Raw genomic sequence first — 51,611 nt, 5'->3', positions numbered from 1 at the left:
CACGAACGAATTTGTCTCAGAACGGGCATGAGCCCGGTGGAATACCGGGCATCAAAAGAGATGTAAAATGTGTCCAGGTTTTGGGGTTCAGTGCATGGCCGCGCCCTCTGCACTCCCGGGCCCTGCGCCAGCCCAACCCGCCGCTACGCGGTACCTTCACTCATTCACGATTCCTGACGGACCGGTGTCGATTCGCTCCTGCTCAGCGCCACCTCTCGCCGCATCCATGCGGCTCGCCCTGGAATCCCTCATTCGCTCAGCGGGTTAGGATGTCGCCTCAACACCCGCGCTGCAGCGACTATGCATTTTCCTGACTCACCATCGCTACAAATCCCGTAGGGTTGCCATTCATGGCAACCTGGCGCGCATGAAGGCGAACCCGACGGAAAAATAATCGGGCACTAATTTGGTTGCGGTGAAAAGGTCAAAAGAGCGCGATAAATCGCGCCGCTACGGTATTTGCATGATGTCTACATCTTCGCCAATCCACCAAATGTCTGCTTACCGTTATAGAACGTCGCCATCACCGGCGCGATATGCGCAACGGCTTCCGCAGAACAGCTGGCTTTAACCAGCATCATGGTGGCGTGATCCTGCGCTTTCGGCCATTGCTGCTCGCCGTGGCTATTCAGCGGCAGCACTTCGTTAGTAGCGATACCTAACGCGCGGCTGAGCGAATACTCATCCGGCCCACGATAGAGCTGCGAATAGACGTTGGCTTTTTCCAGCATGCTGCCGCTGCCAAACGGCTGCCAGTGATCGGCGATGGTGTCAGTGCCCGACCACACCGGCACGCCAGCGGCGCGCAGCTGCGGCAACGGCATGATCACCCGGCCAATTGGCACGGTGGTGGCGATGTTAAATTGCTGCTCTTTCAGTTCCTCAATCATCGCCGCCAACTCGTTACCCTGTAACGTACCCAGCGCGAAAGCGTGGCTGATGGTCACCTTGCCTTTGAGTTGCGGATTGTCACGCACTGTTTTCAGCATGTAGCGAATCGCCGCCACGCCGTGCGGTTCGGTTTCGTGCAGATGAATATCGATGGGAGCGGCGAAATCGAGCGCGATGCTAAACATGGTATCCAGCGACTTCTCCATCGCGCCGTCAACGTTGGTCGGATCCAGCCCGCCGACATAGTTCGCGCCCATCTTCATCGCTTCGCGCATCATGCCTTCGATGTTTGAGCGCAGTAATCCGTGCTGCGGGAAGGCGACAATTTCGGCGTGAAAATCGTCGCGATGGTTAGCAATCGCCTGCTGCAGATGCTCGAGACCTTGTAACTTGCTGACCGGATCGATGTTGCAATGGCTGCGTGCGGAGCTGCTGCCTTTCGATTGCAGCAGACCAATCAGTTTCTCGGCACGGATTTCAGAAGTCGGCACCAGTTCGGGCAGGATCTGCTCTTCCTGGTGAATCATATCGATCACGCTATGACGCGGCAGCGGGGCACGCCAGCCTTCGCCGTAAAAGGTTTTATCGAGATGGATGTGCATATCGCGCGTGGCGGGCAGCAGCAGATAACCGGCGGCGTCCCATGCGGGCAAATTAAGCCTGACGCCTGCGGGATGCACTACGGCAATATTTCCGGCATTCACTTCGACATCATACAAACCGGTGCGCGTGGCGGTAATAACATCCTGTTTGCGGATAAAGGCTTCTTCCAGTCGCACATTGCGCAGCAGATAGTGTGTGGCATCCACGCGGCTGGCATTGGCGGGTTGGCAGGTTGCCGCCGCCTGAACGCTGCGGCTCATGCCCGCGCTGAGTAAGGTGCCTGCGGCGGTGAGTTTCATGCCAGCGGAAAGAAAATCCCGGCGATTACCGGGTGATAAGAGGCTCATTAGTCATTCTCCTTGTAGGGGAGAATTACCCTAAAATAGCCGCTGGCAGGGCGCTGCGATATTTTCCACTGCTGGCTATGGTGAAAACTAATGACCGCAGTGATTGCTACTCAGCGAGATGAATTCGTACCTGATAAATCGCAGCTTCACCGCTGAGCGTAATGGCATCATCCGCACTTAGCTCATCATCCAGCCACAGCTGATAAGCGCCTGGCGTACGCAGCATCTCAATCTCATAGCGCGCGTCACCTTCATGATAAATCACCTTCGCGCCCGGCCACGCCTTAGGCAGACGTGGACGCAGTTGCAACTTATCGCCGTGGCGCGTGATGCCGAGCAGGGTCTCGATGATCAGTTGATACGTCCAGCCCGCCGATCCGGTGTACCACGTCCAGCCGCCGCGACCTTGGTGGTTCTCGGCGCTGTAGACATCCGCCGCCATCACGTAAGGTTCGACTTTGTAGGTTGCAACAGCATGCGCATCAAGGCTGTGATTGATCGGATTGATCAGCGCCAGCAATTCCCATGCGCGATCGACCTGGCCCATTTCGGCGAACGCCATAATCGCCCACAGCGCGCCGTGCGTGTATTGCCCACCGTTTTCGCGAATGCCTGGCAGATAACCACGAATGTATCCCGGATTGGGACCGATGCCATTAAACGGCGGCGTCAGCAGCTTGATCAGGCCGTTATCGCTATCAACTAACTGCTGATCGAGCGCCTGCATCGCGGAGATGCATTTATCGTGATCGCCTGCAGCGGAAAGCACCGACCAGCTCTGCGCGATGGCATCAATGCGGCACTCGGCGTTGCGCTGTGAACCCAGGGTTTCGCCGTTATCGAAGTAGCCGCGCAGGAACCATTCACCATCCCAGGCGCGCTGATTCAGTGCCGTTTTCAGCTTTCCAGCCTGCTGTTCGCACAACGTAGCGGCTTCCGCTTGCCCGATACGTGTCGAGAGCGCGGCAAAGCGTGTGAGCACGCTGTAGAGGAAAAAGCCCAGCCAGACGCTCTCGCCTTTGCCAGCAATCCCGACTTCACTCATGCCGTCGTTCCAGTCGCCAGAACCCATCAGCGGCAAACCATGCTCGCCAAATCTCAGACCATGCTGGATGGCACGTAAGCCATGCTGCCACAGGTTTTCCTGCAGCTGACTGACGTTAGGCAGGCTGTAAACCGACTCTTCTTCGGCCACGAGCAGCGGCGCTTCAAGATAGCTAACTGGCTGTTCTAACAGCGCCAAATCCTCAGTGGCAGTGATGTAGTGGCAAAGTGCAAAGGGCAGCCAGAGATAATCATCCGAGCAGCGGGTACGCACGCCGCGTCCGGCGGGTGGATGCCACCAATGCTGCACATCGCCTTCGAGGAACTGACGGGACGCGCACAGCACCAACTGATCGCGCAACAAGTGTGGCGCGGCGTGGGTCAGCGATAGCGTGTCCTGCAACTGATCGCGGAAGCCAAACGCGCCGCCCGACTGATAATAACCGCTGCGTGCCAGCAAACGGCTGGCCAGCGTTTGGTACAGCAGCCAGTTATTCGCCAGTAGGTTCACCGCCGCATCGGGCGTTTGCACCTCGACTTTGTTTAACAGACCGCGCCATTGCTGCTGCACTTTCGCCAGTTCGGCTTCCGCCTGTTCGCTGGGGAGAAATTGCTGCATCAGCGCCAGCGCCGATGTTGTATCTTCCGCCGCGCCTAATACGAATACCAAGGTGCGCGTGTCGCCATCAATTAAGCTGGTCAACGTTTGCAAGGTGGCGCAGGGATCGAGCCCCGCGCCGGTGTTGCCCGATAAGCCACGCGCTTGCATCATCGCGGGTTTACGCGTTGAACCATTGCGGCCCAGACACTCAAGGCGATTACCGCTGAAAGCAATCTGATTGCCAGATGCGGCGAAGAAAGCGGTGCGCGCCGATCCGGCGCTGGTGTACGGATTCATCGCCAGAATGGCGCTGCCATCGGCCACTATCGCCGATGAGGTTTGCACGTGACGAGCAGATTGGCTCATCAGCTCACCCAGCACCCATTCGACGTAACCGGTAATCGACAGATGTCGCGTTTTGCCAGACAGATTGCTCAGCTGGATCAGCGTGATTTTCGCCGCCTGTTCGCCCGCGACGAAGGTGGTGAGCGTGCTGCGAATGCCTTGCTCCTGATGCACAAAGCGGCTGTAACCCATGCCGTGCTGCGTCAGATAATCACCGTTGCCACGCATCGGCAGCGGCATCGGCGACCAGACATCGCCGCTCTCCTCATCGCGCAGATAAAAGGCTTCGCCCGACGTATCGCTGACCGGATCGTTGTGCCACGGCGTCAGGCGGTATTCGTGCGCATTTTCATACCAGGTGTAGGCCTGACCACTTTCCGAGATCACGCTGCCAAACTGTTTATTCGCCAGCACGTTGCACCAGGGCGCGGGCGTCTGAAGATGTGGGGACAGCAGAATGTGATATTCACTGCCATCGACGCTGTAGCCGCCGGTGCCATTGAATAGCTGGAAGGTTTCCGCTGCGGCGAGGCGAGCGGGCGCAGGAAAAGCCTGTTTATGCGGCAGGAAGCGGGAAGGTGGCGCAACCGGCTGCGGTTTTAACAGCACCGTCAGCTGATCGGCCAAACTGCCATTGCGTCCTTCCAGCACCACGGCTGCCACGCTGAGTAACAGCGTGACGTCCTCGGCGGCAAAGTGATCGCTTTGACGCAGGAAGATGCCGCCCGGCTTGTCGGCCAGCAACTGCACCTCGCCGGATGAAATCATCTTGATCAGCTGATTCTGCAACAGCTGCTGATAGCCGCCTTGCTCGCCGTTAAGGATCACCAAATCCGCGGTTAATCCTTTCTGACGCCAGTATTGATGCGCCTTGATCAGATTGCTCACCAGGCTAAGCTGGGTTCCATTTTCGATGCGCACCAGCACGATAGGCAGATCGCCTGAAATGGAGTAGCGCCATAGCGAGGTTTGCCCCAGACGATTCTGCTGCATACGCTGGCTGTCGCCGCGCATTTCAGGGCTGGCAAAGATCACCGCGCTGGCGAGCTGGTTATACAAACTGGCATCTTCGGCGAGGATATTCAGCTGCCGTAGCGCCACCTGACTGTGCGAAGCCGCCATTTCAAATACCCGATTGGCATAGACATTGTTGCGATACTTCTCAATCAACCCAAGGCAGGCGTCACGCTGCGTAGTGACGCCGTATACCAGATCGAGGGTGATAGATTTACCCGGTTTGAGCGCGATTTTCTGGCGAATCGACATCAGTGGATCGAGTACCGCACCGGCGCTACCGCTGAGTACGCCTTCCGCTGAAATAGCCTGCGGATTGGCGGTGGTTCTGCCACGACCAATAAACTGCGCGCGGTCGGTTTCATAATGCGTATCGCGCTCGCTGGTGCCGTGAATCAGCAGGGCGTGGAACATCCATACCGGCTCGGTTTTCTCATCACGCGGGCGGCGATGCGCCAGAATGGCTTCCAGCTCGGTAACAATCTCGGTTTGCACAAACAGATTACTGAACGCCGGATGCGCCATATCGCTGGCGGCGGAGGCGAGCACCACTTCGGCATAGCTGGTGATATCAATCTCACGCAGCTGGCGTGAATGGTTGGTGAGGACGATGCGGCGAATCTCCACATCATCTTCTGGCGACACCACCACATGAGTGTGGGTGCTGAGGGTTTCAGCGCGCGACTCAAACTCAGCGCCAGCATCGGTGAAGCGCGCAATGTGTTGCGGTCGCGCATCGCCGCTCGGCTGGAACGTCGGGCTGATCAACTCGCCGGATTGACGATCGCGGATATAGCAGAAGATGCCGTGTTGATTGCTGGTGCCATCGGCGCGCCAGCGGGTTAACGCCAATCCTTTCCACTGGCTGTAACCGGTGCCGGATTGCGTCACCATCACATGATAATTGGCATTCGACAGCAGCTGCACCTGCGGCAAGTGCGCAGCCGAACCGCTGAACTCACGTAGTTCAGGCGTGTCCGAATGCGGCTTGATCTCGCTGGTGTCAACGAACTGACGACGCGGCGTATACAGCTCAATGTCGTCCGGCACGCGCTCCTGCAGCAGTAAATAAGAAGACTGGAAGCGCGCGCTGGACATAAACCGCGCCACCATCGGTGCTTCATGCAGCAGATGCGAGATCGCCAGAAAACCCATTCCCTGGTGATGCGCCATGTAGGTTTTTACCGCGACAAATTGCTGACCGCGCGCCAGCCGATGTGCGGTGAAATCAAGCGCTTCGTAGAAACCGTATTTGCCGCAGGCACCCATTTTTTTTAGCCGCATCAGGTTGTCGCTGGCCTGATGCGGCAACACCATTAGCGCTAACAGCGAGGCATAGGGTGCAACCACATGGTCATTATTGAGGCCACGTTTTAGCCCCAACTCGGGCGTACCAAAGGCTTTGTATTGATAGTTCTGGTTGTCATCAAAAGCGGCATAGGCCGATTCGGAAACGCCCCACGGAATCTGCGCGGCGTCGCCAGAGGCGATCTGCTGCTTCACCGCCGAGAGCGCCATTTTTTCCAGCAGCGTATCCGGGTAAACCGGCATCACCAGATGAGGCATCAGATACTCAAACATTGAGCCGCTCCACGACATCACCGCAGGTTTGTTATCCAGCTGGGTAAACAGGCGGCCCAGTACGAACCAGCTTTTTACCGGCAGCTGATTGGCAGAGATGGCGTAATAGTGCGTCAGGCGCACTTCGGAGGGGAAGAGATCGTAATGGCCTTTGTCGAGTAGGCCGCTATCGAGGTTGTAACCGACGCTGAGTAGCGCGTTTTTTTCAACATAGAGAAAACGGAAGTCCATTTTAGCGTGATCTTCCAGACGTCCTTCCAGCTCCAGCAAGGTCGCCATGCGTTCTCGCGCGGCCCACATTACGGAAGCGGCGAGCTGGGCATTAAGGCCGGGGCGATGAAGCTTTAATTCACTCAGCCACAGCAACGAGGGTAAAGCGTCAGGCAGCACATCATCCGGCCCGATCCAGCTAAAATAGCGCATCCACTCTTGCTGGAAATCACTGAGCTGATGGATGAAGCGTTCAAACCATTTCACCTGCGACGGCGGCAGCTTGAGCTGTGCCAGCAGAATCTCACTCAGCGCGATCAAGGATGAAAGATGATTGGCAATCGCGGCGGGTGCGACTTGTTGCAGCGCAACAAACTGCTCGGCTAGCTCATCCCAGCGATCGTGACGCTCTGTGCCCATTTGCGCTTTGGCCAGCATCAAGGTGTCATTCAGACCAGCCATGATCACCGGTAAAGCAATTACTGGCAGATGCTTCCACTGCGCAAGGCCCGCTTGCAAAGTGGCGAGGTGCGCAGCGAGGTTGCCGCTATCGACAGTAGAAACGTAGCGTGGATTTAACGGTTTTAGCGTGTAGGTGTCGTACCAGTTGTAGAGATGTCCACGGAAATGCTCCATGCGATCGAGGCTATCCAGCGTGGCGAGCGAACGGCTAATTACCTGCTTCTGCGTGATGTAGCCGAAATCCCACGCGGTTAAATTGGCCAGCAGCGACAGGCCGATATTGGTCGGCGAAGTACGGTGCGCCACCACCGGCTGCAACACTTCCTGGAAGTTATCCGGCGGCAAGTGGTTATGTTCGGCGATGACGAAATCTTCAAACCATGCCCAGGTATGGCGCGCGGTCTGGCGCAAAAACTGCTGCTGCTCGGCGGAGAGTTTTTTCTGCCGCGATTGCGCCGGTTTACTCAACTGCCATAACAGCCACGGCGTCATCAGCCACAGCAAGGAAAGCGGCAGCGCTAACGCGATCAGTTGTGGATTGATCAGCGCGGTTAAAAGTGACAGTGCAACGCCTGCCGCCGGATTAAACCACATCGCCTGATAAAAATGGCGCAGTGACGGCGTGGGCGATGAACTGCCCGCCGACGCGCTTTTCCATTCATGGAGAAACTGCCCGCTGACGTTTAATCGCCACAGCGTGACGATGATTGCTTTTAGCGACCAATAGCTTTCATGCGGCAATGCCGCCAGCGTCAGTCCTGCGCGGCTTAGGCGCATTAACGCGTCTGAGGACAAGATAGAGAGATGATGTTGCCAGGCGCGCTTCTTGCTTTTGCGCATGCCTTCCATGCTCAGCGCAAAAGTGCTCGGCAGCAGCAGGAACAGCGCAATACAGCCGAGCCAAAATGGCGGATTCGCTACCCAAGTGAAGGCCAGAAACATCAGCAGTAGCAAGGCAGGAGCCACCAGGCTACGACGCAGGTTATCGAACAATTTCCAGCGCGAAAGTGCGCTCAGCGGATTGGTCTGATAACCGCCATCCTCAAGACGTACTCGCAGTTTTAACCAGTTCAGCAGTTGCCAGTCACCGCGCACCCAGCGGAAACGCCGCGCGACATCGCTGAGATAGTTATCCGGATAGTGTTCATACAGCACCACATTGCTGACCACGCCGGAACGCGCGTAACAACCTTCCAGCAGATCGTGACTCAGCACCAGATTTTCCGGGCAGGTATTGCGCGTCGCGCGAGTGAAGGCCGCCACATCGTAAATGCCTTTGCCGACAAACGAACCTTCGCCAAACAGATCCTGATAGATATCGGAAGACATCGATGAATAGGCGTCGTTGCCCGGCACGCTGCTTGAAAGCCGCGCGTAGCGGCCTTGTCCAAAGGGCGGGATCTCTTCCGCCAGACGCGGCTGCAGAATGGCGTAGCCTTCCACCACGCGGTTCAGGCGATCGTCAAATACCGGCGCATTAAGTGGATGCGCCATGATGCCAATCAGCTTGTGTGCGGTTTCGCGCGGCAGAATGGTGTCGGCATCAAGCGTGATGACGTATTTCACCGTGCGCATCTGCGCCTGGCTGGCACCTACGATAACGTTAAACATCTCCGCTTCACCTTGCAGCCAGCGATTGAGCGCATGCAGTTTGCCGCGCTTGCGTTCATAACCCATCCAAACGCCCTGCGAAGGATTATGAACCCGGTTGCGATGCAGCAGCGAAAACAGCACGTCGTGGTGCGATTTGCTGCTGTAACGGCGGTTAAGCGCCTGAATTTTCAGCACTGCGTAACCAATGATTTCATCATCATCAACCTGATGTTCGTCCACGCTGTCGGTGAAGTCGGCCAGCAGCGCAAAGGTGATGTTGTCGAGCGCATTGCCGAGATAGCTGGTTTCCAGCGAGCGCAGCAGCGTATCGGTGCCGTGTTTGCTGCTGATCAGGCAAGGGATCACCACCAAGGTGCGATCGCTATCCGGCACCGCCAGCTCATAATCGAGTCGCGGAAGGGGAACCGGATGGCGGGTGCGGGTTGTCACTTCGCTGAGCAGTTGTAATGCGAGCTGGCTGCTGATGATGATCACCGCCGGTACCAGCAACAGCCACAGCACCACCGACATCCCGGCCTGATGGGTGAAAAACAGCGCTTCGGCGCTGAAGGCGGTGGTCAATAAGGTGAGGCTGCCAAGCCAGGAGAGCAGCGGCGTTTGGCTGAGATGATGACGCGCCTGATTGAGCCAGGAGCGGCGCGGCTTTAACTGTTGCTCAAGCTGCGCGCGTCCTTTATCCAGCAAAAAGTAACCAATATGCTGTTGGCGCGGCGGTAATTCGGGCTGATGACTCAGCGCCAGCACCTGATTGGCCACGCTAAGCTCGTCGAATTCGCTCTGACGCGCCAGCTCTTCCACCACGTGTCGGTACTGATCGCGGCTGTCAAAATGCATCTGCGGATAAATGCCGGCAGGATCCTTTAGCAGTAGTTGCTCCACCAAACTGAGTGATTCGACTAAATCCTGCCAGTTGATTTCGCCGAGCTGGCGCAATCCGGCAATGCTGTTACTTACTGAGAGCTGGCTCAGTGCCAACTGACGGTTAAATTGTTCAATCACATCCGCGGTATTGCGCCCGGTATTCAGCAGATGTTGCTCCACCCACGTCAGCGCCAGCGAGTGATTCTGACCATTCAGCTTACGCGCCAGTTCAGCGACGAACGCGCCTGAAAGCTGGTCGTTTTTGTGCGCCATATCGGCAATGACCTGAATCACCCGCGTGGCGTCTTTAGCGGAGTGATGAACGATCTCATTAATCCACGCTTCGGCCTGGCTTCGCTCCTGATGGATCTCGGCAACGCCTTGCGCAATGCGCGCGAGGTTATCGAGCAGCGCAAAACGCAGCATGGCGGGAAGCGCCCACAGTTCTCCCATCAGCAGCGGCGTAGTTCTCTGATAAGCATGAATAAAGGTCGCCAGCACCGTCGATTCTAAGCGGCCGTCGCTGTGACTGATCATCTCATCAGCAATCGCCTGAATACGTAAAGCGTGGGCGGGCTCTTCAAGCGCGGGTAAACCCTGACCAAATTTGGTGGGCAAAAGATGGCGTACCATACGAATTTGTTCTTCGATGATATAAAAATTATCTAAAAGCCACTCGCCAGCCGGCGTCAGATTACGCTTATCACCGGTACTTAATATTTCTGCGCTTTTTATCAGCGCCTGTTCATTTTCAGTCAGCCGCTGCAATAATTTATAACTTTTTTTGGCGTCAGAAAGATGATGCGTCTTTGCCAGTCGCTCGCCATATATTGCCATTTGCTGTTCGGAAAAAACGTCTGGCCGGTTCGCCTGATAGATGCCGCTGTCAGGCAATAATTCAAGACTAGCGCGTGCCGTTGCTGGAAGCGCACTACTGCCGATGATTGATCCGGTGGGAATTTTATTTTTCATAATGGCGTCGCAAAAAATCCAATGGATTATAAAAGTCAGCACTATCAACAGGAAGATTGACGGTATAAGAAAGGGCGAGGGAAATATCTATCTTTTATGAGTATAGCCTTAAAGTGATTTAACGTTTGGCTTTATAAGATAAAAGTTAATTTAAAATATTTAACTGAGCGTAATGATGGGGTTGAAGATCATTAACAATGTTGTCAAGTGTTAGTTGCAGTGAAAAAAGTGAGGTGTGTTAGAATAAGTTAACTGAAAAAGGAAAAAATCATGAGCTGGTTAAATCAATTTTTAGAAGGCTTATCGCGCCGGGAAATAAAAACGCAGTGTCCAGTGTGTAAAAAATTCTGCCCGCAATCGTCCTTAAAACAAGCGCGCGGGCAGGCTATGTTGTGCCCGCACTGTAAATCACTGTTTATTGCTGAGGTATAGACGCATGCGCCATATTCTTGAATGGATTGATTTAAATGAACAAGCGCCGGGCTACAAGCAGGAGTGCATTGTGCAATTTGATAATGGCGAGGTGCAGGGCGGCTGGCTTTACGGCGGGCAGTCGCGCAGCGGTGAGCATATTTTCCTTGAGTCACACGCAGAATATGAGACCAGCATGGGTGTTAACTTTTGGATGTCATTGCCACCCGCGCAACCGAACCAGCTTGCGACTGTTCACTCTATAATATGAAAACAGCAATATAATATTATCGCTCATATTCTATAAATGACCGCTGCGCTTCAGCCCGATCGACAAACTGAAATCCCAGTGGATGTATTAATTTTTCATCACAATACCAGCGATCATTTATTCGTTTAAAAATGTCACCCTGATGAAATGGTTGATCTTTATCCAGTCGCATAACGGCATATTTGCCGTTATTGAAGATAACTTCGTAAAGAGAAATTAAACCGAGCGGGAGTAAAGCACGTTCGTGAATAATTTCACCGCTCAGTTCGGGTTGCCTTGGCTTTTTCATGATTATGTCTCCGCTTGACCTATTTTAATTCTGGCAATGAATTAAACAATGCGTGGTGTTTATTTTTAAGGCTTCGCTTGTTAATTGTGTAATGTCCGCCAGGATTAAGTCAGTCTTATGTGTCGGCGCAATCTATTATTCCTTCTCGCCCACGTTTTACCTACCTGACATCCTACTTTATCAAAAGGCAATATTATGACGATTAAAACACTGCAAGATCTGTTTGTGCATGATCTCTCGGATATTTACAGCGCAGAAAAACAGATCACTAAAGCGCTACCAAAAATGATTCGTGCGGCCACCGATCCTAATCTGGTTGCGGCCTTTAAACAGCACCTGGAAGAGACGCGCGGACAAATTGAACGTATCGATCAACTGGTTGAGCTCACTGAAGGTGTGCAGATCAAACGGATGAAATGTCATGCACTGGAAGGGCTGGCTGAAGAGGCGCAGGAGATTATCGATGAAGTGGAGAAAGGGCCGGTTTGCGATGCCGGATTGATCGGTGCTGCGCAGAAGGTTGAACATTATGAGATCGCCACCTACGGTACTTTACGCGCGTTAGCCCTGAAACTGGATTATCAGGACGCCGCGAAATTATTGGGTGAAACGCTGGAAGAAGAAAAAGCCACCGACGAAAAACTGACGCTGATTGCTGAAGAGCAGGATTAATTCCCTGTGGAGGAGGCTAATGCAGCTAGCCTCTTCCAAACTGAAAAATCCGCTTGCGAATTCCTGGGTTAAAAATCACTTCATTCTCAGTATGCTAATGCCTCTTTTCTCAAACTTACGTTTGAACACTGTTACGAAAACAGAGGATTTGCATGCCTGCCAACGGTCACTCCGCAGAGCCCAACACGACATTACGTGCTGGGCGCTTCTTATTGATGCAGAAACTACTACGCCGCGACAAAACGCCCGTCGCGCTGTTGCTGCTGGCCGCGTTGGTCGGTGTGTTAACCGGCCTGGTTGGCGTGGCCTTTGATAAAGCCGTCAATTTTGTGGTGCATACGCGCTTAAGCTGGCTTGAGGATGTGGGTGACAATCTGCTGGTGAAAATCGCCGGCGCGTTTCTGCTCTCTGCGCTATTAGGCGCTGTCGGCTACTTGCTGGTGCGACGCTTCGCGCCGGAAGCGGGCGGATCGGGCATTCCCGAAATTGAAGGCGCGCTGGAGGAACTTCGTCCGGTGCGCTGGTGGCGCGTACTGCCGGTGAAATTTATCGGCGGCATGGGCGCGTTAGGATCGGGCATGGTGCTGGGTCGCGAAGGACCAACCGTGCAGTTGGGCGGCAATATTGGCGGCATGTGTGTTGATCTGTTCCGCGTAAAATCTTCTGAGTCTCGCCACACGTTGCTGGCAACCGGCGCTGCCGCGGGTTTGTCGGCCGCCTTCAACGCGCCGCTGGCCGGCATCCTGTTTATTATCGAAGAGATGCGTCCGCAGTTTCGCTACAGCCTGATTTCCATCAAAGCGGTGTTTGTTGGCGTTATCGTTTCCAGCATTGTTTTCCGCGTGTGTAATGGCAATGAAGCGATCATTAATATTGGTCAGCTGCAGGATGCGCCAACCAATACGCTGTGGCTTTATTTAGTGTTGGGCGTGTTATTTGGTGGCTGCGGCGTGGCGTTTAACCGCTTCATTTTCCTCGCGCAGGATCAGTTTCAGCGCTTACATAAAGGCCGCGTGGCACCGTGGGTGATGTGGGGAAGTTTGCTGGCTGGGATGTGTGGCGTGATTGGCTTGTTTCTGCCACAAGCCATTAACGGCGGGATTGCGCTGATTCCTGATTTCTCCAGCGGAGCTTACAGCGCGCTGGCGCTCTTTGCCATTTTCGCACTGCGCACGTTGATAACTATTTGCTGTTTTTCCTCCGGCGCGCCGGGCGGTATTTTTGCCCCGATGCTGACGTTGGGTACGCTGTTAGGTACTTGTTTCGGCCAACTCTGCATGCAGTGGTTACCGGGTTTGCATCTGGAGCCAGCAACCTTTGCTGTAGCTGGTATGGGCGCGCTGTTTGCGGCCTCGGTGCGTGCGCCGCTGACCGGCATTGTGCTGGTGCTGGAGATGACCAACAATTATCAGCTAATTTTGCCGATGATCATTACCTGTCTCGGCGCGACGCTGGCCGCGCAATTCTTCGGCGGCAAACCGCTGTACTCCTCAATTCTTGCGCGCACGCTGGCGAAAGCGAAACAGATAAATGTGCAGTAGGTGATTCGGTCGCCATGAATGGCGACCCTACGACGTCTGAGGCGCATTTATCAACCAACTAGAAAACACCATCATCGCGGCGCTTTCTGGCCGCGACTGCAAACGCGTTAACCAGTAGCCGCCGAGATCGATTTCTGCGGCGAAAGGGCGCACCAGCTTCTCGCTTTGCAGCAGGTGATTGAAAATTTTCACCGGTGCCAGCGCAATCCCTGCGCCCAGCAATGCCGCTTCGATCATCGTTAGTGATGAGTCAAAAATCATCACCGGATGCGCAGGCGATGGCGCATGTTCATTAATGCTGTGCAGCCATTGGCTCCACTCATCACGGCGGAACGATCGCAACAGGGTGAATTTGTGCACGTCTGCAGGCTGCTGCAACTGCCGGGCAATGGCCGGATTACACAGCGGCGATAGCGGGGCCGAGCAAATAAACTGCGCCTCGGTGCCGTGCCATGCGCCGCTGCCAAAGCGGATGGTGTAATCGTGGCCCTCGGCGGCTGGATCGACGCGATTGTTGTGGGTGGAGAGTTGCAGTTCTATGTGCGGAAAGCGGCGGTTAAAATCCTCTAAACGCGGCAACAGCAAACCGGTGGCAAAGCTTCCCACCACGCCGACCTTTAATTTCTCGCGCATTTGGCCCGATGAGAAGCGGTCCAGCGTATCGGCAATACGATCGAATGAATCGTTCAAAACCGGCAACAGACTTTCGCCTTCGGTGGTCAGCATTAATCCGCGTGATACCCGCACAAACAGCTGGCAGCCGAGCTGCTGCTCCAGCGATTTCACCTGCTGGCTGACGGCTGCATGGGTTACATGCAGCTCAATAGCAGCGTTAGTAAAACTTAGATGACGTGCAGCGGCTTCAAAGGCTCTGAGCGCGTTAAGCGGGATGTAAGGGCGAGTCATACGGAGACCTGTAAGAATTTCTATTGTCTGACGCTAAAATTAACAGTTTGTTGCTGCCTGTCAAATTGGGCAAACTGCCCGCGGAACAACAACCCGGAAGGTTAATAACAGTGAAATTGATTTCTCAAACTTTGATAGCAACAGCACTGACATCGGTGTGCTCAATGACGTTCGCCGCGACGCCAGATGTGGACGCCATCGTTGATCAGGCCATCAAACCTCTGATGCAGCAGCAAGCGATTCCCGGTATAGCCGTGGCGGTGGTGGTTAAAGGCCAGCCGCACTATTTTACGTGGGGTATGGCGGATGAAAAACAGCAGCGTCCGGTCACGCAAGAGACGCTGTTTGAACTGGGTTCGGTGAGTAAAACCTTCACCGGCGTGCTGAGTGGCGTCGCGGTGAACAAAGGCGAGATCGCACTGAGCGATCGCGCCAGTAAATACTGGCCCGCGCTGAATACGCCGCAGTGGCGTGACATCACGCTGCTGCAATTGGCGACGTACACCGCCGGCGGTTTGCCGCTGCAGGTTCCCGATGCGGTGACCGATGAAAAGGCGCTGGCGAACTTCTATCAACAGTGGCAACCGCAGTGGGCGCCGGGCAACACGCGTCAGTATGCGAACAGCAGCATCGGCTTGTTTGGCTGGCTGGCGACGAAACCCAGCGGGCTGACATTTGAGCAAGCGATGCAGCAACGCGTTTTTACGCCGTTGCAGCTTAAGCACACCTTTATCACCGTGCCCGACAGTGAGAAGGATGCTTACGCATGGGGTTACCGCGAAGGCAAGCCGGTGCGCGTGTCGCCGGGCCTGTTGGATGCCGAAGCCTATGGCGTGAAGTCGTCGATTAAAGATATGGCGCGCTGGATGCAGGCCAATATGGATCCGCAGCAGGTTAAAGACAAAACGCTGCAGCAGGCGCTGAATTTCGCGCAAACGCGTTTCTATCGTACCGATGCGTTATATCAGGGTTTGGGTTGGGAGATGCTCGATTGGCCATCACAGGCTGACATGGCAGTGAAGGGCGCAGATAACAAGGTAGCGCTCGGTCCGCAGCCGGTTCGGGATGCGAAAGCTCATCCGCGTGTAACAGCGTCGTGGGTGCATAAAACCGGCGCAACGGGCGGATTCGGTGCCTACGTCGCCTTTATTCCAGAGAAGCAGGTCGGCATTGTGATCCTGGCGAACAAAAATTATCCCAATACCGAGCGGGTTAAAGCCGCGATGCAAATCCTGAAAGCGTTGCAGTAAGCGTGTGGGGCGAACTTATCGTCCCATCCAGATCAACTACACTTTATGGGTGATTAATAAAGGAGCTGCAGATGAGCCATCACCCGAAAGATAAACGTGACGTGAATGACGAAAAGCATCCCGCGAAGGACAACCCCAGTGAACACGGTGAGATCCCCAGAACGCGAGATGACAGTGAAGATGACAAAAAAGATCCGTTTAACGACGAATAACTAACATCATCAGCAAGGGTAGCGCGGCAAACAGCATTAATGCGGTTGACGCGCCTGCCTGCGCATAGAATTGTCCGAACAGCAGCGATCCAATGACCTGGCCCGTAGCCAACATGAAGAACAGAATGCCCACGCCGATGGCGGGGGCATTTTCCGTTGCTGCTGCTCCCCACACCAGCAACACGCCCGAGAGCGTAACGTATGCTGCACCACCCAGTGCCACGGCGGGAAATAGCCAGATTGAATAGTGATGGCTGAATGCCAAAAGCAGTAAGGGAACGGCGAGGCAGCACTGCGACAGCCAATAAACCCACTTCATCCCTATCCATTTCGCCATCGGGCCAGTGAAGGCACCGATGATGCCTGCTGCGCCACCCATGAGCCACAGCAGGCTCACTATGCGATCGCTGACGTCAATGTGATGCAGCAAATCCGGACCGAAGCTCCACCATGCCGCGCTGGCGATGCCGCTAATTAACGCAATGATGATGAGTTTCTGCATAGAACGCTGTCGCATATGGCTTAACCAGGATTCATGTCCGCTGTTTTCACTTTGATGGGGCAGCTGACGCCAAATCGGCATCAGGCAGTTCAACGCCAGCATGGCGAAAACGCCACAGGCGACGCGCCAACCGCCGGGCAGCCAGTACAAAATTGGCACAGACAGCATAATCCCCATGCTGGTCCCGGCATTAATCACGGTATTCATCTGCGGCTGCTGTTCAGCCTCAATGCGCTGGCTGACGGCGCTCGCTAACGCAGGCGAGGCGAGACCGGCGCTCATGCCGGCGATAAACAATCCGACGCCCAGCATCCACGCTGAAACCGCGATCGAGATAATCAGCAAACCCAATGCGGCACACAGCGCGGCAACGGCAGCAGGAAAACGCGGTCCCGCGCGGGCGGTCATCATCGGCGCGATCAGCACCGCCACGCAGTAAGCGGCAAAGCTGCAGGCTGACAGCACGCCGGAAACGCGTGGCGTGAACGGGATGGCGTGCATCACCTCGGGCATCATCAGGCCCCAGGCGAAACGCGCCATACCGTAAGTGACGGCGATAAGAGAGAATCCGGTGAGGCCGAGCGTTGTGGCCTTCATGCCTGTTCACTGAGAGCGATAAGCTGCAGCGCGGCGTGCTTACCGGCTTCGCACGCCTGCGACGCACCAATGATCAGCGCTGAAGTGAGAACACCTTCGAACAGCAGCCACACCGCATCCGCTAACGCCAGATGCTGCTTGCCGAGCGCCTGTTCGACGGTGCGCGCAATGTAATCCCGCATCTTGTAACGGTAAGCCAGCGCCTGTTCGGCTAAAGCGGCATCTTCTCCAGCATATTCGCCCCACGCTTTTAGAAATAAGCATCCGTTATTGCCGTATTGCTGCATCCAGTCGGCCATCGCATCAAACATCTGGCTGACCGCTTGCGCATGTTCCGGCGGCGGTAATGCGGCAAAGAAACGATCCTGACGCGTCTCCAGCACCGCAGCCGTTAGCGCTTCACGCGAGTGAAAATGGCGATACAGCGTGCGAGTTGAGACGTTCGCCTCGCTGCAAATGCGATCGGTGCTGATGGCATGAAAGCCGTTGAGATAGAACAGCCGCTCAGCGGCATTAATGATATCCAGTTTCTTTTTCATACTTAAAAAGTAAACCGATCGTTTTACTTTTACAAGTTTGACTCGTCATCCATTTCGTCAGATTTGTAGGACATTTCCTCAGAGTCTGGAATATCGCACCGCTTATCTGATTGTTTTATTGGTAAGTTATTTTAAACTACATGGGACAATGACTGTCGTCTTAGGAGAGGTGAAGATGGCGAGTATTTTGATAATTGATGATCATCCAGTCGCACGTCTTGCCGTACGTATTTTGCTGGAAAAAGATGGGCATACCGTGGTGGCTGAAGCCGATGAGGGCCATCAGGCGTTGAAAATGATCAACGAACACCATCCTGATCTCATCGTGCTTGATCTCGACATTCCTGGACTGAGCGGCATTGAGCTGATTGTGAAGTTGCGCGCAGCGGAATATCGCGGTGGCATTCTGGTATTAACCGCCCGCGATGATGACCACTATTTGAGCCGCTGTATGAGTACCGGTGCCGATGGTTTTGTCGGTAAGCGTAATAATCTGGAAGAGCTGGGTGATGCGGTGCGTGCTGTGATGCGCGGTTACGGCTACTTTCCGCTGAAGCGTCGCGATAATAAAGGCACCAATAAAATGCCCGAAGCGGAAGTCGATGCGATTAAAAATCTTTCGAGCCGCGAGTTTCAGGTTCTGCAGCATCTGGCGCGCGGTATGAAAGTGATCGATATCTCTGAGATCATGCACATCAGCAATAAAACCGTCAGTACTTACAAAACCCGCATCCTGACCAAACTGGCGCTGAGTTCCACGCTTGAATTAATTGATTTTGCGCGCCGTCATCATCTCGATTAATGCGCTGTGCTGCACAGAAAGAGGCTCTCTTGGCTAAATCTGCAAAATCCTTAGATTCATTACTTAGCCTGGAACGTCTGCGCTCGTTAACTGGCCACGATGAATCCCTGCTGTGCGCCATGCTTGCCATGACGCTGAAAAGTAATTCTACGGATTTAAACGAAGCTGCAGCGCTTTATGCCCGCGCGGATTGGGGTGAATTAGCCAAAAGCGTGCACCGTATTTCCGGTGCCGCGCAGATTACTGGCGCACATCGTGCCGAAAATGCCTGTCGCCAGTTAGAAAAGGCCTGCCTGTCATCTCCCCCTGAATTGTTCCGATTAGCCAACCTGTGGTCCGAAGCGCGTGATGCGGTTGAAGAGATCAATGCCAGCATCGGTTGTTTTCTGCACGCACATCCGTAATCGTGAATCGGTCCCCAAAAATGGTGAGCCGACAGCCTACATAAGACTACAAATCCTGACATAAGCGCCTACATAATTTGCAGCCTTGTTTGACAAATGTAGGCCTCCGCTCCGATATCTGACATTCCCTGCTAACCGTAAACTTTGCTTCATCAGACAGACGACTTCCCTTAAGCAGCACCAGGTCTTATTGAGGAAGCTCAGTCTGAGGACCGGAGCAATTAGCCTCCACGTAAAAACGATAAACAGGGATTTTTTCTCGTGAGCAAAACTACTCAATCTATTTTCGCTGCTTCTGCTTTGGCTTTGCTGGTCATGAGCGCGGCCTCTCAGGCTGCTTCAACCGGCACCATCACCTTTAACGGTGAACTGACCGCCAGCACCTGTGACGTTATCGTTGACGGCCAGGCGGCAGACGCCACTGTCGTGCTGCCAACAGTGTCAACTAACCAGCTGAAAACCGCAGCTCAGGTTGCGGGTCGTACCGGCTTCAACATGGCGCTAACCAACTGTACGGGCACGCTGAAAACCGCAGCGGCGTTCTTCGAAGCGGGCGCAACCGTTGACACCGTCAATGGCCGTCTGAAGAACACTACCACCGGTGGCGCAACCAACGTCAGCTTGCAGCTGCTGGATGGTGCTAACTCAAGTGTGATTCAGGCAGGCAACCAAAACCAGATCACCAAAAACACCTACGCCAGCGTCGCGACTGGTAGCGCAACTCTGCCGTACGCCGTGCAGTATTACGCTGAAGGTGCCACCACCGCCGGTCTGGTAAAAAGCAGCGTCGTTTACTCGATTATGTACAAGTAATCACCGACAGGTGGGAGCAATCCCACCTTTCTTTCTCAGGATTCACGCATGAACATCTCCATCAGCAAAACCCTGCCCATATTCGCTTTGCTTTGCGCCACCTTCATCAGCGGCCAGGCTTTGGCCAGCATCGTCATTACCGGGACGCGCGTTATTTATCATCAGGATGACAAAGAAGTCTCCGTGCAAATGAAGAACGTGGGTGCGTCGCCGGTTTTGATTCAAAGCTGGGTTGATAACGGGGATGCCAATGCGACGCCAGAGAACATTCAAACGCCTTACATCATCACGCCACCGGTGAACCGTGTTGATGCCGGAAAAGGGCAGACATTACGCCTGTCGCTGACCAATCCAGGCGTGTTTGCCCACGATCGTGAATCGGTGTCATGGCTGAACGTGCTGGAGATTCCGGCGAAAACCAAAGAGAAAACAGAACTCAACACGTTACAGATGGCTTTCCGCACGCGTATCAAACTGTTCTACCGTCCGGCTGGCCTGAAAGGTGATGCCAATGAAGCGGTGAAATCGTTGAGTTGGTCTGTAAGTAACGGTCAGCTAAAGGCCAGCAATCCAACGCCTTACAATGTCTCGCTGGTGACGGTGAAGGTAAATGGACACACCATTGACGGTGAAATGGTGCCGCCGCTCTCCTCACTAACGTTGAAGATCAACGCGGGTGCGGGTGCCAACGTCAGCGGTGAGTACGTTAACGATTTCGGTGCCGTTCAGCCTTTTACCGCTGCAATTAAATAATTTCTCTCTTGAATTTCAATCTCCTATAGCCGGCATGCCAAGACGTGCCGGAAGGCATGCTTATGACTTTTACCAGAGAATCAGCACTGCCGCTGCGCTACACCTTGCTGGCCAGCGCTGTGTTTGCTGCGTTATTAAGTGGCGCAGAGCAGGTATTTGCTGCTGAAGAGGCGGAATTCGACGCCAGTTTTTTGCAGGTCAGCAAAGGCGCTGCCATCGATCTGGCGCGCTTTAATCAGGGCGCATCGGCAATGCCGGGAACCTATCGCACGCTGGTCTATGTTAATGAACATTTGATTGCCAATCAGGACATCAACTTCCACGAGATGGCGGATAAGCAGGTGCGCGCCTGCATACCTGCGCCGTTGCTGAAAAAGATCCCGTTTAACGCCTCGGCGCTGCCAGCTTCGGCTGCGGGTTTGCTCACCACAGAAACCGAGTGCAGCGATTTGGCATCTGTACTGCCAGACGCCAGCGTGAGCTACGACAGCAACCAACTGCGCCTCGACATCTCCATTCCGCAAATCTACCTCACCAGCGTGCCGCACGATTATGTTGATCCGGCTTTGTGGGATGCGGGGATTCCGGCGCTGATGCTGGGATATTCAACCAATGCCTACACCAGCCGCTCGGCGGGACAAGTGTATAAATCCTTCTTTGGCGGGATTAATGCGGGTTTGAACATCGGCGGCTGGTATCTGCGTCATAACGGCAACTACAACTGGCAGCAACAAGGCGGCAGCGGCTATCAGTCGCTTAATACCTTTGTACAGCACGATGTGGTGCCGCTGCGTGGCCGCTTAGTGGTCGGACAATCAAATACCAGCGGGATTATTTTCGATACGTTGCCGTTTAGTGGCGTTCAGCTGGCCAGTGACGAGCGGATGTTGCCGGAATCTCAGCGCGGTTATGCGCCGGAGATTCGCGGCATCGCGCGCACCAACGCCCGCGTGACGGTGAGCCAGCAAGGTCAGGTGATTTATGAAACCACCGTGTCGCCAGGCGAGTTCCTGATTAACGATCTTTATCCTACCGGTTATGGCGGCGATCTCGACGTAACGGTGAATGAAGCGGATGGCAGCAAAAGCAGTTTCCGCGTGCCTTACGCAGCGGTGGCGCAATTGCTGCGTCCAGGCACATCCCGCTATGACGTGACAGCGGGTAAATTGCGTGCCGACTACATCCGTGATGACGTCGCGCTCTATCAGGGCACCTGGCAATATGGCTTAACTAACGATGTTACTGGTTACGCGGGTTTGCAGGCGAGCCAGGATTATTACGCGCTGCAAGGCGGAACCGCGTTGGGTACACCGTTGGGCGCCTTCGCCTTCGATATTACTCAGGCGCGTACCCATCTGCGCAGTGCCGATAAGCAGCAAGATGCCAGCATGACCGGGCAAAGTTACCGCGTTAGCTACAGCAAAGCGGTGCCAGAAACCGGCAGTAATCTGTCAATCGCTGCGTATCGCTTCTCAACATCCGGCTTTATGGATTTTATGACGGCGATGCAAAGCCGTGAAGCTTTACAGCGTGGCGCCAGCCTGGATTCGGTTTATCGCGCCAAAAATCGCTTTTCGGTCACCGCCGGACAAGCGCTGCCGGATGTGTGGGGTAACTTCTACCTCAGCGGCTCGGTGCAGGATTACTGGAATCGTGAAGGCAACGAAAAACAGTTCCAGCTTGGCTATAACAATCGCATCGGTTCCGTGTCGTGGGGCATTTCCGTCAACCGTAGCTACAGCAGCTACGGCAGTTCGCAAAACAGTTACTTGCTGAGCTTCAGCATGCCGCTGGGTAGTGATAATCAGCGCCATACGCCACTGCTGCGTACCGAACTCTCGCATGATAACGGTGGACGTTGGGGACAACAGGCTTCGCTTTCAGGCACCGCAGGCGATGATAGCCAGTTCAGCTATGGCGCGACGGTGCGTCATGCCTCACCAAATGAGGGCAGTAGCGGCGCGTTGAACGGACAATATCGTGCCAGCACAACCAATCTAAGTGGTTCGGTCAGCAGCGGTAAGGGCTATCAGAGTGCTTCTGCTGGGCTTAACGGTACCATCGTGGCACACAGCGGCGGCGTCACTTTAAGTCCGTACAGCGGCGACACTTATGCGCTGTTGGAAGCCAAAGGTGCGCAGGGCGCGAGCGTCTCCTCCTATCCGGGCGTGTATGTCGATAACAACGGATATGCGCTGGTGCCGTACCTCAATCCTTATCAGATGAATGAGATCGTACTGGATCCAAAAGGTACGTCAGCGGGCGTTGAGCTTGAGAATACCTCATCGCGCATCGCACCTTATTCAGGTGCGGTAGTGAAGGTGAAATTTAATGCACATCGCGGTCTGCCCATTCTTATCACCGCCAATTTGCAAGGTAAACCGCTGCCGTTTGGTGCTGATGTGTTGGATAGCAAAGGCAATGTGGTGGGTTCCGTGGGCCAGGCTGGACAAGCTTACGCCTTGGTTGAACAGGAACAGGGCGCATTGACGGTGCGCTGGGGCAGTGAAGCGCAGCAATCCTGCGTATTGCCTTACAAGCGTGTGCCTGAGGCACAAAATAGCCAGCCGGGATTGCAGACATTCAATGCGGTGTGCGGCCGTCAATAACAGGGAATAATGTATGAAAAAATGGATATTTAGCGTGCTGCTGTTGGCGGTACCGCTCACTTCGGTGCAGGCTGTCACCTGCGCCGTCGACGCTTCAGCGCCTGGCATTATGACCACGGTGGCACTTCAGGGCGGAAATATTACCGTGGGGCAAGATGTGCCGGTTGGCACCACCTTGTTTCGCCAATATTTCAAACCCTCATACGGTCCCGCAGTGCACTGTGCTAGCAATCCCACCGCCTGGTCTTGGGAAGCGCGTTCAAGTTACGGTTTTAGCCCTAAACCGTTGTCTGCATGGAACAGTGGCGCCTGGGCGGGAAAAGTGTATGAAACCGGTGTTCCGGGGATTGGTGTTGTGGCCTGGTACAGTGGGAATGCATTTCCTTACAGAAGAGACGGCAACAGCGTCCCGGTAAATACTGATTATACCTATCGCTCTGAAGTCTCCTTTGATATCTCATTTATTAAAATCGGTCCAATCGCGCCAGGAATCATTCGAGGACAGGATTTACCCACTGTCGTGATGGATTTCAATCCAGACAGTGGCGCCAGCGTGCGTTTATCATCCGTTAGCTTTACTGGCACGCTGAATGTGGTCTCACAAACCTGCACCACGCCAAATCCGGTGGTGCAGCTGGGAAGCTATAACGCCAGTCAGGTGTTTAAAAACGTCGGCACAACCACCAGTTGGACTGATGCCAGCCTGCGGCTCACCAACTGTCCGCGTTTTTACGGGCTGATGGACAGCGGGCAATCAAACTATGGTTCTGATTCAATTACCGATCGCGGTAAGGCGGGAACACCGCAAGCGAACACGCTGGGATTAACCCTCAAGCCCAACACGTCGATTATTGACGCCACCAGGGGCATCATTGGTTTGAGAAATGAGGCTAACGTCGCGACAGGTGTTGGCATCCAACTAGTAACCAACACTGCCGGAGCGGGGACACCCGCGCAATTTAATAGTGAAATGCGTTATCCCACCACTAATAACGGCAGCGGAATAGTTACCCTGCCGTTGTTTGCCCGCTATATTCAAACCAATGCTACGGTAACGCCGGGGCATGCGAATGCCACCATGACTTACACCATCAACTACTATTAGTTTCTTGCCACGCCGCATCAGAATTTTCATTCATGGCCTGGGCTCAGAGGATTTCTCTGGTCCCAGACCATTCCGCTTCTTACGAGACCGCTACTTCCTGCAGAAACGCAAAGCATCTTCTTACATTTGGGCAAAATTCCCTGCTAAGTTATATTGTTACCACAGTGCCGATAAATGGGGCTTTACTCAGATGAAGGAGATCGTTGTGGTCTGTAAACCTTCAGCATAAGTAATTTCCTACAGACCATTCTGTTAAAACGGGATAGTGTAAGCCGCCCTGGGAACACATTGATAACCTGCTCAGCGTAGTCATCAGGATCTCATTTTTATGAAAAAAGTAATCATTGTTGATGACCATCCGGTTATCCGATTTGCAGTAAAAATGTTGCTGGAACGCAATGAGATGGAAGTGGTGGCCGAAACCAATAATGGTGTCGATGCCATTCAAAAAACACGGGAATGTTTGCCTGATTTGGTGCTGCTGGATATTGGTCTGCCAAAGATTGATGGTTTCCAGGTGCTGGAGCGGCTGCGCACCCTGAATCTGCCGCTGAAAATTTTAGTGCTGACATCGCAATCGAGCAGTCACTTCGCCCAGCGCTGTAAACAAGCCGGTGCCGATGGCTTCGTCACCAAATCCGATGATATGAGCGAGCTGTTAGATGCCATCAAAATGGTGATGCGCGGTTACAGCTTTTTTCCGCAATCAACCCATCAAACGTATGAACAGACCCACAGCGAACACGATGACGCCGGCTTGTTGGAGCAGCTTTCCGATCGTGAGTTGAGCGTGTTAATTAGCATTGGCAAGGGCATGGGTAATAAACAGATTGGCGAACAACTGCTGCTGAGTGAAAAAACCATCAGCACTTATAAACATCGCCTGAAACAGAAGCTCAATGCGCAGTCGCTGATCGATTTAATCGATTTTGCCCGTCGTAACAACCTGATCAAATAACCGGTGCTATGCGTAAGCTTTGCTGCTTTCTCCTGATTTGGCTCTGTGCCGCGCTTATTCCTGTGCAGGCGAAAGAGTTCCATTTGCTGACTCGCGCCTCATTTGAGGGGCTCAAACCGCTGGTGCTTTCGGCGGCGGAGCGTCATTTACTCCATGACAAGAAGCAGTTAGTGATGGGCATTTTTCCCAGCGAGTCGCCGCCTTATGGCATGACTAACGTGCGGGACGAATATGAAGGATTAAGCGCCGACTATGCGGGACTGGTAGCAAAACAGCTCGGTTTAACGCTGCGCATCGAGCAATTTGAGTCGCTGGAGCAAGCACTCAATGCGTTGGAAAGTGGCAAGATCGATTTGGTGCCTTCGCTCACCGCACGGCAGGATGAAAGTCCGCTGCTTTTTTCTGATCCTTATGCCAGCGAACAACCGGTTCTCGGCATGCGCGTCAACGATAACGTTCCTTTGCCCGGCGATCTCAGCAACATTGATGTTGCCGTGGTAAATACCTATCTGCCATTAAGTCTGTTACGCCACGCTTATCCGCACGCCAACTTCCGCATGTACAACAATTATCAGGATGCGCTGAGCGCCGTCTCCTTTGGTGCCGCGCGCGTCTATCTGGGTAATAGTTTCTCCCTCAGCCGCAATTTTCTGAATAATTTGCGCATGGTGCGCTTCAGCCAGCTGCCGCAGAAGATGATCAGTTTTGCGCTTCCCGCGCAGGCGACAGTACTTCAGGCGCTGGTTAATCGCGCAATCAGCAATGTGCCGCAGGAAGAGAAGAACGAGCTGTTACGTATTTGGCAACCCGACATGGTGGGGATGAATCAATCGCTGAATACGCCACCTTTTACCGACGCGGAACGCAAATGGATGGTGGCGCATCCGGTGATAAAAATGGTGATGTTCAGCCAGGACAAAGCCGCGCCGATGACCATCATCGATCAAAGTGGCGCATTGCGCGGCATGGTCAGCGACCTCATTACGCTGGTGACATTAAAAACCGGCTTGCGCTTCAGTTTCGAAACCGTTGATACCTCGCAAGAGCTGGTTAACCGCGTCAATAGCGCCGATTTTGATATGTTCGCCTCGCTCACGCCGAGCGCTCAACGCGAGCAGCAGATTCTGTTTACCCGACCTTATCTGCGCAGCACCTTTGCGCTGACCACGCGCGTCGGCAATAACGATATTCACTCGCTGCCCGATCTGCGCGGTAAGCGCCTCGCGATGGTCGCCAACACCAGCGTCGAAAATATGGTGCATGCGCGTTATCCGGAAATCGAGATTGTGCCGGTGCAGAACATCACAGAAATGATGGCGAAGGTGGAAAAGGGCCAGGCGGATGCGGGCGTCGATATTCTGGTGATGGTGGATTATCAGATCAAAACCCACTTCCAGAATAAGCTGAAGATGGTCAGCGCCATTGGCAGTTCACCCGCGTGGGTCTCGTTTGGCGTCGGACGCGCCGATCCCGAACTGCGCAGCATTCTCGATAAAGTGCTGCTGAGTATTCCGCCGGTAGAAATTGAGGAGCTGGCTAACCGCTGGCGGCCCAGCGATCTGATTGTTTACGACAGTTTCTGGCAGCGCTATCAGGCTGTGCTGATCGCCAGCATCATCTTCTTCGTGCTGATCATGCTGATGGTGATCGGCTGGGCGCTGTATCAGCGACAAATCATCCGCCGTAAAGCCGAATTGCGCCGCGAACTGAATGTGCAATTGGCGCAACTTCAGGTGTTGGTGACCAGCATGCCGTTCCCGGTTTCGCTGCGTGATAAAGATGGTCGTTTGACCTACTGCAACCAGCGCTATTTAGTGGAAACCGGCGTGATTTATGAAGAAGCGCTGGGCAAAACTATGCGCGAACATCCCGGATTACGTACGCCAGAGCAGGCGGCGTTTTATCATAATCAGCTGATTGATGTGGTGAAAACCGGCATTCCGATCGTCGAAGATCGCCGTTATGACCTGTGGGACAACCCGGATTCTTCGATTGGCGTCACCGTTTATCAGTGGATCCAGCCGTTCAATGACAGCGATGGCAACGTGGTCGGTGTTATCGCCGGATGGATGGACATCTCGGAACGTGAAGCGCTGTTTGCCGAACTGCGCGAGGCCAAAGAGCGGGCAGAAGATTCCAGCCGCGCCAAATCGGTATTCCTCTCGACCATGAGCCATGAAATCCGTACGCCAATGAATGCGATTATCGGCATGCTGGATATGGCGCTGAAAAAAGGGCGCAGCGGCGAGCAGGATTTGCAGGCATTGGAAGTGGCGTACGATTCAGCGGAAAGTTTGGTGGGCCTGATTGGCGATATCCTCGATATCTCGCGCATTGAGGGCGGCCAGCTGGAATATCACCCTGAAGCGGTGCATCCCGGCAAGCTGATCGATAATCTGATGAAGGTGTTCCAGGGGCTGGCGATCGACAAAAATATCACCCTGACCAGGCACATTCCCGAAGAAGGGTTGGAGCAGGTGCTCGCCGATCCGCTGCGCATTAAGCAGGTGCTGTCCAATCTGTTAAGCAACGCAATCAAATTCACCGATCAGGGCGGTGTATCGCTGACGCTCAGCCAACAGAAGGATGTTGCTGCGGGCCGCGTGTATCTGGTTATTGAAGTGCAGGACAGCGGCATTGGTATTGATGAAAAACAGCAGGCCGCGCTGTTTAAACCTTTTAGCCAGGCCGATAACCGCCGCGCGGGGACCGGATTGGGTCTTTATATCAGCCGTACCATATGTGAAAAGATGGGCGGAACCCTAACGCTAAGCAGTGAAAAAGGTGTGGGAACCTGCGCGCGCGCCACCCTGATGCTGCCGATGGCGGAAAGTCAGGGCCTTGAGCTGGAAGACCAAGCGGAAGAGGGTGAAAAACTGCCGCTCCGTTCGGTGCTGGTGGTAGACGATAACGCCGCGAACCGTATGCTGCTGGCGAAACAGTTGAGTTGGTTGGGCCAGCATGCGGATTTAGCTGCCGATGGTCACGAAGCGCTGCAGATGTGGCAGCGTGGCAATTACGATGTGGTGATCACCGACTGCAACATGCCGGGGTTAAATGGTTATCAACTAACAGAGATTATTCGTGAATCGGAGGAAGATTTAGGGCGTGAGCCGATTTGGATTATGGGCTTTACCGCAAATGCGATGCATGTGGTAATCAAACGATGCCTGGAAGCTGGCATGAACAACTGTCTGTTTAAACCCTGCTCGATCAGCAGCCTGGCGGCGGCATTGCGCGCAATCGGCACGGAACATTCTCCAGCGGATGTGAACATTCCTGCAATGCCGGAAAGTAGCGAGGTTGATCGTCAGATGGAAGCGGCGATGCGTGATTTGATGGTAGCCACACTGGCGGAGGATTTGGCGCAGTTAGACACGCTCAGCCTCGAACAGCATCGTGCTGAAATTGCCGATGTTGTGCATCGTATTGCGGGCAGCGTGCGTATCGCCCATCAGCATCTGCTGGCCGATGTCTGCCTGCAGCTGGAAATTGCCTGCCGCGATCCACAGCTGCAGAGCGAAGCATTGCAGCCACGATTTAGCGAGCTGGTCACGCGGTTGGAGGCTTATCAGGATAAGCTAGAGAGTGCGGCGGTATTGAGTGATATTGCCGAAGAGGAGTAAAGGGTCAAAAGCCAGCGCGCTGGGCGAAATCCACCACATCACTCACTTTCACGGTGTGCATTTTCTGCATGATGCTGCGCTTGTAGGTGCTCACCGTTTTGCTGCTGAGGTGCAGTTCACTGGCGATGATCTTATTGCTTTTTCCTGCGCCTAGTTCACGCAATATCTGCATTTCACGGTTGGTCAACGAGCCAATTAGCGCCTGATCCTGCGGATGGTGCGGCGTAATATCGGCACTGCGCATCATCAGCGTTTCACCTTTCTCAATTTCACTCAGCACGTAGTTGAGCATCTCAACCCCGAAGCCTTTGCTGAGATAGCCCTGCACCTGCCACTTCAGCCTTTTAATCTCATGCCAGCAACTGTCAGTGCTGGCATAAATCAGCAGCTGCAAAGGGCCGCAACATTGGCGCGCAGCGTGCAATTTTTTCAGGTGATGTTCGCTGAGCCCGGCCATATCCATGATCAGCAAGGTCGGTTTATCCAGCAGCAATGCGTGGATCAACTGCGTCGCATCGGATGTGGCGCAGGCAATCACATAGCCGCGTGCGCTCATCAGTTGAGAAATGCCCTCAACCATAATCGGATGGCGATCAAAAATAATGACGCGCTTTAACATGCGGTTTCCTCAGTGCGTAGACAGTTCGCCAGAATTTCACGTAGCTCTGCTGGCGCAATCGGCTTGGTCAGGCAGCCATCAATGCCTGCCTTGCGGCAATCTTCAGCGGCATCAAAACTGCTCATCGCCGTTAAGGCGTAGATTGGTGTCGCGGTCAGCTGCTGGTTTTTCTCTCGTTGCCGAATCGCACGACTCATGGCAAAGCCGTCCATCTGCGGCATGGTGCAGTCGGTAATCACTAAACTAATCTCATGCTGATGTTGCTGCCAAAGCGTCAGCCCTTGCTGGCCATCTATCGCACTCAGCACCTCGCAGCCCGCTTTTTGCAGCTGTTGGCTCAGCAACAGGCGAGCAGGCGGATAATCGTCAACAATCAGCACTTTAAGGCTGGATTGTTCCGCAGCGCGTGGCGCAATAGATGATGCTTTCACCGGTGCTGCGGAGAAGTGCAAGCTCACGCAATTGCTCTCTCCGGACACACTTTCGATCAAGAGCTGCGCGCCAGCATCCTGGGCCATGCGTTGGCAGGCCGCCAGACTAAAGCCGGTTTCCGCCCAGGCACGCGTATCATCAGCGCCTTGTAACGCTTGCCACTGCTGCGCGAGCAGGCCGTCACTCTGATTGCTGACGGCGATCGCCAGCGGTAAATAGCCATTGGCATTCTGCGCTTCGCAGCAAAGCGTTACCGTGATATCGCCATGCTGGGTGTGCTGAATGGCATTGCGTAACAGGCTGGAGGTAATACGGATAATCAGCAGCGGATCGAACTCCACGCTCGGCGCATCGGGATCCAGCGTGACATGCAGGCGCAAGCCTTTCTCCTCAGCTTGCTGCTGGAACAGCGCCACCGTGCTGCGCAGTAACGAAGGCAGATTCACCACGCGAATGCGGCTCTGTTCATCACGCGCCTCAGCGCGGAAAATATCAAACACATCGCCGGTAATAGAGAGCAGCGAACAGGCGGATTCATACACCGTTTGCAAATTTTCATTGTGCTGATGCTGGCTGTGTAACCGCTCCAGCTCCAGTTCCAGCAGGCCGGTAATGGCGTTGAGCGGGGTGCGAATTTCATGGCCCATGCTCTTCATAAAGGCATTACGCGCCTCGAGCACCCGATCATTCTCTGCTTTGGCTTCCTGCAGTTGACGAATCAATGTCTGATTACTGTTGAGGCGTTCGCGCAAGGCTTTGAGCGACTGACACAACCGACCAATCCACCAGCCCACCAACAGGAACAGCAGCAGCGCCAGCAACATGGTGATCGCGACTAAGGTGGGGGAAAATTCGCGTGCTGATTTCTGATCCGGTGCCAGCAGCGTGTCACGCCAGGAGCTGGCCATGCTCATCAGTCTGTCGGGAGGCGTTTGCTGTAGGGCTTTGTTGATAATGCTAAGCGCGGGTGAATCTGCTCGCTGGGCGGCAAAGCCCACGCTGTAAGGTTTTACCGGCAGCGAAAGTGACTGGTGCAGACGATGGAACGGATTGCGCTTCAGCTGATACTGCACGGAGAATTGCGATCCAATCGCGCCGTGCGCCTCACCGTTATTAACCAGCACCAGCGCCTGCTGAAGCGTATCGGTGATGATCAACTGCAAAGTCGGATACCAGGTTTTCAGCCACGGAATCAGCGGGTTATTTTGCTGAATAGCAATTTTCTCGCCCGCCAGCTCGTGCAGTGAAGCAGGCTGAATGGTGTTGAGTTGCATCACCAGCACCGCTGGCGTCACCAGCCAGGGTTCGCTTTGAGTCATTGATGGATCGGCGGCTTCTGGTTCACCCGGCACCGTCAGGCTGCTGGCCATAATCGCCTGCGGATATTTCACCCACAGCGCGGTTAGCTGCGCATCGTCTTCGGCCATTTGATAGTTGAACTGTAAGCCGAAGCGCTCGCTTATTTGGCGCAGCACATCGATCGCCAGGCCGGAGGGTTCACCTTGCTGGCTGACAAAACTGATGGGTTCGCGCCGACCATCCAGCAATACGGTGATGGCGGGATTTTGCTGGCTCCATGCCAGCTCTTGCGACGTGAGTGATAATGTGGGATTGCCGAGTACTGCTTCACGATCCATGCCCCAGCCTTGCGCAATGCGCAAACGGCTGACCAGCGGCAGATGAGTGAGCACATTATTGATGGCGCTCAGCAATTGCGGTTCGGCAGCCGGTACGCCAAAAGTGAGCCGGAATTCACCGAGTGAAGGATGCGGCAGCAGCCACAGATTATCGAGTTGATTATTGCGCTGCAGATAGCTGGCGGTGGCATGGCTAAAACCAGTGGCAGTGGATTGACCAAAGGCAATTGAATTGATCGCCTGATAGTAATCCTCAAACGCTTCTGGCGAAGGGCTAATATCCGGCAGCGTTTGGCTGTCCATCACCAGCAATGGCAGCTTGCCGCCCGGCGCTTGCTGTCCGGCGCGCGTGACGACCACCGCACGATCGTTCAGCCACGGCAGCGAAGCGTGCACCGATGTGTGCGGCGCGAGATCGGGGGTCCAGATCGCCAGCATGCCGACTTCATTGTGGTTCAACGCGCGAATCGCCTCATCCCGGCTGCGATAGTGAACCAGCTCAAAATGTACCTGCAGCGTTGATTCAAGCAGCGCCAGATAATCCGCATCTATGCCCGCCAACTGCCCACGCTCCATGCCCAAACTGACCGGCGGCTGAGACGCGCCCCACACGCCGACGCGCACCACGGGATGTGTTTGCAGCCACGCGCGAACATTCGCGGCAAAGGTTACCGGCGGCGGATTGACTTCAATGCGCGGGGCCAGCGTTAGCGCTTGTCCTTGCGCATGCGGCAGCCCTGGCATGAAAACCAAGGTCAGTAGGGCGAGCAAGAGGTAAAGGAGCAGTCCGTTTTTCATCGTCAAATAATCGGTAAATTTTCTACCCTGCATTTTGACGTAATGCTGCATGGAAATAGCCAGGCCAGGTCTTAGATATGACAGTAAGTGCATGAAAAATAATATAAGTATTTTCCTACGCGCGCCTAAGCATTCGGCGCTTCAGAAAAGTCCCGGTTGTGCCTATGCTGAGTCAAACCGTATCGATACAGCCTGAAGACACGCCAATTATTGCTGGCCTGATACGAACAGATTTTCATCATGAGTTTCAGGTTACCGAGGTGGCAGATGGCAGTGTTTCACGCAAACAAAATTAGGGTGGTGATGCTGGATGACCATCCCATGATGCGCTTCTCATTCGAAGTCGCTGCCACGCGTGAGCCAGATATCACCATGCTGGCGACGTTTGGCACCAGCAAAGCGCTGATGGCCTGGCTGGGGCAGAGCAGCGCCGATGTGTTGGTGCTGGATTACATTCTGGGCAATGATCAGTTGGATGGCTTATCGCTGATCAAGCACATTCGTACACATCATCCGCAGCTGAAAATTTTGCTCTCATCGTCGATGGAAAGTGTTGCAGTGATCCGTGCAGCTCTGCATCTGGGCATTAAAGGCTACATCACCAAACGTGAAGAGACGCCGGCTTACTTTTCGGCAATTCGTAACATTGCTGCTGGCAAGCGCTCGCTGCCGGATGACATCGCAAGCCAGCTAAGCCAATTGCCAGGCCGTAAGCGCGATCGTCCTATTTTGCAGGAAGAGTCGAATGAGGTTTCGCGTGTTTCACAGCTGAGTAAACTGCTCACGGCGCGTGAAGCGGAAGTGATTCGCTGTTTTATTGATGGCATGCAAGTGATCGAAATCGCTGCAAAGCTCAATCGCAGCCGCAAAACCATCAGCGCTCACAAGCAGACCGGCATGAAAAAGCTCGGCATCGCCTCGGATTTAGAGCTGTTTAAATATCGTGGGGATCTGTTTAAGTAACCCAACGCTTAAAGCGCGGCTTCCAGCTGATCCAGCGCAAACAAAATGCCATAACGCCGTGCGTTTATTGCCTCTGGCAGCGGCAGCCAGATATCGGCCTGATTCGCCAGGTCTGAGGTCTGCGCACAGAGCGCGATCACCGGCGTTTTTTGAATATGAGCATGATGTACCGCGCTGAGCACGTGGCTGTTGACCGCGTCCGGCGCGAGAATCAGCAACAGATCATCCGGCTGTAAACGGCTCAGCGTCATGCTCAGCAGGTTGTCATCCTGAATCCATGCGATGGGCAATCCAGCGCTTTGCAGACGCTGATGGACTTCCGCCACCAGCGCGGTCTGTGGCCCCGATGCGCCAATCAGCAACACGCTTCTGGCCTTGCGCAACATCTCTGCGGCACGTTGCCAGGTTGCCGTTTCCGCTTGCGCGTATTGCTGACTTAACGCCTGAGTAATCGCCTCGATGGGCGCAATCGTGTTACTGGTTCGCACCTGTGGCGCTCGCGCCAGCCGCATGCGTAAATCGCGGATATCTTCGCAACCCAGCGAACGGGCAAAGCGGGTGATGGTGGCGGCGCTAACTTCGGCACGTCCGGCAAGTTGTTCGATGGTGGCGGAGGCAGCAAAAGCGGTGTCGCTGAGAATCGCCTCGGCAACGCGTTTCTCCTGCTGGCTTAGTGAAGATTGCCGCTGGCGAATGACATCAATAAATTCTACGTCCCGCTGTTGACCGGCTTTACGCACCTGATGAAGAAAATCATCGAGATCCTGACAGCCAGCCGACGTGGCAAAGCGTCGCAGCACATCCGGACTCACGCCCGCCTGCGTGGCGAGACTTTCCATGGTGGCCTGCTCCGTCGCACCCAATTTAGCCAGAAAAAACCGCGCCAGCCTCGATTCCTGCGCATCCGCGCGCTCCGATTGCTGCCGTAATTGCCAGACAATATCCATCAGCTCATCACATCCTCAGTAGCGAGTATCCATCATGCATGAAATTATTTTTCATGTTGAGCTTTTTTTCATCTGATTATCGGGTTTTATCGGCTTTTGTTGGGATTGTGACTGTTAAATTACGGTTAAGATCACACTCGTGAAAAATATTTTCATGATGTGTTTTGTTATATCTCGATGATTTATATTGGTAAATTATCAAACCATCAGAAAATCCTCTGCCCGCAGCCACTTTACAGCTTCTCTGAGACAGGTCTTAAATGGCCGGGACAAATCACAGGAGAAGAAAATATGCGCATCGTACTTTGCTGTGCTGCGGGCATGTCAACCAGCATGCTGGTGAGCAAAATGCAGCACGCCGCTCTAGGTCGCGGTCTGGAAATCGACATCAAAGCCGTGCCGGTGGCGGAATTCGAACGTATTCTGCCAGATGCCGATGTCGTTCTGCTCGGCCCGCAGGTGCAATTTGAAGCCGCCCGTCTTACCGCGATTGCCGCGCCACAGGGCAAATCTGTCGCCGTCATCGACATGATGGATTACGGCATGATGCGTGGCGAACAGGTGCTCGATAAAGCGCTGGCGTTACACACCTCCTAACCGTCCGTTTTAACCCATCCGTCTGACATTACACGGCTTTGTGCTGTGGGGGATTTTGCATGTCTGAAATCGTGGCTATCGAGTTTGAAGAGGAAATTATGCTGCTGCTGGTGCAAGCCGGCGCAGCCCGCAGCGCGGCAATCAGCGCGCTGCGGCTGGCACGAGAAGGGCGCTTCAGCGAGGCGCAGCAGCAGTTAGCGGCGGCGAGCGAAAGCATTAGCGCGGCGCACCAGCAGCAAACCGCGCTGATTGGTCTGGATGAAGGCAGCGGCAAGTTGCCGGTCACGCTGATTTTGGTCCATGCACAGGACCATCTGATGAACGCCATGCTGATTCAGGATTTGGCAGGCGAAATCATTGAACTTTACCGCCGCACTGCGGCAGGAGGCACGAATGCTTAAGATGGCGATTATTGGTGGTGGCAGCAGCTACTCACCGGAGCTGGTAGAAGGCATCATCAATCGCTATGCACAGCTGCCGGTAACGGAGCTGGCGCTGGTGGATGTCGAGCAGGGACGTGAAAAGGTGCATGTCATCGCCGATCTCACTCGCCGCATGCTACAGCAAAATGGGCTGGAGCAGGTTAAAGTCAGCGTGCATTTTGAACTCGATGAAGCGATTCGCGGCGCCCGATTTGTGCTGACGCAGCTGCGTGTGGGTCAGCTTGCCGCGCGTGCCGCAGATGAGCGCCTCGGACTGAAATATGGACGGCTCGGCCAGGAAACCACCGGCGTGGGCGGTTTTGCCAAAGCGCTGCGCACCATTCCGGTGATGCTTAACGTGGCGCGCAAAGTGGAAGAGTTGGCGCCAGATGCCTTTATCATCAACTTCACCAATCCGGCGGGCATTGTGACGGAAGCGGTGTCGCGCTACAGCAAGGCGAAAATTATCGGCCTGTGTAATGTGCCGGTAAATATGCACCACATGATTGCCGGTATGCTCGACGCGCCCTGGGATGAGGTGCAACTTCGCTTCGCCGGGCTCAATCATCTGGTGTGGGTGCATCAAGTGACCTGTCGCGGCGAGGATGTCACTTCGCAGGTGATTGAACAACTGTGCGACGGTCAATCGCTCACCATGAATAACATCAAAGATATGCCGTGGTCGCCGCAGTTCCTGCGCGCGCTCAAGGCGATTCCATGCCCGTATCATCGCTATTACTGGCAAACGCCGCAGATGCTGGCTGAAGAGCAGGAGAAAGCGCAAAACGGTAACGAAGGCACGCGCGCCGAGCAGGTAATGAAAGTGGAAGCCGAGCTATTCGAGCTGTATGCCGATCCACATCTGGCGCACAAACCTGAGCAACTGAGCTTCCGTGGCGGCGCGTATTACTCCGAAGTGGCGGTTGAACTGATCAGCGCGATTCACAATAACAGCGGCAAAAATCTGGTGGTGAACTGTCGCAACAACGGCGCGATTCATGGCCTGCCGGATGATGCGGTGGTGGAAGTGAACTGCCTGGTTGATGCGCAAGGCGCGCATCCGCTGGTATTTGGCGAGTTGCCGCCGCTGATGAATGGCCTGACGCAGCAGATCAAAGCGTTTGAACGCCTAACCATCGAAGCCGCCGTGCATGGTGATCGTGAGCAAGCGCTGCTGGCGCTGCTCGGCAATCCATTAGTCGGTGATGTCGCAACCGCCGAAGCGTTGCTGGAAGAAGTGCTGACCCTAAATAAGCCGTGGCTGCCGCAGTTCGCCACGCCATAATCCGTTGCGCCACCGAGCCAGAGGAACACTTATGTCTAATCGTACTTTTATAGACCGTTATGTCTTGCCCGTCGCACTGAAAATCGCCGGTCAGAAGCATGTGCTCTCCGTGCGTGACGGCATCATTCTCAACATGCCGTTTATGCTGATTGGCAGCTTCTTCCTGATCTTTGCCTATCTGCCGATTCCGGCGTGGGGCCATTTGATGGCGGATCTGTTTGGCGACACGTGGCGCAACAAACTGCTTTATCCGGTGCGCGCCACCTACGACATCATGGCGCTGATCTCCAGCTTCGGTATTGCCTACCGTTTGGCGGAGAAGTATCGCACGCTCGATCCGCTCACCAGCGGCGCGATGGCGTTAGTGGCATTTGTGATGACCATTCCGCAGCAGACGCTGTTTGCCCCGGTGGAAGGCGCGCCGACGCAGTTGGTCACCGGCGTGTTGCCGATTTCGCTGATTGGCAGTCAGGGTTTGTTCGTGGCTATTGTGATTGCGCTGCTTTCCACTGAGATTTATCGCTTTGTACACAACCGTAATCTGGTGATCAAGATGCCAGAAGGCGTGCCGCCAGCAGTAGCGAAATCCTTCCTCGCGCTGGTGCCTGGTTTTTGCGTGCTGGCGGTGGTGTTGATGCTTCGTCTGGCAGTAGAAGCTTCACCGTTCGGCGATATCAATAACCTGATTGCTACTGTGATTGGATTGCCAATGCATCACGTCGGCGGCACGCTGCCCGGCATGATTTTCTCAGTGCTGCTGATTGGCATTCTCTGGACGCTTGGGCTGCACGGCGATGCGATTGTGCTGGTGTTTATTCAGCCGGTTTGGCTGTCGAACATGAGTGAAAACCTCGAGGCATTCCAGCACAACCAACCAATTCCGCACATCTTTACTCAGCAGTTTTACGACTTGTGGATTGCGCCGGGCGGCACCGGCGCGCTGCTAGGATTGGTAATCTTTATGCTGATCCGCTCACGCAGTCGCCAGATGAAACAGCTCGGTAAAATTGCCGCTCCGGCGGCGCTATTCAACATCAGCGAGCCATTGGTGTTCGGCATACCGCTGGTGATGAACCCGTATCTGTTCCTGCCTTTCATCCTGACGCCGGTGGTGTTGGTGATTGTGTCGTGGGCGGCGATGAGTACCGGTTTAGTGGCACCTCCAGCGGGCATTGCGCTGCCATTTACCACACCGATTTTTGTTAGCGGCTATCTGGCCACCGGCGGGCACATTTCTGGCACCGTATTGCAGGTGGTAAATCTGACGATTTCTCTGGTGATTTACTATCCGTTCTTCCGTGTTTGGGATCGACTGAAGTTCCGCGAGGAAGAGGCCAGCCTGCAGCAAGCAAAAGTTGTGAGCGGGGAAGCGGTAACGCCTTGATGACATGGCAGAAGCGCATAAATGTGCGCTTCTGCATCTTGAAACCCCGTATCCATAATTGCACATTAGTCACCGGGCAGGACTAATTTACAATTTTCTTTGAGCTCTAACTATCACCCAACTGACTGTTATCGCTAATGTTATTTCAACTCTTTAAATTAAAAGCGTTTTTATCACAAGAAAATTCTGTACACGGATTACGGCTTTGTATACTTTTGTCGCCAAGCGGAGATGAGACAACTGTCCCCACTTAAACCCGCGCTTTCAAACATTAATCTCAGCAGGCTCTCTTGATAGATATATTCTCAAAAATTAACACTATTCCCCGTTCATCAAATTTAATCAATTTAGTTAGATCTTTAGTGGTCTCTCTTTTTAGACCATTCCATTAAAACATTTATCACTAAATAAAATATTGGCACTACTGTTGCCAGGGGAAATACATGCAAAAAATCAATATTAGCACCAACTTTATAGCCTATTTCAATTGTGGTTCTGTGCAGCAAAAATCCGAGGCCGAAATATTGGGCTCAATCATCACCGCAATCATCGCGGACAAAAAAACCGTTACCAATAAAAGCATTATCGCCTATCTTCTGGCAGAGCTAGAGACTACCAATGATGCTGCATTCCAGGATTGCCTGCGTAGTACGCTGCAAATCGTGCTGGGAAAGACGCCGGATGATGACGGTTTTTTAGGTTAAGAATAGTGCCCATAAATAGGATTATCGGTTTTTAAATGGTTTTCAATTTCAAAAGATCAGGATTTGTCTGACAGTCTACTGCCATGCCAAATGCGTTATAATTACTGGACCGACCAGAATAATCTGGCACACAGATAAATCCATTAATAAGTGATATTTTATGAATTACAGCAATTTTTCAGCAAAAGTGAGTTTCTGGCCAAATATGCATTTCACCGCGATTGAAATTCAACAGTGCGGCGATCTCTATGAGATATATGCTACGGATATTTCCCGTCTCGCTAAAAGTAAGCTTTTCGTGGGGCGCACCCATGATCAACATCTTGCGGATTCCTACGCTAAACAGTTCGAAGAGTGGCTGCCAAAATTAAACCGTGAAATGAAGCTGCGAGAAATTGCGCCTTTAGCCAGAAACACAGCTTCTACGCGGTTAAATCACCAAACAGAACTTGAAATTCTGCCGGGCTATTTGCACAACCAACGTGGGATGTAAAAATCTGCGAGCCATTGCAGGCTGATTATTGGTCTCCTGCCATGAACGGCTTTTGCTTGTCAGAATGACACAGGTTTCCCAACGATAAATTCGCACAATGGAAAGCTTCTCTTTTCAGTGCGAGGAATGGTTGTGGACAACATTAAAGTCGGACTTTTTGGTATCGGGCTTGAAACCTACTGGCCACAGTTTGTTGGGCTCAGGGAGCAACTTGAGCACTATCTTGCTGTGGTATCCGGGCGGCTGCAACGTTACGACGCTGAGGTCGTGGATGCCGGCCTGATTGATAACAGTGAGAAAACCGAGCAGGCGACGCAATTGTTCTCTAAGGAGAATGTTGACGTTGTGGTGTTATACATCACCACCTATGCCCTCAGTTCTACCGTGCTTCCGCTGGTGCAAAGCCTTAACAAGCCAGTTCTGATATTGGCTTTGCAGCCGGAAATGTCGGTGCCTTGTCAGCAAATCAATCTACTTACCAAGCGTGAAGATCGCACCGGTCAATGGTTGGCACATTGTCAGGCCTGCACGGCACCAGAATTAGTTAATGTATTCCAGCGAACCGGCATTCAGCATCAGCTGGTTGTGGGCTATCTGGATGACGATGTGGCTTGGCGGCAGATCGCAAACTGGCTCAGCGCTGCATCCGTGGTGCGTTCACTTAAGCGCACGCAAATTGGCATCGCCGGTCACTATTACAACGGCATGTACGATGTCTATGCGGATATCACCAATCTCTCCGGTCGCTTTGGCGTGCGCTTCAAAATCGTTGAGTTCTGTGAGTTAGTCACGCTTGCCAGCCAACTGCAAAAAAGCGAAGCCAGCGCTAAAAGGGATGAGCTTTTCAGCGTGCTCGATGTCGATCCAGCCTGCGAAGAGGTAGAAATTCAACGCGCATTAAGTACAGCGGTGGCGCTCGATAAGTTGGTCGATCAACATCAGCTTGGCGCGCTGGCTTATTACTATGAAGGCGCTCCCGGTTCAGCGCATGAAAATATTGTCACGTCGGTGATTGCCGGTAACACCTTGCTGACCAACCGAGGCGTTCCTGTTGCCGGTGAGTGTGAAGTCAAAAACGTGATTGCGATGAAGATCCTTAGTCTTCTCAAAGCAGGCGGATCCTTTTCCGAGCCTTATGGCATCAATTTCCGCGATGACAGCGTGCAGTGGGGCCATGATGGGCCTGCGCATCCAGCCATGTCGTCGGCGAAAGTCCGGCTGGTCCCTTTGCCGGTCTATCACGGCAAGCCAGGGAAAGGGGTATCGATTCAGATGAATGTGGCCCACGGACCGGTAACCTTTTTATCGGTGGTGGAGCATCGCGATGGCAACGTCACGCTGCAATACGCGGAAGGCGAAGCTGTAGCTGGTGAAACGCTCGATATCGGTAATACCAACAGTAATTACCGCTTTGCGCTCAGCGCGCGGGATTTCACCCGATTATGGTGTGAAGGCGGCGCCGCACATCACTGCGCAATTGGTCGCGGACATCTTGGCGAGGTGCTTGAGAATATCGCGACGCTATTAAATATTCAGGCAGCCCGAATCACGTAGGGTCGCCATTAATGGCGACCTGACAATTCCCAGGGTGCGCATTTATGCGCACCTGGTCACCATAAATGGCGACCCTACGGGATATTTAGCAACGCCTCCATCTGAAATAAAATCTTACTCACTCAACGGTTAAATCGTATACGTTCAAACCGAGCATCGCTTTCGCATTCTACAAAACTGAACCAGGCTAAAAAATCCATCGTTATTGATGGACCGGTTTATTGGATATAAGCGAGGAAGGAATGGATTTTGTACAACGCACTATCGATTTAGCCATGAAGAATGTTGAGGAGGGCGGTCGCCCGTTTGCGACGGTCATTGTCCGTGATGGCAAGGTGATCGCTGAAAGCGCAAACCGCGTGGCTCAGACCAATGATCCCACCGCTCATGCTGAAATTCTGGCCATTCGCGAAGCCTGCCGCGAAACAGGCAGCGAAAACCTCACCGACTGCGACATTTATATTCTCGCCAGCCCTTGTCCAATGTGCCTGGGTGCACTCTATTATTGCAGCCCGAAACAAGTGATATACATCACCAAACGCGAAGAGTATTCGACATATTACCGCGACGACCGTAAATATTTTGAACTTGACACCTTTTACGACGAATACAGTAAACCGATTGAACAACGTCGCTTGCCGATGAAATATGATCCCCGGCCGCAGGCATTAGACGTGTATAAACGTTGGCAGATATTAAATAAGTAATAAAGGATATTCACGCGTAGCCGGCGCTGCGCGTTGCCCCATTGATGAATTAAGCTCATAAGGGCAATGGTTAAAACCTCTCTACCGGCATACCCATGCGCTTTCTATACTCGTCGCTACTGGTTTTCAGCGCTTAGGAGTGCAAATGCAGAAACGTAAATTAGGAACTGGCGGTCTGGAAGTCTCTGCCCTGGGATTTGGTTGCATGGGAATGACCTTTGGTTATGGCCCGGCAATGGATGAAGCTGATGCGGTGGCGTTAATTCGCCATGCTTATGCTCAAGGCGTGACCTTCTTCGACTCCGCAGAAGCCTACGGCGAAGCCAATGAAATGTTAGTTGGCAAGGCGTTAGCACCCATGCGCAACGACGTAGTGATTGCCACGAAATTTGGCTTTAAAGACGGTACGCCAGCGGCAGGACTAGATAGCAGCCCCGCGCGCATTCGCCATGTGGCAGAGCAATCGCTAAAACGCATGAATATCGACTGCATCGACCTCTTCTACCAACACCGCGTCGATCCTAACGTTCCGATTGAAGATGTCGCGGGTGCGGTAAGCGATTTAATTAAAGAAGGGAAGGTAAAGCATTTCGGCATGTCTGAAGCCGGGGTTGAAATGATTCGTCGCGCCAATGCGGTATTACCTGTTACCGCTCTGCAAAGTGAATATTCTCTATTTACTCGTGAGCCTGAAGAGCAAATTCTGCCAGTGCTGGAAGAATTAGGCATCGGCTTCGTGCCCTTTAGTCCTTTGGGTAAAGGTTGGCTGACGGGGAAAATCGATAGCAATACCCAATTCGTTGAGGGGGATGTGCGCAACGTATTGCCGCGTTTTATTGGTGAAGCGCGTGAAGCTAACTTGCGTCTTGTCTCGCTGATTGGTGAAATTGCGGCCCGTAAGCAGGTTACGTCGGGTCAGATTGCACTCGCCTGGTTGCTATCGCAGAAGCCGTGGATTGTCCCGATTCCCGGTACCACCAAAACACATCGCTTAGATGAAAATATTGGCGGCGCGGCTGTCACGCTTAGTGCGGCGGATATTACAGAGATTGAAACATTACTGGCAAAAATGCCGGTGACCGGCAACCGTTACACGGCGCAGATGCAGGCAACCATCAATCGCTGATCGCTTAAGCGGTTGAAATCTGTGAGTTGAGCTGCCTGCAAGCGCAGGCAGCTCAGGCTATTACTTAGACTGCTGCTGTTTGCTGTCTTCTTCTTTCTGCTTTTTATTCGCCATATGATGACCAACGGCACAACCGGCCGCCGCGCCAGCCACGCCGTGATGCGCCATGTGGCCCGCAACGCCGCCCACTACCGCACCTTTAATACAGCCCTTGGCTTCAACCTGAGAAGTTACCGACAGCAGCACGCCCGCAGTCAATACAATCAGAGAAAATTTACGCATTGGTTTACTTCCTTATTTATTATCGACAGGCTGATTGTAGTTATCCTCGGTGAACTTAACGTATTAAACTGTAAGCAAAAATATCTTTATGCCACAAGGTTCTAACACAAATGATCACATCATCAGCAGGCATTCTCATCCTCGCGGCAGGTAAAGGTTCGCGCTATATCGCCAGCGGCGGCAGCGGTAATAAATTGCTTGCCAGCATGGGCGATGATGCGTTAACGGTGATTGAAACCGTCATCGAACAGGCGAAGCTGAGTGGGTTACCGGTGGCGCTGGTGACGCGTCCAGACTATCTGGCGGTGCGAGAGCAAGCTGAGCGCGCGGGCGTGCAGCTTGTGCTGTGTGAAAGTGGCAGCAGCGGTGAATCCATTGCGGCGGGCGTGGCGATGACCGATCGCTGGAATGGATGGATCATTACGCTGGGAGATATGCCGTGGCTAACGGCGGCGCATTATCGGCGAGTCAATGAGGCGCTGGAGCAGGGGGCGGCGCAGGTACGTCTTACTCATCAAGGAAAACCCGGCCATCCGGTCGGGTTTGATCGGCGCTACGCTGAGGCGTTACGCAATTTGAACGGCGATGAAGGCGCCAGAGCGCTGCTGGATCCGCGCATACTGATCACCCTTGAAGCGGATGCCGATGTGCATCGTGATATTGATGTGGTTGCTAAACCACGTTGAGCCGGGCCGCAGCGACATCGGCAACAATTGATAATGCCAGCGTACGAGCATCGCGCGCCTGCGCAAAGATGCCAATCGGCGCTTTGATGCGCGCAATCTCATCTTCACTAAATCCCAGCGACAGCAGTTTCTCAACGCGCGTTGCATGCGTGCGTTGGCTGCCTAATGCGCCGATATAGAAGGGCGTAGAACGCAGCGCTGCCAGCAGCACCGGCAGTTCACGATCCAGATCGTGATATAGCAAAATCACCGCCGTGAAGGGATCGATAGCCTGCGCCTGCACATCCTCACCGGATAGCACTTCGTAACCGGCGGCCTGCGCAATCGATGCGGTCGCTAGCGCTTCGACCGAACGTCCATATACCGCGACACGCGTTTTTGGCAGATAGCCGATAACAAAGGCATCATCCTGCCAGCCTGTTGTTTCAGCACAATCCACTCTAGCCAGCCGCTGAAACTTCGGCAAATAGCGCAACGCAGCGGGTTGTCGATTTGCCAGCAGATCCAGCACGTTTTTCAACGGCTGCGCATCACGTAACCGATGGAAAGCCAGCGCAATCCCGCCGCCACAGGGCAGCACAATATCCAGATAAGGCGATCCTTCGCCATAGCGCACAACGCGATCTTTTCCGCTGGCGATAACCTGCAACGCTTCGTAAGCCGCCGCCGCTTCTACACAGCCGCCGGAGACATAGCCGCAATAGCGGCCATCTTCCCGCACCACCATTTGCGCACCTAATGCGCGCGCCGCGCCACCGCGGATTTCTACCAGCGTGATCAGCACCGCAGCGAAATCCGCCTTCATTGCTTCTAATGCGAAGCGCAAAATAGTTTCGCTGTCATCGGTCTGCAAAGCCTGCTGCGGATTGATCTGCGGTTGCAGATCTTCATCAATCAGTAGCTGCTGCACTGCGCTTCTCCTCAGCGTTAGACAAGGGCGGGCAAGCCTTTGAGTAACTTATCCAGCGTCACCGGATAGTCGCGCACGCGCACGCCGGTAGCGTTATAAATGGCATTGACGATTGCCGCGCTGACGCCGCACAAGCCCAGCTCACCGACACCTTTTGCTTTCATCGGTGAGGAGATGGGATCGGTATCATCGAGGAAAATCACCTCTTGCTGCGGGATATCAGCATGAACCGGCACTTCGTAGCCCGCCATATCGTGGTTAACGAAATACCCGAGGCGTTCATCGACGAACAGTTCCTCCATCAACGCGCCACCAAGGCCCATCGTCATGGCGCCAATCACCTGACTGCGCGCGGTTTTTGGATTGAGAATGCGTCCGGCGGCACACACCGCCAGCATGCGCCGCACGCGCACTTCGCCGGTGGCAACATCCACGCCAACTTCAATGAAGTGCCCGGCAAAAGTTGATTGCTGATATTGCTCATCAAGATCGCCAAACTCGATGGTATCTTCCACGGTGAGGGTGGCTGCGGCGGCGGCCTGGGCGAGCGGCGCGCTCTGGTTGCCGTCATGCACCTGACCGTCGCTGAAGGTGGTGCGTTGTGCATCAAAGCCCAGTTTGCTGGCCACAGCTTCACGCAATTTCACGCACGCTGCGTAAACGCCGGAGGTTGAGGTGTTCGCGCCCCATTGACCGCCGGAACCGGCAGAAATCGGGAAGTCTGAATCGCCTAAGCGAACCACCACACGCTCAATCGGCACACCCATCATCTCTGCGGCGGTTTGCGCGAGGATGGTGTAGCTGCCGGTGCCGATATCGGTCATATCGGTTTCAACGGTGATGATGCCTTTGCTGTCCAGATGCACGCGTGCGCCGGAAGGCGTCACCATGTTGTTACGAAAGCCCGCCGCAACGCCCATACCGACCAACCAGCGTCCATCCTTAACCATACCCGGTTTGGCGTTGCGATCTGACCAGCCAAACCGCTCGGCACCGGTATTCAGACACTCAACCAGCTGACGACGGGAGAAAGGGCGCTCGGGTTTGGCCGGATCGACCTGCGTATCATTGAGGATGCGAAAGGCGATAGGATCGATGCCCACTTTTTCCGCGATTTCATCGATGGCAATTTCCAGCGCCATCAACCCCGGCGCTTCGCCCGGTGCGCGCATGGCGTTACCTTCGGGCAGATCCAGCTTGGCCAGTCGTAATCCGGTAAAACGGTTGGCACCGGCGTAAAGCAGTTCCGTCTGCTGCACGGCGGTTTCCGGTGTGCCATCCGGCAAATTACCGGACCAGCTTTCATGCGCGATAGCCTGAATCTTGCCGGCTTTATCGGTGCCGATGCGGATGTGTTGAATGGTGGCCGGTCGATGCGTGGTGTTATTGGCGATGAGTGGTCGAGGCAGCATCACTTTGACCGGACGCTGAACGGCGCGCGCGCCCAACGCGGCTAACACCGCATCGCTGCGCAGGAACAACTTGCCGCCGAATCCGCCGCCGATATAGGGCGAAATGATGCGGATCTTCTCCATCGGCATGTTGAGGGTGGCGGCCAGATCGGTGCGGCACCAGTCAATCATCTGATTCGAGGTCCAGACGGTGAGTTTGTCACCTTGCCATGTCGCCATCGAGGCGTGAGGTTCCATCGCGGTATGACTTTGGTCCGGCGTGGTGTAGTGCGCATCCAGCTTGACCTCAGACGCAGCAAACGCAGCGGCGAAATCACCTACGGCTTTATCGGGCGTGTCTTCGGGTGCGGAAGTGACGCCCGGCTTTTGCTGCGCGAGATCATAAGCACCGTGCTCGCGCTGATAATCCACCTTGACTAAACTCGCCGCTGCACGCGCCTGCTCAAACGTCTCGGCTACGACCAATGCGACGGCCTGGTGATAGTGTTCGATGGTGTCGCCAGCCAACAGATTGGCAGTATTTTTATCGCCTTTGCCCAGCTTTCCCGCGTTTTTAGCCGTGACCACCGCTAACACGCCTGGCGCATTTTGCGCGGCCTGCACATCAATGGAGGTGATTTTCCCTTTGGCGATCGGCGCGCCGACCACATAGCCGTATGCCGCATCGGGCGCTTCGCGATGCCATTCGTAGGCGTAAGGCGCCAGGCCGGAGGTTTTCAACGGTCCATCGATACGATTAAGTGGCTGACCGACCACTTTGAGCTGATCAATCGGGTTGTTGCCTGCGGGTTTTTCGAATTTCATGTGTTATCCCCTCGCTTCTGCCAATACGGAAGCGAGCGTTCGCTGCGCCAGAATGATTTTGAACTCGTTTTCAGCGGTGGGTTGCGCCGTGGCAAACAGCCGATCGCTCACCGCCTTAGCGCCCTGAATCACCGCGTTATCCGCTTCTTCCAGCCGCCACGGCTGATGCGCCACGCCACCGAGCGCCACGCGACCGGAGTTATCCGGCTGGATGATGGCGGCGACAGAGACCAGCGCAAAGGCGTAGGACGCGCGATCGCGCACCTTGCGGTAAATGTGCGTGCCGCCCAGCGGGGCCGGCAGTGAAACCGCAACAATCAGCTCGCCGGGATTGAGCACGGTTTCCAGATGTGGCGTGTTGCCGGGTGCGCGATAGAATTCAGCAATCGGGATGTTGCGCTGACTGCCATCCGGGCTGACCGTTTCCACTACCGCATCCAGCAAACGCATCGCCACTGCCATATCGCTAGGATGGGTGGCGATACAGTCCTGGCTGGTACCGACCACCGCATGTTGGCGACTAAAGCCATCCAGCGCTGCGCAGCCGCTGCCTGGCAAACGCTTGTTGCACGGCTGGTTGGTGTCATAGAAGTAGGGACAACGTGTGCGCTGCAGCAAATTCCCAGCGGTGGTCGCCTGATTACGCAGCTGGCCGGAAGCGCCAGCCACTAACGCGCGCGACAGCACGCCATAATCGCGGCGAACGCGCGCATCGGCCGCCAGATCTGTGTTACGCACCAACGCGCCGATGCGCAATCCACCATCCGCCGTGGCCTCGATTTTATCCAGCTCAAGACCATTCACATCAATGAGATGTGCGGGCGTCTCAATCTCCAGCTTCATCAGGTCGAGCAGATTGGTGCCTCCAGCGATGAATTTGGCATTGGAATGTTGCTGGGCGCTGGCAGCGGCTTCAGCCGGGGTTTTTACCCGCTGGTAAGTGAAGGATTTCATGATTCCAGGCCCTCCGCGTACTCTTCTATCGCCGCAAGAATGTTGGCATAGGCACCGCAACGACAGATATTGCCACTCATGCGCTCGCGGATTTCATCTGCAGTGAGTTGCGGCGCGGAGACCAAATCGTGTGTGACGTGGCTGGGAATGCCCGCTTTGATCTCTTCCAGCACTGCCATCGAGGAACAGATTTGCCCCGGCGTGCAGTAGCCGCACTGGTAACCATCATGCTTAATGAACGCCGCCTGCAAGGGATGCAACTGGTCAGGATTTCCTAAGCCTTCAATGGTGGTGATGTCAGCATCCTGCTGCATCACGGCGAGCGTCAGGCACGAATTGATGCGACGACCGTTGACCATTACCGTACAGGCGCCACATTGACCGTGATCGCAGCCTTTTTTGGTGCCGGTCAGATGCAGATGCTCACGCAATGCATCCAGCAGCGTGGTGCGGGTATCAACGTCTAATTGCTGCTGTATGCCGTTGACTTTGAAGCTGATTGGCATCATTGCAGGCGCGGGTGTTGTTAAGTGTTGGCTGCTCATGCCAAACCTCCAGTAAAAGGGTGAAATGTTGAGGTACAACTTATTTTTGTATGGTTTTAGAAGGGTAAGCATAGTCGGCATCTGCAAAAGCATTATCCGCAATCACTGAATGGGTTTATGAGCGAGAGTAATAAAAGTAGGTTAGGGCGGTGATTGGCCCCTTTTCTGGGGCCACAATTAATAACTATTTCGTCAGGTTTTTGATGTTTTCATCAATGCGCGCCTGAAGAAAGCGCAGTGTTTCCGCAGTTATTTGCTCCGGGAATATATCGGCCGCTTTGCTGGCAAAGCCAGACGCAACAGAACAATAGTGATCGATGATATCGCCTGCCTGTGAGGGCGTGAGATTGGTTTCCTGTTGTCCCAGAGCTAAAAGATGTGTGCGTTTAATATCCAGCGCTTCACCCATCACATCCATTTGATGATAGCCACCCGGACCTTCGCAATAGGTGACGTCATAGGCCGGTGCTAACTGCCATTGCCCGCTGGCTGACATGATCCAGGCAAAGTTTTTAGGGTGATCGTCTCGATTATTGAAAACAACGTTGAACACCACTCTTTCAAATGCGCGCGCTTTTTCCCTGACATCATTGGTGCAGAGCTGGGTGGCGCGCAGAAAGTTGGTGCAATCCAGTGCGCCGGGTGACTGGTAGTTTGCGCCGGTAAACGCCGCCAGACTCTGCATGGGAACGCGCATCCCGTCTTTTCGATCAAAACGCCGTGAAGCGAAAGCCGCCTGACCATTGGGCAAGGCAAAATAAGCGGTATCTGGCGTGCTGATGTTGCATTCACGCAGACACTGCGCATAAGCAGCCTCAATGGCACACACTTCAGGATGTTCCTGCCGCGCCGGAAACTTTATCAACCAGGCTTCTAACTCTGCTGAAGCCGCCGTGGTGAAACCACCGCTGATAGGATCGCGATAAAGCAGGGCTTTAGGTCTTGCACCCTGTGGCGAGCCGCCCATTTGTAGCAATCGCTGCAGAAATTCTCCGCCTTCGCCGTCCAACACCTGCTGTACTTCAGCCGAGAGTTGGTCCAGCGCAATGTCATTAGCTCGTTCATCAGTCTCAGGTTGCGACGGTTCAAATGACATCGCACCCATCGCGTTATTGCCTACATAAGTTAACCGCTCTAACGGGCCGATGCGTGCGGCGTTAAGCCCGCGCTGGCGGAAAAGGCGATCCATTAGCAACATACCCCAACCATCGGGTAATGCATCATAGACCGGGCCGGGCAGGCCCAACTGATGAGCAGGAAAGTCTCTGCGCAATCGCGGACCTTTCAGAGGCAAAGTAAAGGAAGCGAGTTCCAGACCGCGACGAGCGGCCGCTTCACTGTACTCAAACATAATCACCGGACGACCGGTAAGGGCGGTCGAGGAGGCCAGCGTGCCCCAGTGAAAGCGTTCGCCCCAGCCGTCGTACCAGACGTCGACTTTACTCACCATCAGCGTTGCTCCTTTTCACCCGCTTGCGGCTGGCGTTCTTTTCGTAGCGAAGCAGGTCATCGAGACTATCGATCTGCGGGGCAAACAGCGCTTCCAGCTCGTTAACGCGACCAAGCACCATCGCCACTTTCACCAGGTTTTCAAAGCCGACGTTACGACCCGCTTCCAAATTGGAGACCGTATTCACGCCAATTCCCGCTCTGGCCGCGACATCCGCTTGGGTCATCCGCTGTGCGAGACGATCTTTACGTAACCGTCCACATAACAGCTTGACGATTTCTTCGGGTTTAGTGAGGCTTAAATCCAGCATATTGTGGCTTATCGTCCAAAAGTGACTTTAACACCCAATATTATAGAGTTAATAATCTCAATGGGCGAGCTGTTGTTCCAAAAAGGCGATGAACGCTCTTACCTTTGAATTTAGCGCCGAACGCTCGTTAACACAGGCATAAATATTCATTGGCAAGGCCGCAACGTCGCTTTTCTCTCCTTGATCTGAGTGGAACAAAGGCATGAGTTGGCCACGCTCAATCAACGGTTGAGCGATAAAACTCGCCAGCCGGGCGATGCCTCCACCGTTTTCGGCGATTTTCGCAATGATATCAATATCGTCACTGATGAACTCTGGATTGAGCTTTGCGTTCACCGGCTGGCCGTTGACCATAAACGTCCACGGAAGAAAGCGTCCGTCGGTTGGATAGCGGAAAACCAGGCAAGCGTGCTGGCTCAGCTCTTCAGGCGTTTTAGGAATGCCTGCACGCGCCAGATAAACGGGTGCCGCACAGAAAATAAAGGGTAGCGAGGCAATTTTACGGGCGATCAGTTGATCGTTTAGTTGCGCCTCAATACGAATACTGACGTCGACGCCTTCTAAACGGTGATCAACATTGCGGTCGGTACTGATCAGTTCGATATCAATATCCGGGTAAGTTTGTTTAAAAGTGGGCATCAGCGGGGCAAGAACGTGTCTGCCAAAAGCAGCTGTAGTGGCGATGCAAAGTGAGCCCTGCGGTTTGGTTTCAATCGCCGCAGCCTGCGAGGCAAGGTCAATGTCCTGGGGAATATGTCGGACTTTTTCAAAGTAGCGTTTACCGCTCTCGGTTAACGTCATACTGCGGGTGGTGCGTGATAACAACCGCACGCCTAAATGTGTCTCCAGACGTGAAACGCTCTGGCTGACCGCCGCTGGACTCATTCCTTTCGCCCGCGCGGCGGCGGCAATGCTTCCGTTCTCCACTACGCGGATAAAAGTGTTAATCAGTCCCAATAAGTCCATACATCCCTCAATGCGTGATTCGTAATCTTTATTTAATAATGATTAAAGCAACAGTGTTCTACCCGCATCATGATTCGCTTGATAGGTTAGCGGCTGTTTTGCTTAAACTATACTGAATAGGATAGCGCTATGACAGCAGAAACCGAGAAAAACGCCGCACGTATCCACATGCCAAAGCACGTTTCACCTTACATCTTTGCGCTTTACATGGCGACCATCATGGCGTTTTTGATGAGCCTGGTCATCACCTTCGCCGAATTTGGTATCGGCCCGCATTATATGGAAAATGTGATGAATGCATATCAAGTTGCAATGCCAGCAGCTTTTCTTTGCATACTCGTAGTACGCCCGATTGTGGTCAGGTTAGTTGGGTTGACGGTGCATGGTCATTGAGGTAATTGCGAGTCGGTCGCCATGAATGGCGACCCTACAAGGATTTGTCTAGGTTTTAGTAGGGTGCGCATTCATGCGCACCTGCATAAATCCGGTGAGTGCAGGGTTTACAACGACGAGCATTCGTCAGCGCCAGACTCGCGATAGCGGTTCATGAATCGCTGAACCTGACGTTTAGTGAGCTGTAACTGTGATGCAGCATCGCTGCGGCGCAGACGTTTTTCGATAACGGCCTGAATGACGGGAAGGCGGTGAAGTTCTTTGTTCGACATGGTCACCAGCATCAGCAGAGATCTCCCAGGCGGACATTACTATTGGAGTTCTACATATCTGTCAAAGCCAAGTAGAAGTGACCGGGTTCAGGCAAACCTGAGATGTCCGATATTCTGTAATAACATATGATTTAACTTCGGCTCTGTTTTATTT

43 protein-coding genes and 1 pseudogene are annotated in these 51,611 nt (G+C 53.9%); 26 read left to right on the top strand and 18 right to left on the bottom strand.

Annotated elements, in window-relative coordinates; all coding sequences use genetic code 11:
* Window positions 1-470 precede the first annotated feature (470 nt).
* Both BM323_RS23535 and BM323_RS23530 read right to left on the bottom strand, forming a co-directional pair.
* Window positions 471-1,841 (bottom strand): amidohydrolase, encoded by a 1,371-nt coding sequence (locus BM323_RS23535; RefSeq protein WP_008102029.1) that lies wholly within the window; start codon window positions 1,839-1,841, stop codon window positions 471-473.
* Window positions 1,842-1,947: 106 nt separating this feature from the next.
* On the bottom strand, window positions 1,948-10,545 hold the full coding sequence (locus BM323_RS23530; protein ID WP_008102027.1) for a glycoside hydrolase family 94 protein: 8,598 nt from the start codon (window positions 10,543-10,545) through the stop codon (window positions 1,948-1,950).
* Between the two features lie 270 nt (window positions 10,546-10,815).
* On the opposite strand from BM323_RS23530, the gene BM323_RS24590 reads away from it, so the two are divergent.
* Both BM323_RS24590 and BM323_RS23525 read left to right on the top strand, forming a co-directional pair.
* Complete coding sequence (locus tag BM323_RS24590) at window positions 10,816-10,977, top strand: YnfU family zinc-binding protein (protein WP_008102026.1); 162 nt, start codon at window positions 10,816-10,818, stop codon at window positions 10,975-10,977.
* Window positions 10,978-10,981: 4 nt separating this feature from the next.
* On the top strand, window positions 10,982-11,227 hold the full coding sequence (locus tag BM323_RS23525; protein WP_008102024.1) for a hypothetical protein: 246 nt from the start codon (window positions 10,982-10,984) through the stop codon (window positions 11,225-11,227).
* A 16-nt stretch (window positions 11,228-11,243) separates the two neighbouring features.
* On the opposite strand, the gene BM323_RS23520 is transcribed toward BM323_RS23525, so the two are convergent.
* Complete coding sequence (locus BM323_RS23520; RefSeq protein WP_008102022.1) at window positions 11,244-11,516, bottom strand: hypothetical protein; 273 nt, start codon at window positions 11,514-11,516, stop codon at window positions 11,244-11,246.
* A 195-nt stretch (window positions 11,517-11,711) separates the two neighbouring features.
* Here BM323_RS23520 and BM323_RS23515 point away from each other — a divergent pair, with 195 nt between their 5' ends.
* A complete protein-coding gene (locus tag BM323_RS23515; RefSeq protein ID WP_008102020.1) occupies window positions 11,712-12,188 on the top strand; it encodes a YciE/YciF ferroxidase family protein in 477 nt (158 codons plus the stop codon).
* A 152-nt stretch (window positions 12,189-12,340) separates the two neighbouring features.
* A complete protein-coding gene (gene clcA, locus BM323_RS23510; protein WP_091004351.1) occupies window positions 12,341-13,729 on the top strand; it encodes a H(+)/Cl(-) exchange transporter ClcA in 1,389 nt (462 codons plus the stop codon).
* 27 nt (window positions 13,730-13,756) lie between these two features.
* Here the strand turns inward: clcA and ampR are convergent, their stop codons facing one another.
* Window positions 13,757-14,635: a LysR family transcriptional regulator AmpR gene (gene ampR / locus BM323_RS23505; RefSeq protein WP_008106104.1), complete on the bottom strand. Its 879-nt coding sequence runs from the start codon at window positions 14,633-14,635 to the stop codon at window positions 13,757-13,759.
* Between the two features lie 116 nt (window positions 14,636-14,751).
* Between ampR and blaPSZ the strand changes: the two genes are divergently transcribed.
* Together blaPSZ and BM323_RS24545 are read left to right on the top strand one after the other, a co-directional pair.
* Window positions 14,752-15,885 (top strand): PSZ family class C beta-lactamase, encoded by a 1,134-nt coding sequence (gene blaPSZ / locus BM323_RS23500; protein WP_071531657.1) that lies wholly within the window; start codon window positions 14,752-14,754, stop codon window positions 15,883-15,885.
* Between the two features lie 71 nt (window positions 15,886-15,956).
* Complete coding sequence (locus tag BM323_RS24545; RefSeq protein WP_008106109.1) at window positions 15,957-16,097, top strand: hypothetical protein; 141 nt, start codon at window positions 15,957-15,959, stop codon at window positions 16,095-16,097.
* Here the strand turns inward: BM323_RS24545 and BM323_RS23495 are convergent.
* Both BM323_RS23495 and BM323_RS23490 read right to left on the bottom strand, forming a co-directional pair.
* Entirely contained in the window at window positions 16,084-17,196 is a 1,113-nt protein-coding gene (locus BM323_RS23495; protein WP_008106111.1) for an MFS transporter, read from the bottom strand. The genes BM323_RS24545 and BM323_RS23495 overlap by 14 nt on opposite strands.
* Complete coding sequence (locus BM323_RS23490) at window positions 17,193-17,735, bottom strand: TetR/AcrR family transcriptional regulator (protein ID WP_008106114.1); 543 nt, start codon at window positions 17,733-17,735, stop codon at window positions 17,193-17,195. Before BM323_RS23490 ends, BM323_RS23495 begins: the two co-directional genes overlap by 4 nt.
* A gap of 175 nt (window positions 17,736-17,910) precedes the next feature.
* On the opposite strand from BM323_RS23490, the gene BM323_RS23485 reads away from it, so the two are divergent.
* From BM323_RS23485 to BM323_RS23450, 8 genes are all read left to right on the top strand, one after another.
* Window positions 17,911-18,537, top strand: a complete 627-nt coding sequence (locus BM323_RS23485; protein WP_008106116.1) for a response regulator — start codon at window positions 17,911-17,913, stop codon at window positions 18,535-18,537.
* Entirely contained in the window at window positions 18,537-18,941 is a 405-nt protein-coding gene (locus BM323_RS23480; RefSeq protein ID WP_036648819.1) for an Hpt domain-containing protein, read from the top strand. The genes BM323_RS23485 and BM323_RS23480 overlap by 1 nt, the downstream gene beginning before the upstream one ends.
* 315 nt (window positions 18,942-19,256) lie before the next feature.
* Window positions 19,257-19,754 (top strand): fimbrial protein, encoded by a 498-nt coding sequence (locus BM323_RS23475; RefSeq protein ID WP_008106119.1) that lies wholly within the window; start codon window positions 19,257-19,259, stop codon window positions 19,752-19,754.
* Between the two features lie 48 nt (window positions 19,755-19,802).
* The gene (locus tag BM323_RS23470; RefSeq protein WP_008106121.1) at window positions 19,803-20,507 is read left to right on the top strand and encodes a fimbrial biogenesis chaperone; all 705 of its coding nucleotides are present in this window, start codon (window positions 19,803-19,805) and stop codon (window positions 20,505-20,507) included.
* 62 nt (window positions 20,508-20,569) lie between these two features.
* Window positions 20,570-23,116: a fimbria/pilus outer membrane usher protein gene (locus BM323_RS23465; protein ID WP_008106122.1), complete on the top strand. Its 2,547-nt coding sequence runs from the start codon at window positions 20,570-20,572 to the stop codon at window positions 23,114-23,116.
* 13 nt (window positions 23,117-23,129) lie between these two features.
* Window positions 23,130-24,221, top strand: coding sequence for a fimbrial protein (locus BM323_RS23460; protein ID WP_008106124.1), 1,092 nt, complete (start codon window positions 23,130-23,132; stop codon window positions 24,219-24,221).
* A 328-nt stretch (window positions 24,222-24,549) separates the two neighbouring features.
* Window positions 24,550-25,179, top strand: coding sequence for a response regulator transcription factor (locus tag BM323_RS23455; protein ID WP_008106126.1), 630 nt, complete (start codon window positions 24,550-24,552; stop codon window positions 25,177-25,179).
* Window positions 25,180-25,262: 83 nt separating this feature from the next.
* The gene (locus tag BM323_RS23450; RefSeq protein ID WP_254773312.1) at window positions 25,263-28,805 is read left to right on the top strand and encodes a transporter substrate-binding domain-containing protein; all 3,543 of its coding nucleotides are present in this window, start codon (window positions 25,263-25,265) and stop codon (window positions 28,803-28,805) included.
* Window positions 28,806-28,809: 4 nt separating this feature from the next.
* Here BM323_RS23450 and BM323_RS23445 read toward each other — a convergent pair whose 3' ends face one another.
* Window positions 28,810-29,424, bottom strand: a complete 615-nt coding sequence (locus BM323_RS23445; RefSeq protein ID WP_008106131.1) for a response regulator transcription factor — start codon at window positions 29,422-29,424, stop codon at window positions 28,810-28,812.
* Window positions 29,418-32,237, bottom strand: a complete 2,820-nt coding sequence (locus BM323_RS23440) for a response regulator (protein ID WP_175501738.1) — start codon at window positions 32,235-32,237, stop codon at window positions 29,418-29,420. Before BM323_RS23440 ends, BM323_RS23445 begins: the two co-directional genes overlap by 7 nt.
* A gap of 321 nt (window positions 32,238-32,558) precedes the next feature.
* Here BM323_RS23440 and BM323_RS23435 point away from each other — a divergent pair, with 321 nt between their 5' ends.
* Window positions 32,559-33,254, top strand: a complete 696-nt coding sequence (locus BM323_RS23435) for a response regulator (protein ID WP_008106136.1) — start codon at window positions 32,559-32,561, stop codon at window positions 33,252-33,254.
* An 8-nt stretch (window positions 33,255-33,262) separates the two neighbouring features.
* Here the strand turns inward: BM323_RS23435 and BM323_RS24540 are convergent, their stop codons facing one another.
* Window positions 33,263-34,201, bottom strand: a complete 939-nt coding sequence (locus BM323_RS24540) for a MurR/RpiR family transcriptional regulator (protein ID WP_008106137.1) — start codon at window positions 34,199-34,201, stop codon at window positions 33,263-33,265.
* Window positions 34,202-34,492: 291 nt separating this feature from the next.
* Here BM323_RS24540 and BM323_RS23425 point away from each other — a divergent pair, with 291 nt between their 5' ends.
* The 9 genes from BM323_RS23425 (at window position 34,493) to BM323_RS23385 (ending at window position 42,473) form a co-directional block, all read left to right on the top strand.
* Complete coding sequence (locus BM323_RS23425; RefSeq protein WP_008106139.1) at window positions 34,493-34,798, top strand: PTS sugar transporter subunit IIB; 306 nt, start codon at window positions 34,493-34,495, stop codon at window positions 34,796-34,798.
* Between the two features lie 59 nt (window positions 34,799-34,857).
* The gene (locus BM323_RS23420; protein WP_008106141.1) at window positions 34,858-35,199 is read left to right on the top strand and encodes a PTS lactose/cellobiose transporter subunit IIA; all 342 of its coding nucleotides are present in this window, start codon (window positions 34,858-34,860) and stop codon (window positions 35,197-35,199) included.
* Window positions 35,192-36,505, top strand: a complete 1,314-nt coding sequence (locus tag BM323_RS23415) for a 6-phospho-beta-glucosidase (protein WP_008106143.1) — start codon at window positions 35,192-35,194, stop codon at window positions 36,503-36,505. Before BM323_RS23420 ends, BM323_RS23415 begins: the two co-directional genes overlap by 8 nt.
* A gap of 31 nt (window positions 36,506-36,536) precedes the next feature.
* A complete protein-coding gene (celB, locus tag BM323_RS23410) occupies window positions 36,537-37,889 on the top strand; it encodes a PTS cellobiose transporter subunit IIC (RefSeq protein ID WP_008106145.1) in 1,353 nt (450 codons plus the stop codon).
* A 443-nt stretch (window positions 37,890-38,332) separates the two neighbouring features.
* Complete coding sequence (locus BM323_RS23405; RefSeq protein ID WP_008106147.1) at window positions 38,333-38,593, top strand: biofilm/acid-resistance regulator YmgB/AriR; 261 nt, start codon at window positions 38,333-38,335, stop codon at window positions 38,591-38,593.
* A gap of 160 nt (window positions 38,594-38,753) precedes the next feature.
* The gene (locus tag BM323_RS23400) at window positions 38,754-39,086 is read left to right on the top strand and encodes a hypothetical protein (RefSeq protein ID WP_091004342.1); all 333 of its coding nucleotides are present in this window, start codon (window positions 38,754-38,756) and stop codon (window positions 39,084-39,086) included.
* 126 nt (window positions 39,087-39,212) lie between these two features.
* Complete coding sequence (locus tag BM323_RS23395) at window positions 39,213-40,640, top strand: L-fucose/L-arabinose isomerase family protein (protein WP_036648824.1); 1,428 nt, start codon at window positions 39,213-39,215, stop codon at window positions 40,638-40,640.
* A 242-nt stretch (window positions 40,641-40,882) separates the two neighbouring features.
* On the top strand, window positions 40,883-41,347 hold the full coding sequence (locus BM323_RS23390) for a nucleoside deaminase (RefSeq protein ID WP_008106152.1): 465 nt from the start codon (window positions 40,883-40,885) through the stop codon (window positions 41,345-41,347).
* 145 nt (window positions 41,348-41,492) lie between these two features.
* Window positions 41,493-42,473, top strand: coding sequence for an aldo/keto reductase (locus tag BM323_RS23385; protein ID WP_008106153.1), 981 nt, complete (start codon window positions 41,493-41,495; stop codon window positions 42,471-42,473).
* A 60-nt stretch (window positions 42,474-42,533) separates the two neighbouring features.
* On the opposite strand, the gene BM323_RS23380 is transcribed toward BM323_RS23385, so the two are convergent.
* Window positions 42,534-42,755 (bottom strand): hypothetical protein, encoded by a 222-nt coding sequence (locus tag BM323_RS23380; protein ID WP_008106155.1) that lies wholly within the window; start codon window positions 42,753-42,755, stop codon window positions 42,534-42,536.
* Window positions 42,756-42,865: 110 nt separating this feature from the next.
* Here BM323_RS23380 and BM323_RS23375 point away from each other — a divergent pair, with 110 nt between their 5' ends.
* Window positions 42,866-43,441: a nucleotidyltransferase family protein gene (locus tag BM323_RS23375; protein ID WP_008106158.1), complete on the top strand. Its 576-nt coding sequence runs from the start codon at window positions 42,866-42,868 to the stop codon at window positions 43,439-43,441.
* Here BM323_RS23375 and BM323_RS23370 read toward each other — a convergent pair.
* The 7 genes from BM323_RS23370 to BM323_RS23340 all read right to left on the bottom strand — a co-directional run bounded on the left by BM323_RS23370 (window position 43,428) and on the right by BM323_RS23340 (window position 50,792).
* On the bottom strand, window positions 43,428-44,351 hold the full coding sequence (locus BM323_RS23370; RefSeq protein ID WP_091004340.1) for an XdhC family protein: 924 nt from the start codon (window positions 44,349-44,351) through the stop codon (window positions 43,428-43,430). The genes BM323_RS23375 and BM323_RS23370 overlap by 14 nt on opposite strands.
* A 17-nt stretch (window positions 44,352-44,368) precedes the next feature.
* On the bottom strand, window positions 44,369-46,567 hold the full coding sequence (gene paoC / locus BM323_RS23365) for an aldehyde oxidoreductase molybdenum-binding subunit PaoC (RefSeq protein ID WP_008106164.1): 2,199 nt from the start codon (window positions 46,565-46,567) through the stop codon (window positions 44,369-44,371).
* A gap of 3 nt (window positions 46,568-46,570) precedes the next feature.
* Window positions 46,571-47,521 carry an FAD binding domain-containing protein gene (locus BM323_RS23360; RefSeq protein WP_008106166.1) on the bottom strand — a complete coding sequence of 317 codons (951 nt, stop codon included), beginning with the start codon at window positions 47,519-47,521 and terminating at the stop codon, window positions 46,571-46,573.
* On the bottom strand, window positions 47,518-48,066 hold the full coding sequence (paoA, locus tag BM323_RS23355) for an aldehyde dehydrogenase iron-sulfur subunit PaoA (protein ID WP_008106167.1): 549 nt from the start codon (window positions 48,064-48,066) through the stop codon (window positions 47,518-47,520). Before paoA ends, BM323_RS23360 begins: the two co-directional genes overlap by 4 nt.
* A 184-nt stretch (window positions 48,067-48,250) precedes the next feature.
* Window positions 48,251-49,516 carry a type II toxin-antitoxin system HipA family toxin gene (locus BM323_RS23350; RefSeq protein ID WP_008106169.1) on the bottom strand — a complete coding sequence of 422 codons (1,266 nt, stop codon included), beginning with the start codon at window positions 49,514-49,516 and terminating at the stop codon, window positions 48,251-48,253.
* The gene (locus BM323_RS23345; RefSeq protein WP_008106171.1) at window positions 49,506-49,826 is read right to left on the bottom strand and encodes a helix-turn-helix domain-containing protein; all 321 of its coding nucleotides are present in this window, start codon (window positions 49,824-49,826) and stop codon (window positions 49,506-49,508) included. The genes BM323_RS23350 and BM323_RS23345 overlap by 11 nt, the downstream gene beginning before the upstream one ends.
* Before the next feature lie 57 nt (window positions 49,827-49,883).
* Window positions 49,884-50,792 carry a LysR family transcriptional regulator gene (locus tag BM323_RS23340; protein WP_008106173.1) on the bottom strand — a complete coding sequence of 303 codons (909 nt, stop codon included), beginning with the start codon at window positions 50,790-50,792 and terminating at the stop codon, window positions 49,884-49,886.
* A gap of 129 nt (window positions 50,793-50,921) precedes the next feature.
* Between BM323_RS23340 and BM323_RS23335 the strand changes: the two genes are divergently transcribed.
* Window positions 50,922-51,185: a DUF2798 domain-containing protein gene (locus BM323_RS23335; RefSeq protein WP_008106176.1), complete on the top strand. Its 264-nt coding sequence runs from the start codon at window positions 50,922-50,924 to the stop codon at window positions 51,183-51,185.
* Window positions 51,186-51,310: 125 nt separating this feature from the next.
* Here the strand turns inward: BM323_RS23335 and BM323_RS23330 are convergent.
* Window positions 51,311-51,457: pseudogene (locus tag BM323_RS23330) on the bottom strand (helix-turn-helix domain-containing protein); the annotation flags it as partial.
* Window positions 51,458-51,611: the final 154 nt, after the last annotated feature.

Origin of the sequence: Pantoea sp. YR525 (genome assembly GCF_900116775.1) — a bacterium.
Lineage (GTDB): Bacteria > Pseudomonadota > Gammaproteobacteria > Enterobacterales > Enterobacteriaceae > Pantoea > Pantoea symbiotica.
Note: the sequence above shows the minus strand (reverse complement) of the source record. Positions and strands in the feature narration are given on the sequence as shown.

What these genes read in the sequence shown, in the direction of transcription:
- BM323_RS23400 (WP_091004342.1), top strand. Translation starts at nt 38,754, where the DNA reads ATGAATTACAGCAATTTTTCAGCAAAAGTGAGTTTCTGGCCAAATATG.
- BM323_RS23335 (WP_008106176.1), top strand. Translation starts at nt 50,922, where the DNA reads ATGACAGCAGAAACCGAGAAAAACGCCGCACGTATCCACATGCCAAAG.
- BM323_RS23350 (WP_008106169.1), bottom strand. Translation starts at nt 49,516, where the DNA reads ATGGTGAGTAAAGTCGACGTCTGGTACGACGGCTGGGGCGAACGCTTT.
- BM323_RS24545 (WP_008106109.1), top strand. Translation starts at nt 15,957, where the DNA reads ATGAGCCATCACCCGAAAGATAAACGTGACGTGAATGACGAAAAGCAT.
- clcA (WP_091004351.1), top strand. Translation starts at nt 12,341, where the DNA reads ATGCCTGCCAACGGTCACTCCGCAGAGCCCAACACGACATTACGTGCT.
- BM323_RS23440 (WP_175501738.1), bottom strand. Translation starts at nt 32,237, where the DNA reads ATGCCAGGGCTGCCGCATGCGCAAGGACAAGCGCTAACGCTGGCCCCG.
- BM323_RS23385 (WP_008106153.1), top strand. Translation starts at nt 41,493, where the DNA reads ATGCAGAAACGTAAATTAGGAACTGGCGGTCTGGAAGTCTCTGCCCTG.
- BM323_RS23405 (WP_008106147.1), top strand. Translation starts at nt 38,333, where the DNA reads ATGCAAAAAATCAATATTAGCACCAACTTTATAGCCTATTTCAATTGT.
- BM323_RS23390 (WP_008106152.1), top strand. Translation starts at nt 40,883, where the DNA reads ATGGATTTTGTACAACGCACTATCGATTTAGCCATGAAGAATGTTGAG.
- BM323_RS23435 (WP_008106136.1), top strand. Translation starts at nt 32,559, where the DNA reads ATGGCAGTGTTTCACGCAAACAAAATTAGGGTGGTGATGCTGGATGAC.
- BM323_RS23340 (WP_008106173.1), bottom strand. Translation starts at nt 50,792, where the DNA reads ATGGACTTATTGGGACTGATTAACACTTTTATCCGCGTAGTGGAGAAC.
- BM323_RS23525 (WP_008102024.1), top strand. Translation starts at nt 10,982, where the DNA reads ATGCGCCATATTCTTGAATGGATTGATTTAAATGAACAAGCGCCGGGC.
- BM323_RS23520 (WP_008102022.1), bottom strand. Translation starts at nt 11,516, where the DNA reads ATGAAAAAGCCAAGGCAACCCGAACTGAGCGGTGAAATTATTCACGAA.
- BM323_RS23480 (WP_036648819.1), top strand. Translation starts at nt 18,537, where the DNA reads ATGCGCTGTGCTGCACAGAAAGAGGCTCTCTTGGCTAAATCTGCAAAA.
- BM323_RS23530 (WP_008102027.1), bottom strand. Translation starts at nt 10,545, where the DNA reads ATGAAAAATAAAATTCCCACCGGATCAATCATCGGCAGTAGTGCGCTT.
- BM323_RS23395 (WP_036648824.1), top strand. Translation starts at nt 39,213, where the DNA reads ATGGTTGTGGACAACATTAAAGTCGGACTTTTTGGTATCGGGCTTGAA.
- BM323_RS23465 (WP_008106122.1), top strand. Translation starts at nt 20,570, where the DNA reads ATGACTTTTACCAGAGAATCAGCACTGCCGCTGCGCTACACCTTGCTG.
- ampR (WP_008106104.1), bottom strand. Translation starts at nt 14,635, where the DNA reads ATGACTCGCCCTTACATCCCGCTTAACGCGCTCAGAGCCTTTGAAGCC.
- BM323_RS23420 (WP_008106141.1), top strand. Translation starts at nt 34,858, where the DNA reads ATGTCTGAAATCGTGGCTATCGAGTTTGAAGAGGAAATTATGCTGCTG.
- BM323_RS23495 (WP_008106111.1), bottom strand. Translation starts at nt 17,196, where the DNA reads ATGAAGGCCACAACGCTCGGCCTCACCGGATTCTCTCTTATCGCCGTC.
- BM323_RS23515 (WP_008102020.1), top strand. Translation starts at nt 11,712, where the DNA reads ATGACGATTAAAACACTGCAAGATCTGTTTGTGCATGATCTCTCGGAT.
- BM323_RS23470 (WP_008106121.1), top strand. Translation starts at nt 19,803, where the DNA reads ATGAACATCTCCATCAGCAAAACCCTGCCCATATTCGCTTTGCTTTGC.
- BM323_RS24590 (WP_008102026.1), top strand. Translation starts at nt 10,816, where the DNA reads ATGAGCTGGTTAAATCAATTTTTAGAAGGCTTATCGCGCCGGGAAATA.
- celB (WP_008106145.1), top strand. Translation starts at nt 36,537, where the DNA reads ATGTCTAATCGTACTTTTATAGACCGTTATGTCTTGCCCGTCGCACTG.
- BM323_RS23475 (WP_008106119.1), top strand. Translation starts at nt 19,257, where the DNA reads ATGAGCGCGGCCTCTCAGGCTGCTTCAACCGGCACCATCACCTTTAAC.
- BM323_RS24540 (WP_008106137.1), bottom strand. Translation starts at nt 34,201, where the DNA reads ATGGATATTGTCTGGCAATTACGGCAGCAATCGGAGCGCGCGGATGCG.
- BM323_RS23360 (WP_008106166.1), bottom strand. Translation starts at nt 47,521, where the DNA reads ATGAAATCCTTCACTTACCAGCGGGTAAAAACCCCGGCTGAAGCCGCT.
- BM323_RS23485 (WP_008106116.1), top strand. Translation starts at nt 17,911, where the DNA reads ATGGCGAGTATTTTGATAATTGATGATCATCCAGTCGCACGTCTTGCC.
- BM323_RS23375 (WP_008106158.1), top strand. Translation starts at nt 42,866, where the DNA reads ATGATCACATCATCAGCAGGCATTCTCATCCTCGCGGCAGGTAAAGGT.
- BM323_RS23455 (WP_008106126.1), top strand. Translation starts at nt 24,550, where the DNA reads ATGAAAAAAGTAATCATTGTTGATGACCATCCGGTTATCCGATTTGCA.
- BM323_RS23415 (WP_008106143.1), top strand. Translation starts at nt 35,192, where the DNA reads ATGCTTAAGATGGCGATTATTGGTGGTGGCAGCAGCTACTCACCGGAG.
- BM323_RS23380 (WP_008106155.1), bottom strand. Translation starts at nt 42,755, where the DNA reads ATGCGTAAATTTTCTCTGATTGTATTGACTGCGGGCGTGCTGCTGTCG.
- BM323_RS23425 (WP_008106139.1), top strand. Translation starts at nt 34,493, where the DNA reads ATGCGCATCGTACTTTGCTGTGCTGCGGGCATGTCAACCAGCATGCTG.
- paoA (WP_008106167.1), bottom strand. Translation starts at nt 48,066, where the DNA reads ATGAGCAGCCAACACTTAACAACACCCGCGCCTGCAATGATGCCAATC.
- BM323_RS23445 (WP_008106131.1), bottom strand. Translation starts at nt 29,424, where the DNA reads ATGTTAAAGCGCGTCATTATTTTTGATCGCCATCCGATTATGGTTGAG.
- BM323_RS23345 (WP_008106171.1), bottom strand. Translation starts at nt 49,826, where the DNA reads ATGCTGGATTTAAGCCTCACTAAACCCGAAGAAATCGTCAAGCTGTTA.
- paoC (WP_008106164.1), bottom strand. Translation starts at nt 46,567, where the DNA reads ATGAAATTCGAAAAACCCGCAGGCAACAACCCGATTGATCAGCTCAAA.
- BM323_RS23460 (WP_008106124.1), top strand. Translation starts at nt 23,130, where the DNA reads ATGAAAAAATGGATATTTAGCGTGCTGCTGTTGGCGGTACCGCTCACT.
- BM323_RS23490 (WP_008106114.1), bottom strand. Translation starts at nt 17,735, where the DNA reads ATGAAAAAGAAACTGGATATCATTAATGCCGCTGAGCGGCTGTTCTAT.
- BM323_RS23535 (WP_008102029.1), bottom strand. Translation starts at nt 1,841, where the DNA reads ATGAGCCTCTTATCACCCGGTAATCGCCGGGATTTTCTTTCCGCTGGC.